This window comes from Streptomyces sp. NRRL F-6492 (assembly GCF_001280125.1).
GTDB lineage: Bacteria > Actinomycetota > Actinomycetes > Streptomycetales > Streptomycetaceae > Streptomyces.
On record NZ_LGEG01000230.1, the window covers coordinates 1 to 52,916 of the forward strand.

Sequence of the window (52,916 nt, forward strand, 5' to 3'; positions counted from 1 at the left end):
GAGTAGTCGAACTCGGCGGCCTGGCCGATCACGATCGGGCCGGAGCCGATGACCAGGACGGACTGGATATCGGTGCGCTTAGGCACGCTCGGCCTCCATCAGGGCGGTTTCCATCAAGAACGTGAAGCGGTCGAAGAGGTACGCGGCGTCGTGCGGGCCCGCTGCCGCCTCGGGGTGGTACTGGACCGAGAAGGCCGGACGGTCGATGAGCCGCAGCCCCTCCACCACCTGGTCGTTCAGGCACACGTGGGTGACCTCCGCCCGGCCGAACGGCGTGTCCACCGGGCCGTCCAGCGGCGCGTCCACGGCGAAGCCGTGGTTGTGCGCGGTGACCTCGACCTCACCGGTGGTGCGGTCCTGGACCGGCTGGTTGATGCCCCGGTGGCCGTACTTCAGCTTGTACGTGCCGAAGCCGAGCGCCCGGCCGAACAGCTGGTGTCCGAAGCAGATCCCGAACAGCGGCGTCCCGCGTTCCAGTACTCCCCTGACCACCGTCAGGTCCGCCGTGGCGGGGTCCCCGGGACCGTTGGACACGAACACCCCGTCCGGCGCCACCGCGTACACCTGCTCCAGCGTGGCGGTGGCGGGCAGGACGTGGACCTCGATGCCGCGCTCGGCCATCCGGTGCGGGGTCATGCCCTTGATGCCGAGGTCGATCGCCGCGACGGTGAACTTCTTCTCGCCGACGGCGGGGACGACGTACGGCCTGTCCGTGGCGACCTCGGCGGAGAGGTTCGCGCCCCTCATCGGCGGGGCCTGCCGCACCCGTTCGAGGAGCACCGCCTCGTCCTCGACCGCCTCCCCGGAGAAGATGCCGACGCGCATCGCGCCGCGCTCGCGCAGGTGGCGGGTGAGGGCGCGGGTGTCGACGCCGGAGATCCCGACGACGCCCTCGGCGGCCAGTTCCTCGTCCAGGGAGCGCTTGGACCGCCAGCTGGACGGCATCCGGGCGGGGTCGCGGACCACGTAGCCCGCCACCCAGATGCGGCCGGACTCGGGGTCCTCGTCGTTGACGCCGGTGTTGCCGACGTGCGGGGCGGTCATCACCACGACCTGGCGGTGGTACGACGGGTCGGTCAGGGTCTCCTGGTAGCCGGTCATGCCGGTGTTGAAGACCGCCTCGCCGAAGGTCTCCCCCACCGCGCCGTAGGCGCGCCCGCGGAAACTGCGTCCGTCCTCCAGGACGAGCACCGCGCCCGCGGCCCCGCCGGCTTCTCTCCGCGTCCCCACGTCAGATCACCCCGTTGACGAGAACCATGTACAGCGCGACGCCGCCGCCGATCGACAGCAGGGCGTTGTCCGTCTTCCAGTACATGACCGCCGCCACGGCGAGCGAGACCAGCTTCGGCAGCCCGAACGGGTAGACGGTCACGTCGAGGTCCTTGATGGTGTACGCCACGAGGAGCACCATCACCCCGGTCGGCATCTTCTCGCCGAGGTAGCGCAGGTAGCCGCTCGTGGCCAGCTTCCCCAGGACGACGAAGGGGGCGGCCCGGAGGGCCAGGGTCACCAGGGCGATCACGCCGACGACGGCGAACGCGTGCGCGTCGGAAAGGGTGTTCACTTCGCCTGCTCCTCGTTCTCGTCGGTGTCCGTGTCGGTGTTCGTGCCCGTGCTCGCGTCCGTGTTCCTGCCCCGGTCCTTCCGGTACATGGCGCTGATGACGACCACGTAGAGCAGCAGGCTCACGATGAGGAACGACTCCCCGATCACGTACCGGTCCACGAGGTAGCCGATCACTCCGGCGCCCAGGGCGAGGAGGACGAGGGTCGCGCTCCTGCTGGTGCGCACCGCGTTGACCGCGAGGGTCAGGAACATGGCGGTGAGGGCGAACTCGAAGCCCTTGACGCTCTCCGGGATCACCTGGCCGAGCAGGGCGCCGAGCAGCGCGCCGAGGAACCACCAGACGTGGCTGACCACTTGGAGGACGGTGATCTGCCGGCCGGTCAGGTGCATGCCGGGGCCGGCGGAGGTGATGCCGTAGGTCTCGTCGGTCAGGGCGAAGACGCCGTACGCCTTCCGCGCCTTCCCGCGCAGCCGGTCGATCGGGAAGGACAGGCCGTAGAAGATGTGCCGGAAGTTCACGATCAGCGAGGTGAACGCGACCTGGTAGAGCGGCAGTCCGGCCACCATGAAGCCGACGGCGAGGAACTCGATGGATCCCGCGTAGATCAGCAGGGTGGAGAGCGGGGCCCAGTACCAGTTGATGCCGCTCGCGGTCAGCAGCACGCCGAACGCCACTCCCAGCGGGATGTACGCCATGGCGACGGGCACGGTGAGCCGGACCGCCTCTCCGAAGCCTCCCTCGGGCTGCCGGTGGTCCGTCCGTTCTGTGGGGGGCGGCGATGCGCGCATGCTCTCTCCTGCGAGTTCGTGTTCGTGGGGGCCCGGGCGGCCGGGGGGAGAGGGGGTTCGGTGGATCCTCTCCCCCCGGTCGCCGGCGGGACTCAGACCGCGGACGGGATGGGGGCGGCCCAGTAACTGGCGGCCTTGGGGTCGATGCCCCGGGCGAGTGGGTCGCGGACCACCCGCGCCAGGAGGCCGAGGGGGGTGACCACCAGGTAGTAGACGATGGCCAGTAGTACGGTACGCACGGCTCGTACGCCCTTTCTGTTGCTTTCTATCGGTTTCTGACGCTTTTTTGGTCAGTCGAGGGGGATCTCGTCTCGCCAGTCGGTCTCCTCCCGCCAGACCGGCTGGTCCTCCTTGCGGAGCAGGAAGTTGCCGACGGCGAGGCGGTCGATGTCGGTCCGCATGAAGCAGGCGTACGCCTCGGCGGGGCTGGCGACGATCGGCTCGCCGCGCACGTTGAAGGAGGTGTTGACCAGGACCGGGCAGCCGGTCTGCTCCTTGAACTCGGTGAGCAGCCGGTGGTACGGGGCGTTCCGCTCGGCGGTGACGGTCTGCACCCGGGCCGAGTGGTCGACGTGGGTGACGGCCGGAATGGTGGAGCGCCGCACCTTGAGCAGGTCGAGTCCGCCGACGCCGTCGTCCCCCGCCTCCGTCTCGATCCGCTGGGCGGGCGAGACGCCGGTGACCACCAGCATGTAGGGGCTCTCCTGGTGGAGTTCGAAGTAGTCCTTGGCGTCCTCGGCGAGCACCGAGGGGGCGAAGGGCCGGAATGACTCCCGGAACTTGATCTTGAGGTTCATGGCGGACTGCATGGCCGGGTCGCGCGGGTCGCCGACGATCGACCGCGCGCCCAGCGCCCGGGGCCCGAACTCCATCCGGCCCTGGAACCAGCCGACGATCTTCCCCCGCGCCAGCTCCGCCGCGGTCTGGCGGGCCAGCTCCTCGGGGGTGAGGCGGGTGTACGGGATGCCCTGCCCGTCCAGGTAGGCGGCGATCTCCTCGTCGTCGAACTCGGGACCGAGCAGCGAGCCGGACATGCCGTCCGTGCCGTTGCCGAGGTGGTCGCGCCGGGCGCCGCGGTCCGAGGCGACGGCGAGGGCCGCGCCGAGCGCGCCGCCCGCGTCGCCCGCCGCGGGCTGGACCCACACCTCGTCGAAGATGCCCGCGTTGATGATCCTGCCGTTGGAGACGCAGTTCAGGGCCACTCCGCCGGCCATCACCAGGTGGCGCTCGCCCGTGACCTCGCGGGCGTGCTGCGCGAGGAGGAGCACGACCTCCTCGGTGACCTGCTGCACCGAGGCGGCGAGGTCGAACTCCCGCTCGGTGAGAGGGCCTTCGGGGGATCGGCGAGGACCGCCGAAGAGCTTCTCGAAGCCGCGTCCGGTCATCACCTGGCCGCGCAGGTACTCGAAGTAGTCCATGTCGAGCCGGAACGAGCCGTCCGGCTTGATGTCGATCAGCTTCTCGCGGATCAGCTGGGCGTAGCGGGGCTTGCCGTAGGGGGCGAGGCCCATCAGCTTGTACTCGCCCGAGTCGACCTTGAAGCCGCAGAAGTAGGTGAACGCCGAGTACAGCAGGCCGAGGGAGTGCGGGAAGCGGATCTCGGAGACCGCGTCCAGCTCGGTGCCGCGGCCGTGCCACAGCGTGGTGGTGGCCCATTCGCCGACCCCGTCGATGCACAGCACGGCGGCGGACTCGTAGGGGCTGGGGTAGAACGCCGAGGCGGCGTGCGACTCGTGGTGCCGGCGGACGTGGAGCTCGGGGACCCGGCCCAGGCCGAGGCCGGCCAGCTCGCCGCGGACCACGTCGGCGGTGCGGCGCTTCCACTTCAGCCAGCCGGGGAGGGTGTCGCGGAAGGAGGGGAAGCCGCCCGGCGCGGCGCCGGCGAAGGTGGTGAGGACGCGGCGCCACTTCAGCTCCGGGTCCTCGTAGTAGGCGACGGCGGAGACGTCGTCGAGGGTGGCGCCCGCCTCCTCCAGGCAGTAGCGGATGGCATTGGCGGGGAAGGCCGAGTCGTGCCGGACGCGGCTGAACCGCTCCTCCTGGGCGGCGGCCACGGGGACGCCGTCGACGATCAGGGCAGCCGCGCTGTCGTGGTAGTAGGCGGCTATGCCCAGGATCAGATCGGGCATGGGAGTGCTCCTCGGGGTGGGATGCGGCGGTGGGGTGCGGCGGTGGGTACGGCGGTGAGGTGCGGCGGTGGGGTGCGGCGGTGGGTTCGGGACCTGCGGGGCGGGTCTGCGTTCCTGCGGGCGGGCGGGTCAGCGGGGCTTGCCCGCGGAGCGCGCGGCCCGGCGCGCGGCCTGGCGGGCCCGGAAGCCCGTCGGCGGGTTGAGCGAGCGGTATCCGGTGCGCACGCGCGCCCAGGCGGCGTCCACCGCGCCCGCGCCCTGGGAGACCGTGAGGGACGACAGGTAGGTGTCGATGGCGTCGGCGGCCCACGCCGAGTGACCGGTGGCCACGTTGTCCACGGTGTTGTGGATGTCGACGAAGCGGGTGCTGAACCCGTACTTCTTCAGGGCGAGCCGGGCCCGCCGGTAGGTGCCGCCGACGCCGGAGAGCTCCATCGCCAGGTTCAGGCCGAGCACCTCGGGCATGAAGGTCTGCGGGAACCGGCCGATGCTCAGCCAGTACACCGGCAGCTCGAAGGAGGAGTCCCGGAAGCCCTCCCACTCCGCGAACGCGCGGGCGGCGGTGGGCGGCAGGTCGGCGCCCATCTCGGTGAGCACCTCGCGGTAGATGAGCGGGTGGTTCAGGTCCGCCTCGCCGTTGCCCAGCTCGTCCCAGTAGGTGTCGAAGAGGGAGTGCCCGATCTCCGACGAGGCGTGCTCGTAGTCGGTGAAGCCCATGATCCAGGCCCCGTCGATCAGGGTCAGCGGGGCGAGCTGCACGGTGGAGTCGACCAGCGCCTCGCGACTGGGCAGCTCCTGCGCGGTGCCCTGCTCGAACGCCTCGCTGTGCCGGTCGTGCATGTCCACCAGCCAGGGCCGCAGCCCCCGCGGGGTCCACCGCCGCGGCAGCGGCGTCTCCGCGTCGTCCATGCCGTGCCGCGACCGGCCGAGCCAGCCGTGCGCGTACTCGTGGGCCCAGGCGCGCACCGCGGGCGTGTCGGTGCGGTTCAGGAGCAGGTGGTAGGCCTCCCGCAGGTCCTCGGGGGGCCGCCCGTCGGACTCGGCCCGCCAGGCGGTGAGGCCGAGCGGACGGGACGGGGCGAGGGCCGCGCCGCCCTCGGGGGTGCCGACCGCGGGTCCGGGCAGGGAGCCGATCCACCGGCGCACCACGTCCAGGTCCTCGGGCGAGAACACCCGGAACATCTGGCCGTTCTCCCCCACCAGGCCGTTGACCAGCATGCTCCTGCCCGGGTCGCCCGGCCGCACCAGGCGGCTGCGGGACAGCGCCCCCAGCATGGGCCGCGGGTCGGTCCGGCACTCCTTCAGCCAGTCGGCGAGCGGCCGCCCCTCCAGGGGGAACCCGTGGTGGTACACCGCGCCCTCGCGGGCCCGCTGCCGCATCAGCTCGGCCATCTCGAACGCCGGGTCGACGGCGGCGGCCAGCTCGTCGTACAGCCGCCGCGTCCACTCCCGCAGGGCGGCCAGCGCCCAGCGGAAGCCGGTGGCGACCCGTACGCGGGCGTCCTCGCCGTCCCGCTCGACGACCCGCCGCACGGCGGCCAGGGCCAGGTCCGCGCCGCCGGGGCCCGTACCGCGCCCGGTGGCGGGGTCGACGGTCTCCCAGCGGGTGACCGCCGGCAGCTCGGCCCGTACCGGCGTCAGCGCCGGCAGCAGGCCCGCCGACCGCAGGCACAGGTCGGCGCCGAGGATCTCCGGCAGGAAGTCGTCCGGGCGCCGGCTCATGGCGAGCAGCAGGGCCGGGAGGCGGAAGTGGCCGTCGTCCAGGCGCTGGTCGGCCGCGAGCCGGCCGGCGGGCACGGCGTTCTCGGACACGCCCAGGTGCCGCAGCACCGGCAGGTAGGCGTCGCCGCGCGAGGCGCGCGGGTCGCCGACGCCGAGGTCCGACGCGTACAGGGCGAGGACGGCCAGGACGGCGGGGTCGTCCCCGTTGCCCGGCGAACTCAGCCACTGCAGCCAGGCGCCGGACATCAGCGCGAGCGGCGCGCAGGCCAGCGCGGTGCGGCGGACGAGCACGGCCCGGGTGCCGGGGTCGAGCGGGCCCATCAGCTCCTGGAACCGCAGGGCCTCCGTCGCCGACCAGTCGGACGCCCGCTGCCGCAGGTCGTCCAGGGTGCCGTCCGGGTCCTGGCCGGCGGCGAGCTCGGCGCGGATCTGGGCGAGCAGACGGCCCGAGGGCAGGGCCGCCTCGGGGTCCACGACTCTGCCGTAGACGGCCCCGGCGGTTTCGGCGGTTTCGGCGGCGGGGGCGGGGTCCGGGCCGGTGGGGCGGGTCGGTGCCGCGGCCACGGTGGGCGCTGCCACGTCGGTCCTCTCTCTCGGGTGCGGGGTTTGCCGGTCGGTGACCGGTCAGAACATCGGGTAGATGGAGGCGTCGTTCTTCGGCTTCGGCCGACGGCCGAGGAGCTTGTCGACGAGGTTGCGCAGGAAGGCCATGACGGTGTCCTTTGAGGTGGCGGAGAAGGGGTCGGGGGGGCAGGGGGGTGCTAGCTGAGGCCGAGTTCCCCGGCGAGGAGCCCGGCGACGAGGTCGTGGCCCTCGTCGGTGAAGTGGATGCGGTCGACGAAGAGCCAGTCGTCCTTGCCGATCGCGTCGGCGATGACCGGGTTGCTGTCGAGGTAGCGCACGCCCATCCGCTCGCAGCCGGCCTGGAGCGCCTTGGAGTACGTCTCCCGGGCGTCCATCGACGAGATGTCGCCGTAGACCGCGCCGAAGTTGGAGAGGGCGTCGAGCTCCTCGAAGATCAGCTTCTCCTGCGGGGCGGGCTCCTCGCGGACCCAGGTGGCCAGCGGCTGGAGCACGAAGGTCAGCTTCGCGCCCATGCCCTCGGCCAGCAGCCGCCAGCCGTCCAGGTGGCGCAGCGTCGTCTCGGAGCCGATGTCGATCTGCTCCGAGAGGTCCGGGACCCGGGTGTCGACGGGCTCGGGGGCCGGCTGACGGCGGCCGCCGAACAGGCCGCGTCCGGTGGACGCCTTGCGGTTGCGGGTGCGCAGCTCCTCCATCTGCCCGTAGAAGTCGTTGCAGTTGAAGAACGCGCCGCTGTCGCCGCGCACGGAGGAGGGCAGCCGGCTCAGGCCGAGGTCGTTGAAGCCGGAGAAGAGGACGATCTCGTCGACCTTGGGAAGCAGGTGCCGGTAGAGGGTGAAGAGGAGCAGTTCCTGGGTGGAGTTGTGGCTGCGGCCGGCGAAGTTGAGCCACGGCAGGGACGGGGCGTGCTCGCTCCACAGCCGCGAGGGCAGGGTGTGCCGGTCGGCGCTGGCGCCGATGCCGAACGAGGTGGAGCTGCCGGCGAACAGCCGGACCGGCCCTTCGGGGAGCGGCCCGCCGACCGAGGCGGTCCGCCCGTCCGGACCGTGGGAGACGCGGAAGCCGAGCCGGTCCGTGTTGACGACGTCGGAGCGGTGGCCGGCGGCGTGGAAGTACATGAGGTACGGCATCCAGCGGATGTCGCCGCGGTCGTCGAACTTCTCGGAGTACTGCAGCATCTGCGGGGTGAGGGCGGCGCGATGGGACATGTGCGGGGTGCTCCTTGCGGGTGCGGTGCGGGCGGCGGATCGGCGTGTTCGGGTGCCTGGGGACCGGCTTGTTCGGGTCTCGCGCATCGGCGGGCTCGGGTCTCGCGCATCGGCGGGTTCGGGTCCCGCGCATCGGCGGGTTCGGGTCCCGCGCGTGGGCGGGTTCGGGTCCCGCGCGTGGGCGGGTTCGGGTCCCGCGCGTGGGCGGGTTCGGGTCCCGCGCGTGGGTGACGGGGAGGATCAGTCCAGCGCCTGGGCGAAGTCCGCCTTCAGGTCGTCGAGGTGTTCGAGGCCGACGGCGATGCGGACCGTCCCCTCCGTGATCCCGATGGCGCGCAGGCCCTCGGCGTCCATCGAGCGGTGGGAGGTGGCGGAGGGCTGCTGCACGAGGGTCTTGAAGCCGCCGAGGGAGACGGCGCGGTCGGCGACCCGCAGCCGCCGGGTGAACTCGACGGTCTCCTTGCGCCCGCCCTCGACGTCGATGGCCAGGACGCCGCCGTACCCGTCGGGCAGCAGGCGCCGGGCCAGCTCGTGGCCGGGGTGGTCGGGGAGTCCGGGCCAGTGGACCTTGGCGACCCTGGGGTGGCCGGACAGGAACGTGGCGAGGCCGTCGGCGTTCTCGTGGTGGCGGCGCATGCGCAGCCCCAGGGTGGCGAGTCCGCGCAGGGTCAGCCAGGCGGCGAACGGGTCGGCGATGGTGCCGGTCTCCAGCGAGCGGGACCACACCTCGCGGTGCAGCGCGGCGTCGGCGAAGGAGGCGATGCCGCCGAGGACGTCGCAGTGGCCGGAGAGGAACTTGGTGGAGGAGTGCACCACCACGTCGGCCCCGAGGGAGATCGGCCGGCAGCCGATCGGGGAGGCGAAGGTGTTGTCGACGACGCAGGTCAGCCCGGCGGCCCGGCCGGCGGCGAAGAAGGCGGGCAGGTCGGTGACCTGGGCGGTGGGGTTGGAGAGGGTCTCCAGGTAGAGGACCTTGGTGGTCGGCCGCAGGGCCTCGGTGACCTCGGCCGCGTCCCGCCCGTCGACGTAGGTGACGTCCACGCCGTAGCGTGCGGAGAGGTCGCGCAGCAGGGCGAACGTCCCGCCGTACAGGTGCTTCTGGACGATGACGTGGTCGCCGCTGCCGAGCAGGGTGTGCAGCACCGTGTGGATCGCGCCCATGCCGCTGGAGGTGGCGAGGCTGGCGGCGGCGCCCTCCAGGGCGGAGACGGCGTTCTCCAGGGCGCGGACCGTGGGGTTGGAGTTGCGCAGGTAGGCGAACGACTCCGGGCTGTTGATGGCCTCGGCCAGGTCCTCGGGGTTGTCGTAGCCGAAGTTGGCGGTCTGGTAGAGCGGCGTGTTCAGCGGCCGGGCCCCACCCAGATCGGGAATCCCTACATGGATCGCCTGGGTCTCCGGATGCAGCTGTGTCGGCACGGTGTTCCTCTCGGGGTGTGGGGATTGCCCGGCGTACTCGGCGTACCGCGGCGGAACTCAGCTTCACGCGGTCCGGGCCGCCTGTCACCGCTTGCCGGGTGCCACGAAGATGCATGGCACGGGTGTGCCAGAAAACGCCCCGGCGACCGGGAAAACCCCTCGTGGGAAAGGATGTCGCGGCAGTTTCGTGCGATGCACTTTCGTGCCGGTGGGGAAGCGTGGCGCGGCCCGGGGCGGCGCCGGAGGATGGGTGCCCGTCGCCCACGAACGCCGAGGAGAGGCAGTACGTCGATGAACACCGCAGAACCGGTGCGCGAGCTGACGGTCGTCCGCACGGAACCGGAGGCAGAGGGGGTCCTGGGGGTCACGCTGGCGGATCCGGGCGGCGGCCCGCTGCCGGAGTGGGCGCCGGGGGCGCACGTCGACGTCGAGCTGCCGTCGGGCCTCGTCCGCTCGTACTCGCTGTGCGGCCGGCCGGAGGACCGCGACGCGTACCGGATCGCGGTGCTGCGCGTCGCGGACGGCCGGGGCGGGTCGGAGGAGCTGCACACGACGGGGCTGACCGGCCGCAGGCTGACGGTGCGCGGCCCGCGCAACCACTTCCCGCTGGTCCCGGCCTCCCGGTACGTGTTCGTGGCGGGCGGGATCGGCATCACGCCGGTCCTGCCGATGCTCCGCGAACTGTCGGGACGCCCGAATGCGCCGAGCTGGTCACTGCTCTACGGCGGCAGGTCCCTGGACACCATGGCCTTCCGGGCGGAGCTGTCCGCCCTGCGCGGCGGGGAGGTCGTCCTGTGGCCGCAGGACAGCCACGGCCTGCCGGACCTGGACCGGACGCTGACGGGACTGCCGGAGGGAACGGTGGTCTACTGCTGCGGCCCGGAGGGCCTGCTGGAGGCGGTACGGAGCCGCACCGAGCGCCTGCTGCCGCCGGGCTCCCTGCACCTGGAGCGCTTCCGCCCGCCGCCCCGGCCCGACGTCCCCCCGGCCGACGGAAGCTTCGAGGTGGAACTGCGCCGCACCGGGACGACCCTCCGCGTGCCGGCCGACCGGAGCCTCCTCGACGTGGTCCGCGAGACGGTGCCGGAGGTCCCGTACTCCTGCGAGCAGGGCATCTGCGGCACCTGCGAGACGAAGGTCCTCGCGGGCACCCCGGACCACCGGGACACGCTCCTCACGGACGAGGAACGCGAGACGGGAACGACGATGATGATCTGCGTGGGCCGCTCCAGAAGCGCCCGCCTGACGCTGGACCTGTAGGAACGGGAACGGCCTGGCAGGCGCCTCCGGGGAGGCCGGCCCTCCCGGCACCCGCGGACCGGCCGCCGACGGAGCGTCCAGTCGCTCGCTTGGCACGATGTCCGGGTGTTCGACTTCGACATCGAGACCTACGCCCCCGAGTGGCTGTGCGGCCGTGCCGCGATCACCGCCGGCCACGGCGACCGTCTGCGCGCGCTCGTGGGGAGGACGCTGACACGGGCCTGGCTGCTGTGGGACGTCGCGGACGACACGTGGTTCGCCGACGGTCCCGTTCTGCTCGACTTCGGCGGGGAGCAGGCCGAGATCCAGCACCGGAAGTTCGACGACCTCGCGGTGAGCTGGAACTCCCTGGCTCCCCGCGGGTCCGCCCACTGGCCGGGGTTCGACCTGCGCCGGCGCCACGACGCGGTGCCGGCCCCGGCCTCGCTCCAGGGCCGGGTGCTCCGGGACGTCGAGCTCCTGGAGTGGCGCGGCGACGACGCGGCCCGGGGGATGGTGGCCATCGGATTCGTCTTCCCGCACGGCCGGGTCACCGTCTTCAACGCGCTCGACGAGAACGGCCTGGGCTTCACGGCACCCGAGCCCTCCTACGAGCACCACTCCCTGGGACAGCCGGCCCCGGCAGCGATGACCGAGCGCGAGGAGGGAGCCGCATGAACGTCCACGACGTCCCGCGGCACCCGGCACCCGGCACCCGGCACCCGGACGAGCACGTCCGCTTCGCCGCCTGCCTCGACGGGCTGAGGCACGTCGCCGACCCGCACGAGTACGAGGGGCGCCCCGAGGCGAGGCCGTTCACCCGCGAGGAGATCCAACGCTTCCTCGACTACGCCGACGACCAGGTCGATCGAGCGGTACGGGCCAAGCGCAAGGGAGCCCTCGCCGCCTACCGCGATGCCACCCTCTTCAAGGTCATCTATGGGTGGGGTCTGCGCCGGACGGAGACATCGAAGCTGGATGTCGTCGACTTCGGGCGGAACGCGAAGGCACCGCAGTTCGGCCGGTACGGCACCCTCAACGTCCGCTACGGCAAAGCGAAGAAGGGGCAGCCACCGCGCCGTCGGAACGTGCTGTCAGTGATGGACTGGGCGGTGGACGCGGTCACCGATTACGTGGAGAACGTACGGCCGCGGTTCGGCTGCGAGGATCACCCCGCCTTGTGGGTGACCGAGCGGGGCGGCCGGGTCAAGCCTGCGGAGATCAACGCCCGGGTTCGTCGCCTACCGCGACGCGCTGAAGCTCCCGAAGGCGCTGACCGTCCACTCCGCTCGCCACTCCTACGTCACCCACCTCACGGAGGACGGGGTTGACCGCCGGTTTCTCCAGCAGCAAGTCGGTCACGAGAATGACAGCTCCACCGCCATTTACACCCACGTCAGCGACGACTTCATGAACACCATGCTCCACAGGGCACTTGCGCCCGCGCTCGCCCCGTTCCCCGCAAACAAGGGCCGCTGATGGCCGCGAAGCTCGACTACCACTGGCACTTGCGCAAGATCATGGCCGACCGAGGGCTCTTCTCCACCACCGACCTCATCCCCCTACTGGACAAACGGGGCATCACCCTGTCGTCCAGCCAGGTCTACCGGCTCGTTGTCGAGCGCCCCGAGCGGCCAGCTGACCCAGCGCCTGAACCAGCTCGGGATCCGGCCCCACCAGGCCCGCAGCACCGCGCTCTTCCAGATCGCCACCGAGATCCCCGCCGCGATCCTCGCCCGCACCCTCGGCATCCACACCGACGTCGCCGTCGCCTGGCAACGACTCTCCGCCGGCGACTGGGCAACCTACGCCGCCGAAGTCAGCAAGCGGCCGATGAGGACAGATCGGTCCCCAGCATCGAATACATGATCATGTCCCGACGCTTTTCACCTACCTGCTGCCAGCTGCGAAGCAGCCCCTCACGCTGGAAGCCCACGCGCTCAGCCGTCCGCTGCGAGGCGGCATTCCACGGCTCGACATATAGCTGAAGACGAGGAATCTGCAGGTCACCGAGGGCCCAGGCGGTGACCGCTCGAAGGGCTTCCGCGGCAACCCCCTGGCCACGAGCCGAGCCGACCACCCAATAGCCCAGCGACGCGCGGCCCTCGTTCAACTCTCTCAGCCACAAGCCGACCGTCCCGACCGATCGGCCGTCCGCAACCCGCACGATGACGAACGGATACCCACTGCCAGTGGACGCCCGCTCCCACTGCCGCTGGACGAAGGCTTCGCCCGCTTCCTGCGAGTACACCGACGGAACGGTCGTGATCAGCGGGATGTAGTCGTCGCTCGACGCCTCCCGGACGAGAGGCAGATCACCAAACTCCCAGGAGCGGAGTACGAAACTGTCGCCTGCAACCAGGCGCGGGACGTCCAAAGGGGCAACCATGATCACATCCTGCCGAGGCCCCCGCCGGGACGCACTCCCATTTCACCGCCGTGACCAAGGCATTCGGACAGTTCCAATACCCGACGTCACCATTACCCCTGTGGCCCGACTCCGAGGAGCGGACCCGGGCCGCCGTCGACAAGGCGTACGCGGACCAGTCCGCCGATGCGCAGCCGCAGGTCGACGAAGCGGCGTAGCCGCTCCCCCGCGCGCTGACCGAAGTCAGCACGCTGCGGACTCTGTGCGGACCGCAAAGGCCGCCCAACCCGCTCCGTCGCAGGTCAGACGGCCTTTCGCCGAACGTATTAGACGTTGAAGCGGAACTCCACCACGTCCCCGTCCTGCATCACGTACTCCTTGCCCTCCATGCGCGCCTTGCCCGCCGCGCGGGCGTCGGCGACCGAGCCCGTTTCGACGAGGTCGGCGAAGGAGATGACCTCGGCCTTGATGAAGCCCTTCTGGAAGTCGGTGTGGATGACGCCGGCCGCCTCGGGGGCCGTGGCGCCCTTCTTGATCGTCCAGGCGCGGGATTCCTTGGGGCCGGCCGTCAGGTAGGTCTGGAGGCCGAGGGTGTCGAAGCCGACGCGGGCGAGGGTGGCGAGGCCGGGCTCCTCGGCGCCGACGGACTGGAGGAGCTCCATGGCGTCCTCCTCGTCGAGCTCGGCGAGGTCCTGCTCCAGCTTGGCGTTGAGGAAGATCGCCTCCGCCGGGGCGACCAGGGCGCTCTGCTCGGCCTTGAAGGCGTCGTCCGTCAGCTCGTCCTCGTCCACGTTGAAGACGTAGAGGAACGGCTTCGCGGTGAGCAGGTGCAGGTCGTGGAGGAGCTCGGCCTTCTCCGAGCCCTGGACGATGCCCTGCGAGAAGAGGGTGTCGCCCTTCTCCAGGATCGCCTGCGCCGCCTCGACCGCGGCGACCTTCGGCGCCACGTCCTTCTTGATCCGGACCTCCTTCTGGAGGCGCGGCAGGACCTTCTCGATCGTCTGGAGGTCCGCGAGGATCAGCTCCGTGTTGATCGTCTCGATGTCGTCCTTCGGCGAGACCTTGCCGTCGACGTGGACGACGTTCTCGTCCTTGAAGGCGCGGATGACCTGGCAGATCGCGTCCGACTCGCGGATGTTCGCCAGGAACTTGTTGCCCAGTCCCTCGCCCTCGCTCGCGCCGCGCACGATGCCCGCGATGTCGACGAAGTCGACCGTCGCCGGGAGCACGCGCTGCGAGCTGAAGATCTCCGCCAGCTTGGTCAGCCGGGCGTCGGGGACGCCGACGACGCCGACGTTGGGCTCGATCGTGGCGAACGGGTAGTTGGCCGCCAGCACGTCGTTCTTGGTCAGGGCGTTGAACAGGGTCGACTTGCCGACATTCGGCAGACCGACGATTCCGATCGTGAGCGACACGGTGGCGACTTCCTGAAGTGTGGATGGTGGGCCGATCCCCCAGTTTACGGGCGGGGCGAACCGGCCAGTGACGCCCGCCTTCGGTCGTTCTCGGGGGCAAGGTCACCCAAAGGGCGTGTCCCGGACCCGTTTCCCGCCCCCTTCCGACCTACGTTGGTCGGGTGGAGCAGCACAGGACAAGTCAGCCCCAGGGGCGCCGACGGCCGAAATCGTCCGGTTCGCCGGCCGCCGCCCCGCCGCCCGCCGCGCCCTCCGGCCCGCTCGTGGAGGGCGCCGCCGTGTACCGCGTGACCGGCAGAGCCGGGCGCGCCCGCGTCGAGCGGGCCCCAGCGCCGGGCGCTCCCGGCCGCGCCCCGGGGGCCGCCCCCGCCCGGCGGCCCGGCGGCCGGCCCGTGCCCCCCGTCGTCCTCGCCCTGCGGCGGCTGCCCGCGCCCCGCCTCACCGGGCTCGGCGCCGGGCTCTTCGCCTCCGCCGTCATGCTGGTGGTCGGCTTCCTCGACCTGCTGCTCCTGGACGGCTCCCCCGTCGCCTACGGGCTGCTGTTCCTGCCGGTCAGCGCCCTGACCGCGCTCTGGGTCCGTACCGCCGACCTGGTCACCGCCCCCATCGGCGTCCCCATCGCCTTCGCCGTCGGCGTCCTCCCCATCGCGGGCGGCACGGGCGGCCTCGGCGGCCAGGCCATGGCCGTCGTGACCGCCCTCGCCGTGCACGCCGGGTGGCTGTACGGCGGCACCCTGGTCGCCGGCGTCATCGCCAGCGTCCGGAAGGTACGGGACATGGGGCGGCGGCAACAGCGCACCCGGGTCACCGGCGGGACGGCCGGGACCGCGGGGACCACGGGGACCACGGGGACCACGGGATCCGTGGCCCCCGTCGCCAAGAGCGCCAAGGCCGCCAAAGCCCGGTGAGGCTCGGTGGGTCGGCGGGTCCCCGTTCCGGCCCTACGCCCCTCCCGCCGCCATCGCCGCCCCCACGATCCCCGCGTTGTTCTCCAGCTCCGCCGGGACGATCTCCGCGCGGATGTCCTCGATCAGCGGCAGGAACTTGTCCGCCTTGCGGCTGACGCCGCCGCCGATGATGAAGAGTTCCGGCGAGAACAGCATCTCCACGTGCGCGAGGTACTTCTGCACCCGCTTGGTCGCCCAGTGCTCCCAGCTGAGGTCCTCGTCCTCCTTGGCCTTCGTCGAGGCCCGCTTCTCCGCGTCGTGGCCCTTGAGCTCCAGGTGCCCCAGCTCCGTGTTCGGGACGAGCCGGCCGTCCACGAAGAGGGCCGAGCCGATGCCCGTGCCGAGGGTCAGCATGATCACCGTGCCCTTGCGGCCCCGGCCCGCGCCGAAGGTCATCTCCGCGATCCCGGCCGCGTCCGCGTCGTTCAGGACTGTCACCGGAAGGCCCCCGACGCGTTCGCCGATGAGCGCGCCCGCGTCGACGCCGATCCAGGACTTGTCCACGTTGGCGGCCGTACGGATCGTGGAGCCCGCCACCACGCCCGGGAAGGTCACCCCCACCGGGCCCGTCCAGCCGAAGTGCGCCACGACCTCCGCGACGCAGCCCGCCACACCGTCGGGCGTGGCGGGCTGCGGGGTCAGTACCTTGTGGCGCTCCTCGGTGAGCGCGCCGCGCTCCAGGTCCACGGGAGCGCCTTTGATCCCCGAGCCGCCGATGTCCACTCCGAAGACGTTCATGGACCCACCGTAAGGGCTGGGGCGGCCCGTTACTCCCCGACCGGGTCGGTCTCCGGCCGGGAGGCCGGGCGACCGGGCGGCCGGGTCACTTCTCGGCCGGCCCGCCCGCGCCGAGCCGCTCGGCCACGGCCCGCAGGTCCTTGTCGCGGAGCTCCTTGGGGAGCGAGAAGGTCAGGGACTCGTCGGCCGTCTTGACGATCTCGACGTCCGCGTACCCCCGCTCGGCCAGCCACTCCAGGACCTCCTGCACCAGGACGTCCGGGACGGAGGCGCCGGAGGAGAGGCCGACGCTGGTCACGCCCTCCAGCCAGGCCTCGTCGATCTCGCTCGCGAAGTCCACGAGGTACGCGGCGGGCACGCCGGCCTGCTTGGCGACCTCGACCATGCGGATCGAGTTGGAGGAGTTCTTCGAGCCGACGACGATCACCAGGTCGGCCTGGCCGGCCAGCTCCTTGATCGCGGTCTGGCGGTTCTGCGTGGCGTAGCAGATGTCGTCGGACGGCGGGGAGATCAGCTGCGGGAACTTCTCCTTCAGCGCGTCGACCGTCTCCATCGTCTCGCTCACCGACAGCGTGGTCTGGGAGAGCCAGACGACCCGGGAGGGGTCGCGGACCTCGACCTTGGCGACGTCCTCGGGGCCGTCGACCAGCTGGATGTGGTCGGGGGCCTCGCCGGAGGTGCCGATGACCTCCTCGTGGCCCTCGTGGCCGATGAGGAGGATGTCGAAGTCCTCCTTGGCGAAGCGGACGGCCTCCTTGTGGACCTTGGTGACCAGCGGGCAGGTGGCGTCGATGGTCGCGAGCCGGCCCTGCCGGGCCTCCTCGTGGACGCTCGGGGCGACGCCGTGCGCGGAGAACATCACGATGTTGCCCGGCGGCACCTCGGTCGCCTGGTCGACGAAGATCGCGCCCTTCCGCTCCAGGGTCTGGACGACGTACTTGTTGTGGACGATCTCGTGCCGGACGTAGATCGGGGCCCCGTACTGCTCCAGGGCCTTCTCCACCGCGATCACGGCACGGTCCACGCCCGCGCAGTAGCCGCGGGGAGCGGCGAGCAGGACACGCTTCGGGCGGTTCGTCGCGGAGGCGGAATCGGGCGTCGACGCGGGCGTTGCAGTCATGCGTCCCATCGTAAGGCCGCGTCCCCGCGCGTCCGCGTCGGCGGGCACGGCGGACGGGCTCCGCGCCCCGCTCTCCCCCCACGGCCGGGTCCTCCGCGCTCCCGTCTCTCTCCCCCCCCGGCCGCATCCTCCGCGCCCCCGTCTCCCCCCACGGCCGCGTCCTCGGCGCCCCGGCCTCCCCCACGGCCGCGTCGCTCAGCGGTTCGGCCGCCGTCGTGGCCGAAACTGAGCCCATGGCCGAGGAATCGCAGGTGGCGGCGGGCGGGAACGGCGGTACGGATCACGCGGGGCTCCGTCGGAATCTCGGGTTCCGCGACCTGGTCGTCTACGGACTGCTCTTCATCGCGCCCATGGCGCCGGTCGGCGTCTTCGGGACGCTCGACGCCAAGTCGCACGGCGCGGTCGCGCTCGTGTACGTGGTGGCGACGGTCGCCATGGCGTTCACGGCGTTCAGCTACGCCCAGATGGTGCGGGTCGCGCCGCAGGCCGGCTCCGTCTTCACGTACGCCCGCAAGGGCCTCGGGGAGGGGCCGGGCTTCGTCGCCGGGTGGATGGCGATGCTCGACTACCTGCTGATCCCCGCCGTCGCCTACCTCTTCGCGGGCATCGCCATGGAGGCGCTCGTCCCCGCGGTCGACCGGTGGGTGTGGACCGGGATCGCCGTGGTCCTCACCACCCTGCTCAACCTGCGGGGCGTGCGGGCGGCGGCCCGCGTCGGCTTCGCGGTGCTCGCGATGGAGATCACCGTCCTGCTGGTCTTCGTCGCGTCGGCGGTGGTGGTGCTCGTACGGGACGGGGCGCGGCGGGACTGGTGGTCGCCGCTGACCGGCGACGCGTCGTTCTCGCTCGCGGCGGTGCTCGGCGCGGTCTCGGTCGCCGTCCTCTCCTACCTGGGCTTCGACGCGATCGCCTCCTTCGCGGAGGAGGTCACCGGGGGGTCGGCGAAGGTGGCGCGGGCGCTGCTCTTCTGCCTGGCGCTCGCGGGCGTGCTCTTCGTGGCGCAGACCTGGCTGGTGGCGCTGCTCGAACCGGTCTCCTCGGCCGAGCTCGCCGCCGACCCCGGCAAGCAGGGGTCCGCCTTCTACGACGCCGTGGACACCTCGGTCGGGGACTGGCTGCACGACCTGGTGGCCGCCTCCAAGGCGATCGGCGCGGCCTTCGCGGCGCTCGCCGGGCAGGCGGCCGGCGGGCGGTTGCTCTTCGCGATGGGCCGCGACCGGCGGCTGCCGCACCTGCTCGCCCGTACGGACGGCGGCGTGCCGCGCGTGGCGCTGCTCGTGTCCGCCACGGTGACGATGGTCGCGGCGGTGTGGGCGGCGCGGCGGGACGACGGCCTCGACCACCTGGTGTCGGTGGTCGACGTCGGCGCGCTGACGGCCTTCGTCCTGCTGCACGCGAGCGTGGTGGGCTGGTTCGCCGTACGCAGGGCGGAGGGGCCGCCGAACGTGCTGAAGCACGTGGTGGCGCCGGTGGTCGGCGCCGTGATCCTGGTCGCGGTGATCGTCGAGGCCTCGGTGGAGGCCCAGGTGGTGGGCGTGGTGTGGCTGGGCATCGGCCTGGTGGTGCTGGCCGTCCAGGGGGCGGCGCGGACGCGGTGAGGGCCCGGCCTTGCGCCCCATGCCTCCCGCCCCCGCCCCGTACGCCGCCTTCGCGACCCCGTACCCCGCCTTCGTCGCCCCGTACGCCGCAACACCCGTACTCCACCCCCCTACCCCGCCCCCGTACGCCGTCCTGACGTTGTCGTACCGCGCCGTTACGCTCGGTCCATGGCTCTGACTACGTCCGCCGAAACGCCGCTGCCCGTCGGTGAGGTCTCCCGGATGATCGGGGGCTGGATCGACCGGCTCGGGGCCGTCTGGGTCGAGGGGCAGATCACGCAGCTGTCGCGGCGCCCCGGTGCCGGGGTCGTCTTCCTGACCCTGCGGGACCCCTCGCACGACGTCTCCGTCGGCGTCACCTGCTACCGGCAGGTCTTCGACGCGGTCGCGGACGTCGTGTCGGAGGGGGCCAGGGTCGTCGTGCACGCCAAGCCCGAGTGGTACGCGCCGCGCGGGCAGCTGTCGCTGCGGGCCGCCGAGATCAAGCCGGTCGGGATCGGGGAGCTGCTCGCCCGGCTGGAACGGCTGAAGCGGAGCCTGGCGGCCGAGGGGCTCTTCGCGCTCGACCGGAAGAAGCCGCTGCCGTTCCTGCCGCGGCGGATCGGTCTCGTCTGCGGCCGCGCGTCGGCGGCGGAGCGGGACGTCCTGGAGAACGCGCGCCGTCGCTGGCCCGCCGTCGCCTTCGAGGTGCGCAACGTCGCGGTGCAGGGCGTGAAGGCGGTCCCGCAGGTGGTCCAGGCGGTCCGGGAGCTCGACGCGGACGGGGACGTGGACGTGATCGTCGTGGCCCGGGGCGGCGGCAGCGTCGAGGACCTGCTGCCGTTCTCGGACGAGCAGCTCGTCCGGGCCGTGGCCGACTGCCGTACGCCGGTGGTCTCCGCGATCGGGCACGAGCCGGACTCGCCCCTGCTCGACCTGGTGGCCGACCTGCGCGCCTCGACGCCGACGGACGCGGCCAAGAAGGTCGTCCCGGACGTCGGCGAGGAGCTGGAGCGGGTGCGCGGCCTTCGCGACCGGGCGCTGCGGACCGTGCAGGGGCTCCTGGACCGGGAGGAGCGCGGCCTGGCGCACGCGCTCGCGCGGCCCGTCATGGAGCAGCCGCTGCGCGTGGTCGAGGTCCGCGAGGACGAGGTGTCGGCGCTGCTCGCCCGGAGCCGGCGGGTCCTCGGGCACCTCCTCGACCGGGCCGACTCCGAGCTGTCGCACACGCGGGCGCGGGTCCGGGCGCTGTCGCCCGCGGCGACGCTGGAGCGTGGGTACGCGGTGCTCCAGCGGGCGGACGGCACGGTGGTCCGCTCCCCGGAGGAGGTCGCCGGGGGCGAGGAGCTGCGGGCCCGGGTCGCGGAGGGCGACTTCGCGGTGCGGCGCGTGGCGGACTCCGGCTGAGCGGCCCGAAGACCTCATGACGGATCACCCCATCGACAGAAGGACGGACATGGCAGCGGGTACGGGTACGGACGGGACCGCCCTCGGGTACGAGCAGGCGCGGGACGAGCTGATCGAGGTCGTCCGGCGGCTGGAAGCGGGCGGGACCACCCTGGAGGACTCCCTCGCGCTCTGGGAGCGCGGCGAGGAGCTGGCGAAGGTGTGCCGACTCCGCCTGGAGGGCGCCCGGGCCCGTCTGGACGCCGCGCTGGCGGCGGACGCGGACGGGGAGGACGGCGGAGGCGCCACGGAGTGAGGTCCGGGCCGCGACGGGCGGTGGCCTCCGGGCCGCGCCGGGGAGCGGGGATCGGGGTGCGGGGATCGGAGTGCGGGGATCGGAGTGCGGGGAGCAAGGATCGAGGTGCGGGGTGCCGGGTGCCGGGTGCGGGGTGCCGGGTGCCGGGTGCCGGGTGCGGGAGGCGATCTTCCCGCCGCGCCCGTCCTGGCGTAGACTCACGAGTGAAGCGGATCACTATCCGGATAAGATAGTTGAAGTTTCACCAATCGAGGGCGTACTGTCGGGGACACCGCTTGAACTCCGTACGAGCGATCCCCACCTTGTGCAGCTTTGCGCAGTCCGGAAGGTACGCAGCATGTCTCTCGCCCTTGACCCCGCCGCCCAGGACCTCCTCTTCCGCGAGGCCCGCACCGCCAACACGTTCACCGACGAGCCGGTGACCGACGAGCAGGTCCAGGCGATCTACGACCTGGTGAAGTACGGCCCCACCGCCTTCAACCAGACCCCGCTGCGCATCACCCTGGTCCGCTCCCCCGAGGCCCGCGAGCGCCTGGTCAAGCACATGGCCGAGGGCAACCGCCCCAAGACCGCCGCCGCGCCGCTCGTCGCGATCCTCTCCGCCGACAACGAGTTCCACGAGGACCTCCCGGCCCTGCTCCCGCACTTCCCGCAGGCCAAGGACATGTTCTTCGCCGAGCGCCCGGTCCGCGAGCAGTCCGCCCTGGTGAACGCCGCCCTCCAGGCCGCGTACTTCATCGTCGGCGTCCGCGCCGCCGGCCTGGCCGCCGGCCCGATGACCGGCCTGGACTTCGCCGGCGTCCAGAAGGAGTTCCTCGACGCCGACCACACCCCGCTGATGGTCGTCAACATCGGCAAGCCGGGCGAGGACGCCTGGTTCCCGCGCTCCCCGCGCCTCTCCTTCGACGAGGTCGTCACCACCGTCTGAGACCGGTGACCGGCCGCTCGTACGGGAAGGGCCCCGCACTCCACGAGTGCGGGGCCCTTCCCGTCCGTGCGCGCACGCGCCCCCGGACCCTTCCGTCCGCGCGCGTGCTCCTCAGACCTTCCGCGACCGGAGCGAGGCCGCCATCTCGGCCAGCCGCTCGAAGGACGCGGTGCCGGTCACCACGGTCGTCGCGCCGCCCTCCGTCCGCACGAGCGCGTCGTACTTCGGGCCCTCCCAGCGCTGCCAGACCTGGCCGGCCACCGTCTGCGTCCTCCCGGTGTCCTTCGCCTTCTGGGTCACCTTGGGGACGAACGTGCCCGGCTCCGCCGTCGACTGGTGGACCGCCACGTACTGCGTGTCCGGGGAGAGGAAGCCGAGCTGCCAGGCGTCGGCGTTCTCGCGCTTGTACGAGACGACCGTCGCCTTCCAGCCCTCGTCGAGGCCCTCGGGGGCCAGCACCGGATACGGCGCCGCCCGCTGGGCCGTCAGGAGCTCGACCCGGTAGTCCTTCGCCTTCACCGGGTCCGCGTGCTCGTCGTGCGGGATGAAGAGATACATCACGCCCGCGGCGACCATGATCACACCGAGGGACTGGAACATCCCGCGTACCGTCTGCCTGCCTCGCATACCTGCCACGCCCCCCATGGTCGCATCACGGTCTCGCGCTCATACGTGGGCCCCTCTGCTCATTTTGTCGACCTGACGATAGAGTCACAGCACCCTCTTACTTTCCGGCCGTCGCCGTACAGAAAGGTGCGCAACGATGACCGAGCACACCCTCCCGCCCGAACTGGAGGTCTCTCCCGAGGCCCCCGACCGCAACCTCGCCCTCGAACTGGTGCGCGTCACCGAGGCCGCAGCCATGGCCGCCGGACGCTGGGTCGGCCGGGGCGACAAGATCGGCGCGGACGGCGCGGCGGTCAACGCCATGCGGACCCTGATCTCCACCGTCTCGATGGACGGCGTCGTCGTCATCGGCGAGGGCGAGAAGGACGAAGCGCCCATGCTGTTCAACGGCGAGCGGGTCGGCGACGGCACCGGCGCCGAGGTCGACATCGCGGTCGACCCGATCGACGGCACCACGCTCAACGCCAAGGGCATGCCGAACGCGATCGCCGTCCTGGCCGCCGCCGACCGCGGCACCATGTTCGACCCGTCCGCGGTCTTCTACATGGACAAGCTGGTCACCGGCCCGGAGGCCGCCGACTTCGTCGACATCAACGCCCCCGTCTCGGTCAACATCCGCCGGGTCGCCAGGGCGAAGAACTCCTCGCCCGAGGACATCACGGTCGTCATCCTGGACCGCCCCCGCCACGAGGGCATCGTCAAGGAGATCCGCGAGACCGGGGCCCGGATCAAGTTCATCTCGGACGGCGACGTCGCCGGTTCGATCATGGCCGTCCGCGAGGGCACCGGCGTCGACATGCTCATGGGCATCGGCGGCACCCCCGAGGGCATCATCTCCGCCTGCGCCATCAAGTGCCTCGGCGGCGTGATCCAGGGCAAGCTGTGGCCGAAGGACGACGCCGAGCGGCAGAAGGCGCTCGACGCGGGCCACGACCTGGACCGGGTCCTCTCCACGGACGACCTGGTCAGCGGCGACAACGTCTTCTTCGTCGCGACCGGCATCACGGACGGCGAGCTGCTGCGCGGGGTGCGCTACCGCGCCGAGACGGCGACCACGCAGTCCCTGGTGATGCGCTCGAAGTCCGGCACGATCCGCCAGATCGACTCCACGCACCGGCTCTCGAAGCTGCGCGCGTACAGCAAGATCGACTTCGACCGGGCCAAGTAGGGCCCGTCCGGCGGCTCGGAGCCGGACGGGCCCCGGGCCGGGGGCGGGCACTCGCCCGCCGGACGGCACGAAGAGGGGCGCCCCCATGTGCGGTGGGGGCGCCCCTTCCCGTACGGGCCGGCGGAGCTCTCCTCGCCCGGACCCGGTCCCGTCCTCCGGTCCCGGCGTCCCGGCTCCTCGTCTCCGTCAGCCCGCCTTGGCGATCCGCTCGGTCGCGGCCGCCTTCCTCAGCTCCACCTCGCGCCGCCGGCGCCGGGCGAGGACGACGCGGCGCTCCGCCGCCGTGAGCCCGCCCCACACCCCGTACGGCTCGGGCTGGAGCAGTGCGTGCTCGCGGCACTCGACCATCACCGGACAGCGCGCGCAGACCCTCTTGGCGGCCTCCTCGCGGGCGAGCCGCGCGGCCGTCGGCTCCTTGGAGGGGGCGAAGAAGAGCCCCGCCTCGTCACGGCGGCACACCGCCTCCGCGTGCCACGGGCCGCCCTCGTCCTCGCGGGCCGGGGTGCGGGCGGGAGGGACGGCGACGGCCTGGAGGGGCTGATGCGGCAGTTGCAGCACGGTCTACTCCTGACGACTGACGACGACTTCGCGAGCGAGAGGCGATGCCACGAGCCTTACCCGCTGTGCGCGCGCCTATGCACTGGGTGCCGCGCCGTTCCGCGAAGCGGACGCCGGGGAGCGCGTTCCGGTCACCGGTCCCGCGGCGCTCCCCGCCCGCGAACGCCCGTCAGTGGCCGAGGTGTTTGCGCATCCTGCCCTGGAGGTCCGTGATCCACTTGCCGCGCTTGGGCCTCGCCTCGACGTTGCCGAAGACCGAGTAGCCGTTGATGACGACGACCGGAGCCTGCGGGTCGACGCCCTCCAGGGTGACGACCTCGAAGTTGCCGAAGATCCCGCTGCCGTTGCCGCGCAGGCTGATGTTCTCCGGGACCCGCACCTCGACGTTGCCGAAGATGGAGGTGGCGTTGATGGTGGTCAGGCGCTGGGCGAAGATCGCCTCGGTCAGGTCGATCTCGATGTTGCCGAAGAGCGCGAAGGCGTTCGTCCGGCGGCTCACCCGCCAGCGGCCCTTGCGGGTGGTGCTGGAGAAGATCGCGACGAGGTTGTCCGGGGTGCCCTCCTGGTCGTCGGGACCGTAGGAGTACGCCGGCTCGGGCTCCGGCCGGGAGGTCCGGGCGGCCGGCAGGTCGCGGACGATCGGCTCCAGCTCCCCGACCGTCTTGGCCCGGTAGACCGCGTCGATCCGGTCCGAGTGCTCCTCGGCGTCGAGCCGCCCCTCGGCCAGGGCGTCCCTGAGGATGTCGGCGATCCGGTCCCGGTCCGCGTCCGAGGCCCGCAGCGAGCCCTGCGGATCGGCGAAAGCGGGCCCCGCGGGGGCGGTCTCTGCGGGTGCGGCCGACCGCTGCGGCTGCGGCTGCTTTTCGGGTTCGGGCTGCTTTTCGAGGTCCACGGAACCAGCCTAGCGAAACGCGATAGATCGCGACCAGGGGGCGGGGCCGGGACCTGTGGACGAAAGCACGGCGGAACACGGGCGGGCCATGATCCGTCCAAGTGAGCCTTACCTCACAGGATCGTCGGAACGGGTGCGTTCTACGCTGGAGGGCGCGTTGCCAACGGAGGCGGCGCCGCCGCCCGCCGAGTGAGGAATGACCGCCGTCATGCCAGAGTTTTCGTACTCCGATCTGCTCCCCCTGGGAGAGGACACCACGCCCTACCGCCTGGTGACCGCCGAAGGCGTCTCCACCTTCGAGGCCGACGGTCGTACGTTCCTCAAGGTCGAGCCCGAGGCGCTGCGGCGGCTGGCCGCCGAGGCGATCCACGACATCCAGCACTTCCTGCGCCCGGCCCACCTGGCCCAGCTGCGCCGGATCATCGACGACCCGGAGGCGTCGGGCAACGACAAGTTCGTCGCGCTCGACCTCCTCAAGAACGCGAACATCGCCGCCGCCGGCGTCCTCCCGATGTGCCAGGACACCGGCACCGCGATCGTCATGGGCAAGCGCGGCCAGAACGTGCTGACGAGCGGCCGCGACGAGGAGGCCCTGTCCAAGGGCGTCTACGACGCGTACACCAAGCTCAACCTGCGGTACTCGCAGATGGCCCCGGTCACCATGTGGGAGGAGAAGAACACCGGCTCGAACCTGCCCGCGCAGATCGAGCTGTACGCGACCGACGGCGGCGCGTACAAGTTCCTCTTCATGGCCAAGGGCGGCGGCTCCGCCAACAAGTCCTTCCTCTACCAGGAGACCAAGGCGGTCCTCAACGAGGCCTCCATGATGAAGTTCCTGGAGGAGAAGATCCGCTCGCTCGGCACGGCCGCCTGCCCGCCGTACCACCTGGCGATCGTCGTCGGCGGCACCAGCGCCGAGTTCGCGCTCAAGACCGCGAAGTACGCCTCCGCGCACTACCTGGACGAGCTGCCCACCGAGGGCTCGGCCGAGACCGGCCACGGCTTCCGCGACAAGGAGCTGGAGGAGAAGGTCTTCGAGCTGACGCAGAGGATCGGCATCGGCGCGCAGTTCGGCGGCAAGTACTTCTGCCACGACGTGCGCGTGGTGCGCCTGCCGCGCCACGGCGCCTCGCTGCCCGTCGCCATCGCCGTCTCCTGCTCGGCCGACCGCCAGGCCGTCGCGAAGATCACCGCCGAGGGCGTCTTCCTGGAGCAGCTGGAGACGGACCCGGCGCGCTTCCTGCCGGAGACCACCGACGAGCACCTCGACGAGGCCTCCGACGTCGTGCGGATCGACCTCAACCAGCCGATGGACGAGATCCTCGCCGAGCTGACCAAGTACCCGGTCAAGACCCGCCTCTCGCTCACCGGCCCGCTGGTCGTGGCGCGCGACATCGCGCACGCCAAGATCAAGGAGCGCCTGGATGCGGGCGAGGAGATGCCGCAGTACCTGAAGGACCACCCGGTGTACTACGCGGGCCCGGCGAAGACCCCCGAGGGCTACGCCTCCGGCTCCTTCGGCCCGACGACGGCCGGCCGCATGGACTCGTACGTGGAGCAGTTCCAGGCGGCGGGCGGCTCGAAGGTCATGCTGGCCAAGGGCAACCGCTCGCAGCAGGTCACGGACGCGTGCGGCGGCCACGGCGGCTTCTACCTCGGCTCGATCGGCGGCCCGGCCGCGCGCCTGGCGCAGGACTGCATCAAGAAGGTCGAGGTCGTCGAGTACGAGGAGCTCGGCATGGAGGCGGTCTGGAAGATCGAGGTCGAGGACTTCCCGGCGTTCATCGTCGTGGACGACAAGGGCAACGACTTCTTCCAGAACCCGGCCCCGGAGCCGACGTTCACGCACATCCCGGTGCGGGGCCCCGGCCTCGCCTGACCCGGCGGCGGCGCCCCGAGGAGCCCCCGGCCGTCGGCGGCCGGGGGCTCCTCCCTTCACGCGCCCTTTTCCGCCAGGGCCTTGATGCCCGCGAGGGTCTTCGCCATCCCCGCGCGCAGCTCCTCCAGGCGGGCGGCGACGATCTCCGCCTCGCGGTCCGGCCACCGGTCGAGGGCCAGGGAGACGCCGCTGCGGGCCGGGCCCAGGCGGACCGACTGGCGCAGCCGGGTGCCGCCGTCCTCGGGCGCGAGCTCGTAGCGCCAAGTCGCCATGGGCCTCGCCGGGTCCGGCGCCGGGTCGCCGTAGCGGCCGTCCGCGTCCGTGACGGCCCAGGCGAACACCCGGCGTCCGCCCGTGCCGTCCAGCTCGGTCACGTGGGAGACGGTCCGCCACTCGCCGAGCAGCCGGTGGTGGTTGCGGCCCTCGAAGCGCGCGCCCGGCCGGGGGCCTTCCGCGCCGTCGAGCCAGGCGGAGCGGCGCAGTTCGGGGCTGAACCTGGCGGGGAGCAGGATGTCGGTCACCAGCTCCCAGACCGACGGCACGGCCGCCCCGATGTGGATGTCGCAGTGGGCGCTGGGCCCCTCGGCGTACCGCATGACGCTCCCTCCGGTCCGGTCCTCCGATCATCCGGCGGGCCGGTCCGCGTCCACAACGGGACGCACGTCACCCCGCCGGAAGCGGAACTCCCCCGTCGGTGACGGGTGCTCGGAAAGTCGCTACCGACCGGTAGTCCTCCCGTCGCCCACCCGTCAATATGGGTCGCGAGCATGTCAACCACTGAGCAGTACCGAGCCGGTCGACCTCTCGGGAGCCCCCCATGCCCTCCACCCCCCTCCACCGGCGTGCCGCCGCCGGTTCCACCGCCGTGCTGGCCCTCTCCGCCGCCCTCGTCGTCGGGCCCGCGCCCGCCGCGTCCGCCGCCACCGCCTCCGACCCGGACGCCCACCTGGTGTCGACCGCCGCGATCGCCGGCATCGACTACGCCACCTGGCGCCGGGACGTGGCGGCCGTCGTCGCCGAGGCGCGTCCGTACGTCGAGGAGCGCGCGAAGGACGCCGGGCGCGAGAAGCAGGCCCTCGTCCTCGACATCGACAACAGCTCCCTGGAGACGGACTTCCACCCGTTCTGGGAGCTGCCCACCCCGGCCATCGCCGACGTCCGCGCCCTCGTCCGCGACGCCCACGCGCGCGGGGTGGCCGTCTTCTTCGTCACCGCCCGCCCCGGGATCATCCACTCGCTCACCGACTGGAACCTGAAGAAGGCCGGCTACCCGGTCGACGGTCTGTACGTGCGCTCGCTGCCCGACCTGTTCGCCGAGGTCGGCGCGTACAAGACCGAGAAGCGCGCGGAGATCGAGGCCAAGGGCTACACGATCATCGCGAACATCGGCAACAACACCACCGACCTCGTCGGCGGGCACGCCGAGCGCACCTTCAAGCTCCCGGACTACGGCGGCAAGCTCTCCTGAGCCCGTCACGGGGGCCGTACGCGGTTACGCTGACGATCATGCGCCCTCCGATACGTCCCCTGGTCCCCGCCCTCCTCGCGGCGGGGACGCTGCTGACCGGCTGCGGCGGTCCCGAGCCGCTCCCCGGGGCCACCCCGGGGGCACGGCCGACGGCGGAGGCCTCCGCCGCGAAGCCCGCGGCGGAGCCCGTCGCGGCGGCCTCCCTCGGCGGTCCGGGGACGGCCTGCGCGCTGCCGGTCTCCTTCTCCCTCGCGAAGGACTGGGAGCCGGAGGCGGTCAGGAACCCGGAGGACCCGGAGTTCGCGGCGCTCACGCGGCAGGGGCCGGCCACCGTCCGCTGCGAGGTGGACGCCAAGCCGGCCGGGCACCTCGGCTTCCTGCGGGTGTGGACGGCGGAGAGGGGTCCGGCCCGGGCCGCCCTCGAAGGGTTCGTGAAGGCGGAGAGGGGGAGCTCCGGCGCCTCGTACCGGGAGACGACGGCGGGCGGCGCGCCCGCCGTCGAGGTGACCTACACGGTACGGAGCGAGCTGCTCGACGAGGACAAGGAGGAGCGCGCCTTCGCCGTCGCCACCCCGGAGGGGACGGTCGTCGTCCACCTCGCCGGGACGGACACCGAGGAGCATCGCGCGATGCTCCCGGCGTACGAGCTGGCCCGCACGAGCCTGAAGGTGCGCTGAGCCGTGGCCCCCGTCCGGTGCGGGACGGGGGCCGCGGCGCTCCGCGCGGGCGAGGGGCTACGCGAACTTCTGGCTCGCGGAGCCGTCGCAGGCCCGGAGCCTGATCTGCTCCTTCGCCGCGCCCTGGGTGAGGCACGTGCCGGTCGCGGCGGCGGGCCGGAGGGTGGCGCCGTCGCGGACGAACTTCTGGTTGGCGCCGCCGTGGCAGTCCCAGAGGATCAGGCCCGTGCCGGCGCGGTACTGGAGGTCGGGCACGTCCAGGCAGCGGTCCTGGGTGAGGCCGGTGTGGACGGTCTGCCGGGCGGGGTCGTACCACCAGGTCTGGTTGCGGCCGTCGTGGCAGTCCCAGCCGAGGACCCGGGTGCCGTTGGCGCTGGTGGCGGCGTCGGCGTCCAGGCAGTCGCCGGTCGCCTGGTTCCTCAGGGGCCGGTAGGCGTCGTCCCAGGCGAGCGGGAAGAGGGCGGGCCTTCCGGTGGAGTTCACGTCGGCGCAGCTCGCCTCGCGCAGGCCGGAGGCGTAGAGCTGGGTGAGGCAGGACGCGAAGGCGGCGTGCCCGCGCGCGTTGGGGTGGAAGGACTGCCGGACCGAGTTCTCGTCCGGGAGGCCGGGCTTGGAGAGGTCGATGTAGAGGCCCCGGGCCCAGGGGTCCTCCGTGCAGACCTCGTGGCCGTGGAAGAGGCGGGAGTTGTCGAGGTAGGTGGCGCCGGTGGACGCGGCGGCCTTCCGCATGCCGCGTTCGAAGGCGGGGACGGCGGTGTCGCGCCCCCAGACGGTGTCGGAGTCGTAGCCCAGGCCGCCGCAGACCAGCTTGCCGGGGAAGTTCGGGTTGTCGCGGAAGTCGGGGCCGATCGGGCTCGGGTAGCCCATGAGGACGAGCTTGTAGTCGCCGTCGGCGTATCCGGCGTCGCGCATGACGGTCCTGAGGTCGCGGACGGTCTGCTCGACCTTGGGGACGAGTCCGTCGACGCGGGACTGCCAGCCGGGGGCGTACTTGGGTTCGCAGGCGCCCTGGCTCAGCAGGTAGCGGGTGACGCAGTCGGTCATGACGGGGCCGAACTGGAGGTCGTCGTTGGCCCCGGCGACGAGCAGGACCATCTTGATCCGGGTGTTGCGGGCCTTGACGGCGAGGCTGTCGCTCTGGACGAGTTCGTCGGCGTACTGCCGGGAGCCGCCGATCCTGATGTTTCCGCTGTACGCGCCGGAGCAGGAGACGTTGAACGTGAGGTCGGCGGGGATCCCGGTGCGGTGGACGGCGGCGTCGGGCGAGCGGTGGCACCAGTTGGTGGGACCGTTGGTGGGGGGTTCGTAGGTGCCGACGCCCTCGCCGGAGATCTCGCTGTCGCCGAGCGAGATCAAGCCGGTCCTGCGCCGGTCGAGCGGGCGCTCCTCGGGGCTTCCGTAGATCCTGGTGGCCTCGGCCGCCCGGACGGCCTCCAGGGCGGGGGGCAGGGGCACGGAGGCGACGGCCCTCGTGCCCGTCGCCGTGGTCGTGTCGGCCGCGCCGGCGGGAGCGGCGGCCGCGATCATCGTTCCGAGGACCGCGGCGGCCGTGGCGACGGCTGCGACGGGCCGGCGGAATCTGTACCTGGTGCGCGTCATTGCGCCTCCTGGAAGTGGGGTTACCCACGGTTTTTACTGGCCGGTACGCGCCTTGGGAATACATCGAACAAGACAAGTGCTCAACTTTTGCGGGAGGTTGAAGAGGATGAACGACAGCGAGAAGGCCGGGGACTTCCGGATCGAGCACGACTCCATGGGCGAGGTGCGGGTCCCCGCGCACGCCAAGTGGCGGGCCCAGACCCAGCGGGCGGTGGAGAACTTCCCGGTCTCGGGCCAGCGCCTGGAGCGCGCCCACATCGAGGCCCTGGCCCGGATCAAGGCCGCCGCCGCCAAGGTCAACGCCCGGCTCGGGGTGATCGACGCGGACCGCGCGGAGGCGATCGCCTCGGCGGCGGAGGAGGTCGCGGAGGGCCGCTGGGACGAGCACTTCCCCGTCGACGTCTTCCAGACCGGCTCGGGCACCTCGTCCAACATGAACACCAACGAGGTGATCGCCACCCTCGCCACCGAGCGGCTGCCCGAGGGCCGGGAGGTGCACCCCAACGACCACGTGAACGCCTCGCAGTCCTCCAACGACGTCTTCCCGTCCTCCATCCACATCGCGGCGACCGGCGCCGTCGCCCACGACCTGATCCCCGCCCTGGAGCACCTGGCCGCCGCCCTGGAGCGAAAATCGGCCGAATTCGCGAAGGTCGTGAAGTCGGGCCGCACGCACCTGATGGACGCCACCCCGGTCACCCTCGGCCAGGAGTTCGGCGGCTACGCGGCCCAGGTGAGGTACGGGGTCGAGCGGCTGCGCGGCGCGCTCCTCCGGCTCGCCGAACTCCCCCTCGGCGGCACGGCGGTGGGCACCGGCATCAACACCCCGGCCGGCTTCTCGGCGGCCGTCATCGCGGAGGTCGCCCGGACCACCGGACTGCCGCTGACCGAGGCCCGCGACCACTTCGAGGCGCAGGGCGCCCGCGACGGCCTGGTGGAGACGTCCGGGCACCTCAGGACCGTCGCCGTCTCCCTCACCAAGATCTCCAACGACCTGCGCTGGATGGCCAGCGGGCCGCGCACGGGCCTCGCCGAGATCAACCTCCCCGACCTCCAGCCCGGCTCCTCGATCATGCCGGGCAAGGTGAACCCGGTGATCCCCGAGGCGGTCCTGATGGTCGCCGCGCAGGTGACCGGAAACGACACCACGGTGGCGGTGGCCGGCGCGGCCGGGAACTTCGAGCTCAACGTGATGCTGCCGGTGATGGCCAGGAACCTGCTGGAATCCGTACGCCTTCTGGCCAACGCGTCCCGGCTGCTCGCGGACCGCACGGTCGACGGGATCACGGCCAACGCCGAGCGCGCCCGCGAGTACGCCGAGTCCTCGCCGTCCGTGGTCACCCCGCTGAACAAGTACATCGGCTACGAGGAGGCCGCCAAGGTCGCCAAGAAGTCCCTCGCGGAGCGCAGGACCATCCGCGAGGTGGTCCTGGAGTCCGGCTACGTCGAGCGGGGCGACCTCACGGTGGAGCAGCTGGACGAGGCGCTGGACGTGCTGCGGATGACGCACCCGTGATCCCGTACGCACCGGCTCGTCCGTGACCCGCGCCGCGGCGGCGGTGGGAGCGCGCCGGGGGGTGCCCCGCCGGTCAGGCCGGATCAGCGTGCGCACCGGGCACCGGGAGCCCGGCCCGGCCGGCGGGGCACCCCCTAAGATCTGCGCATGACAGGATCGGGCGGCTCCCAGCACTGGGCGCCGGGGGACCACGTCCTCTGGCGCTACCGCGGCAACGGCACCGGCGCGGTGCACATCTGCCGGCCGGTGACGGTCGTCCGGGACACGCCCGAACTGCTCGCGGTCTGGATGGCGCCCGGCACCGAGTGCGTCCGGCCCGTGCTCGCCGACGGCACCCCCGTCCACGACGAGCCGCTCGCCACCCGTTACACCGCTCCCCGCACCACCGAGCGGGCCCACTGGGCCGGCAGCGGGGTGCTGAAGCTGGCGCGGCCCGGCGAGCCGTGGTCGGTGTGGCTGTTCTGGGAGCGCGGCTGGCGCTTCCGCAGCTGGTACGTGAACCTGGAGGAGCCCCGGACCCGCTGGTCCGGGGGCTTCGACTCCGAGGACCACTTCCTCGACATCTCCGTCTACCCCGACCGCAGCTGGTTGTGGCGGGACGAGGACGAGTTCGCGCAGGCCCAGCGGTCCGGTCTGATGGGCCCGGAGCAGGCGGCGGAGGTGCGGGCCGCCGGGCGGCTGGCGGTGGAGCGGATCCGGGCGTGGGGGGCGCCGTTCGCGGACGGCTGGGAGCACTGGCGGCCCGATCCGGCGTGGCGGGTTCCGGAACTGCCGGCGGACTGGGACCGCACCCCGGCCCGCACCGGGCCGTGAGACCCTTGATGCACCCCCGGGGTCCAAACGTAGGATCGTCCTCCGCACGCCGGACACGGATCGGACGGCACGTCGGACCTACCGAACAGTACGTCAGCGACCCAACAGCACACTGGACCTGACCGCCAGTCACCCACGAGGGGGAGAGCAGTGCCGGACGTCTGCCCGGGTGTTCCGACCCCCGTCGCCGCCGCGACCGGCGGAGCGTCCACATCCGCTGCATACGAGGGGTTTATCCCCGCCGAAGGCGCGGCATCGGCGAGAAGAGCGAGTGCATCGCACCACCGGCCCGGACGGACGGAATCCCACGCGTGACGGAGCATCCCACCTCCCACGAAGGCCGGCAGCCCCTGGCTGCCCGGCCGCAGGAACGTGCGCGCCCCCGCCAGGAGGCGGCGGCCGGCCTGCCCGACGTACCCGCCCAGCCGGGCGGGACGGCGGTCCCCGGTACGGAGTCCCCGGCGGCGCCCGGCGTGCCCGCGGTGCCCCTCGGGGCCGGCGCCCCGGGCGGCTCCGGCGCCGTGGCCGTCGCCGTCTCCCCGCAGCCGTCCGGCGGCGGAGGGGGCACCTCGGCGCGGCGGGAGGGCGAGCGGCTGCGGTTCGTCGGCGCGGCCACCCGCCGGATCGCCCGCGGCATCGACCTGGACGAGATCGTCCTCGGCCTGTGCCGGGCGACCGTGCCCACCTTCTCCGACGAGATCCTGGTCTACCTGCGCGATCCGCTGCCGGTGGGCGACGAGCGCCCGGTGGCGCCGTTCGTGCTGCGGCTGCGCCGGACGGACCGGCTGCGGTTAACGGACCCGGAGTCCGAGGAGCTCGTCCTCGTGCCCGATCCGGATCCGACCCCCGCGGCCGAACTCTGCGAGGTGCGGTCCGGAGGGGCGCTCGCCGAGGTGCTGCGCGGGGTGCGGCCGGTCTTCGGCGACTCCGCGGCCGCCCGGGAGGCGCTGACCGAGCTGCTCGGCACCGACCGTCCGCTGCCCGGCGGGCTGCGGGCGATACTGGCTCCGCTGCGCGGCCGGCGCCGGGTGATCGGCGCCGCCGTGTTCCTGCGGCGCTCCGAGCGGGCCGGCTTCGAGCCGAACGACCTGCTCGTGGCGGCCCAGCTGGCCACCCACACCGCGCTCGGCATCGACAAGGCCGTCCTGTACGGCCGGGAGGCGTACATCGCGGACGAGCTCCAGCGGACGATGCTGCCGGACTCGCTGCCGCAGCCGACCGGGGTCAGGCTCGCCTCGCGCTATCTGCCGGCGGCCGAGACGGCCCGGGTGGGCGGCGACTGGTACGACGCGATCCCGCTGCCCGGCAGCAGGGTCGCCCTGGTCGTCGGGGACGTCATGGGCCACTCCATGACCTCGGCGGCGATCATGGGCCAGCTGCGCACCACGGCGCAGACCCTGGCCGGGCTCGACCTGCCGCCGCAGGAGGTCCTGCACCACCTGGACGAGCAGGCGCAGCGGCTCGGCGAGAACCGGATGGCCACCTGCCTGTACGCGGTGTACGACCCGGTCTCGCACCGGATCACGGTGGCGAACGCCGGCCATCCGCCGCCGATACTGCTCCATCTGGGCGGGCGCGCGGAGGTGCTGCGGGTGCCGCCGGGCGCCCCGATCGGGGTGGGCGGGGTGGACTTCGAGGCGGTCGAGCTGGACGCCCCGGCCGGTGCCACGCTGCTGCTGTACACCGACGGTCTGGTGGAGTCGCGGCTGCGGGACGTGTGGACGGGGATCGAGCAGCTGCGGGAGCGCCTGGCGGCGACCGCGCAGCTGACGGGCCCGGACCACTCGCCGCCGCTGGAGGCGCTCTGCGACGACGTCCTGGACATGCTGGGGCCGGGCGACCGGGACGACGACATCGCGCTGCTGGCGGCCCGGTTCGACGGGATCGCGCCGAGCGACGTGGCGTACTGGTTCCTGGATCCGGAGGACGCGGCTCCGGGGCGGGCCCGGCGGCTCGCCCGGCGGGCGCTGGCCCGCTGGGACCTGGAGGACCTGACGGACTCGGTGGAGCTGCTGATCAGCGAGGTCGTGACGAACGCCGTGCGGTACGCGGAGCGGCCGGTGACCCTGCGGCTGCTCCGTACGGACGTGCTGCGCTGCGAGGTCGGCGACGACTCCCCGCAGCTGCCCCGGCAGCGGCGGGCGCGGGACACCGACGAGGGCGGGCGCGGGCTCTTCCTGGTGAACCGGCTGGCCCGGCGCTGGGGGGCGACCCGGCTCTCGGGCGGCAAGGTGGTCTGGTTCGAGCTGGCCACCCGTACCTGAGTGGGCCGCACCTGAGCGGGCCGTGCCCGGACGGCCGGAAGGCCGGACCCCCGAGGGGGTCCGGCCTTCCGCGCGTCTCCACGGCGCCGGTGCGGGCGTCAGCGCCGCGTCACCGCCGTACCGGCAGTCCGTCGTGGGGCTTGCCGGTGTCGCCGCCGCTGTCGCCGTCGCCGGGGTCGGTGTCGCCGCCGCCGTCGGGCGGGTCGATCGAGGGCGGCGGGGACGGCTCGTGGGTCGTCGGCTCCTCGGTGGGCGGCGGCGGGGTGGTGACCGGGTCGGTCGTCGGGGCCGGCGGGGTGGTGACGGGGTCGCTCGTCGGCGGGGGCGTGGTGCCCGGCGTGGCCGTGGTCGGCTCGTCCGTCGGCTCCTCGGGGGCCTCGGTGGTGGGGGTGGGGTCCGGGCCGGGCTCGACCGCGTCCGTCCCGTCGGTCTCCAGGTCGAACTTCGCGTCGGATCCGCCGTCGAGGGCGCGGGTCGTGTAGGCGCCCCAGATCTTCGCGGGCGTCCGGCCGCCGTTGGCGCGGCCCGGGTTGATGGTGTTGGTCAGGGTGACCTGGTTGCCCTTGGCGTCCTCGCCGAAGAGGGCGACGGCGGTGACGAGTTCGGGGGTGTAGCCGACGAACCAGGCGGAGCGGTTGTTCTCGGAGGTGCCGGTCTTGCCGGCGGCCGCGTAGTCGCCGGCGGCGCGGGTGCCGGAGCCGCTGCGCACGACGCCGGTCATGGCCTTGGTGACGGTGTCGGCGGCCTCGCGGGTGATGACCTGGTCGCCGACCGCGTCCGCGCCCCGGACCGTGCGGTCCCTGTGCTGGGCGGACTTCACCAGGGTCGGGGAGACCCGCTTGCCGTGGTTGTCGAGCGTGGCGTAGACGCCGGCCATGTCCAGGGTCGAGGCGTTCATGACGCCGAGGGAGATGGCGGGGGCCTCGGGGAAGTCCTTGCCGTCCTTCATGCCGAGGGCCAGGGCGGTCTTCTTCACCTTGTCGGCGCCGACGTCGACGATCATCTGGGCGTAGACCGAGTTGATCGAGCTGTTGGTGGCCCGCTGGACGGTGACGGGGCCGTAGCTCCGGTCGTCCTCGTTCTCCGGGCTGAAGGGGATGTCGCTGCCCACGACGTCGCGCCCGCTGGTGCCGTCGTAGATCGTGCCGAGACCTATGTACCGTCCGTCCTGCGTCTTCGAGCGGTTCTCGACGGCGGAGGCCAGGACGAGCGGCTTGAAGGTGGAGGCGGGCTGGTAGTCGCGGCGGGTCGCGTTGGAGATCCAGTGCTCGGTGGCGCCGACGCCGCCGTACATCGCGACGACCCCGCCGGTCTTCGGGTCGACGGAGGTGGCGCCGGCCTGGACGACGGCGTGCTTCTCGTCGCCCTTGCGGTCGAGCTTGGCCTCCAGCTGCTCGTCGACGGCCTTGACGAGGGCCTTCTGCTTCTTCTCGTCGATGTTGAGGGTGATCGTCCAGCCGCCGGCCTTGATGTCCTCCTCGCTGACGCCCTGGCGCATCAGCTCCTGGTTGGCGGCCTCGACGATGTAGCCGGTCTGGCCCTCCATGCCGGGGAGGGGCTTGGGCTTCTGCGGCACGGGGAACTTCAGGCCGGCGCGCTCGGACGGCGGGAGCCAGCCCTCTTCGACCATGTTGTCGAGGACGTAGTTCCAGCGCTCCTCGACGAGCTTGCGGCCGGTGGCGTTCGCGGAGGTCCAGTCGTACTGGTTGGGCGCCTGGAGCAGGGAGGCGAGGTAGGCGCCCTGGGCAGTGGTGAGCCGGGAGGCGTCGACGCCGTAGTACGAGCGGGCGGCGGCCTGGACGCCGTAGGCGCTGCGCCCGTAGTAGCTGGTGTTCATGTACCCGGCGAGGATCTCGCTCTTGTCCATGTTCTCATCGACCTTGATGGCGATGACCATTTCCTTGAGCTTGCGGGTCGCCGTCTGGTCCTGGCTCAGGTAGTAGTTCTTGACGTACTGCTGGGTGATGGTCGAGCCGCCCTGCTTGCCCTTGCCGGTGAGGGTGGACCAGGCGGCGCGGGTGGTGCCCTTGATGTCGACGCCGTTGTCCTTGTAGAAGCTCTTGTTCTCGGCGGCGACGAACGCCTGCTGGACCTTCTCGGGGATCTTGTCGAGGCCGACGATCTCGCGGTTGATCTCGCCGGTGCGGGCGAGGATCTTGCCGTTGGCGTACTTGTAGATGTTGCTCTGCATCGTCGCCTCGGCGTTGGCCGTCGGCACCGGGACCATGAGGTAGACCACGTACAGGGCGCCCATGCCGAGCAGGCAGCACACGAAGAAGGTGCCCAGGAGCTTCTTCCAGGAGAAGAGGCGGCGTATGCCGCTCTTCTTCGCCTTGCCCGTGTCAGGTCGGCCCATGTGTCCCGTCGCTCCGCTCGTCGTGTGTCCCGGCGCTCCGGCGTGTGCCCGCGCGCACCGGATCAGCTCAGCAAGCTAACACCGGCAGGACGGACAAAGGAGACCGATCACGTCTTTTCAGGACGTGAGAATCAGCACCCACGCCCAGAGGAACCGACGCGCAAATACGTCGAACGGTTGCATGAAGGGACCATTCCGCTTGCGGTTGCTCCGCTATACATCGTGCGTATACACACCATGTACAGTGACCGGCATGTCCATCGGTCACACCCTCCTCGGGCTCCTGGAGTCCGGCCCGCGCCACGGCTACGACCTCAAGCGCGCCTTCGACGACAGATTCGGCCACGACCGGCCGCTCCACTACGGCCAGGTCTACTCGACCATGTCCCGGCTCCTGAAGAACGGCCTCGTGGTCGTCGACGGCGTCGAGGCGGGCGGCGGCCCCGAGCGGAAGCGGTACGCCGTCACCGAGGCCGGCGTCACCGATGTCGCCCAGTGGCTCGCCACCCCCGAGAAGCCGGAGCCGTACCTCCAGTCCACGCTCTACACCAAGGTCGTCCTGGCCCTGCTGACCGGCCGCGGGGCCGAGGGGATCCTGGACGCCCAGCGCTCCGAGCACCTGCGCCTGATGCGCGAGCTCACCCGGCGCAAGAAGGACGGCGACCTCGCCGACCAGCTCATCTGCGACCACGCCCTCTTCCACCTGGAGGCGGACCTGCGCTGGCTGGAACTGACCGCCGCCCGGCTCGACCGGCTCGCCGAGGAGGTCCGCCGATGACCGCGCGCCTCCCGGGACACGGGGGAAAGAGGGCCTCCCGATGACCTCCGCACCGCTCCTCGTGGCCACCGGCCTCGACAAGGCCTACGGGCCGACCCCGGCGCTCGCGGGCGCCGACTTCTCCCTGCGGGCCGGCGAGGTCGTCGCCGTCATGGGCCCCTCCGGCTCCGGCAAGTCCACGCTGCTGCACTGCCTGGCCGGGATCGTGCGCCCCGACGCCGGCACCATCACCTACGACGGGCGCGAGCTCACCGCCCTCTCCGACCGCGAACGCAGCTCCCTGCGCCGCACCGACTTCGGCTTCGTCTTCCAGTTCGGCCAGCTCGTCCCCGAGCTGACCTGCGTGGAGAACGTGGCCCTCCCGCTGCGCCTCGACGGCGAGAAGCGGAAGGCCGCCGAGGCCCGGGCCGTCGAATGGCTCGCCCGCCTGGAGGTCGACACGGTCGCGGCCAAGCGCCCCGGCGAGATATCCGGCGGCCAGGGCCAGCGCGTCGCCGTCGCCCGCGCGCTCGTCACCGCCCCCCGGGTGATCTTCGCCGACGAGCCGACCGGCGCCCTCGACTCCCTCAACGGCGAACGGGTCATGAGCCTGCTCACCGAGGCCTCCCGGGACACCGGCGCCGCCGTCGTCCTCGTCACCCACGAGGCCAGGGTCGCCGCCTACTCGGACCGCGAGATCGTCGTCCGCGACGGCCGCGTGCGGGACGCGGAGCGGGCCGCGTGAAGCTCCGCGTCTGGACGCGCGACCTGGGTCTCGGCGCCCGGTTCGCCGTCACCGGCGGCCGCCCCGGCCTGCTGCGCACCCTGCTGACCGCGACCGGCGTCGGCTTCGGCGTGGCCCTGCTGCTGCTCGCCGCCTCCCTGCCGAACATGCTCTTCCAGCGGGAGGTGCGCGAGGCGGTCCGCGCCGTCGACGGGAGCCGGGAGGTCAGCGCCCCCGGGCCCGACACCTTTCTCCACCTCACCCGGGTCACCGCCCACCGGGACGCCGCCGTCTCCGGGCTGCTGCTGCGCCCCGAGGGCGACGCGCCCCCGGTCCCCCCGGGCGCGACCGCGTTCCCCCGGCTCGGCGAGATGCTGGTCTCCCCCGCGCTCCGCGACCTGCTGGACTCCCCCGAGGGCGCCCTGCTCAAGGAACGGCTCCCCTACAAGACGGTCGGAACCCTCGGCGAGGACGGGCTCATCGGGCCGTCCGACCTGCGCTACGTCGCCCACGTCGGCTTCCTCGACACCGACAACTTCGACGGGCGCGGCCGGCGCTTCGGCTGGTCGGTGCCCGAGGAGCCGATGAACGCCTTCCTGATCCTCCTCGTGGTCGTCGCCTGCGTCGTCCTGCTGCTGCCCGTGCTCGTCTTCGTCGCGACCGCCGTCCGCTTCGGCGGCGAGCAGCGCGACCGGCGGCTCGCGGCGCTCCGGCTGGTCGGCGCGGACGTCCCCACGACCCGGCGGATCGCGGCCGGCGAGTCCCTCGCGGACGCGCTCCTCGGCCTCCTGGTCGGCGCCGGACTCTTCGCGGCCGCCCGGCGGTTCGCCGGGTCCTTCACCCTCTGGGACGTCAACGCCTTCCCCTCCGACGTCGTGCCGATGCCCGCCCTCGCCGCCCTCGCCCTCGTGACCGTCCCGGTCGCCTCGGTCGCGGTCACCCTCGCCGCGCTGCGCGGGGTGGCGATCGAGCCGCTCGGCGTCGTCCGGGCCTCCGTGCCGCGCCGCCGCCGGCTGTGGTGGCGGCTGCTGGTCCTCGCGGCCGGCGCCGCCCTGCTCGCCCCGCTCATGGGCCGGGTCGAGGTCACCCGGACCAGCATCGACACCGTGCCCGTCGTGGCCGGCACCGTCCTCTTCCTGATCGGTCTGACCACGCTGCTCCCATGGCTGGTCGAGGCCGGGGTGAAGCGGCTGCACGCGGGCCCGGTGGCCTGGCAGCTCGCCGTCCGCAGGCTCCAGTTGAGCAGCGGCACGGCGGCCCGCGCGGTCAGCGGCATCGTCGTCGCGGCCACCGGCGCCATCGCGCTCCAGATGCTCTTCCAGGCGATGGAGAAGGACTTCACGCTGCCGACCGGCGAGGACTCGTCCCGCAGCCAGATCGCCGTCGGCTTCCGGGGCAGGACCGCCGCCGAGGCCCGCGACATCACCGCCCGCTTCGCGCGGACCGAGGGCGTCGCCGAGGCGCTGTCGGTCATCGAGTCGAACGCGTGGCGGCCCGGCCCGCCGGAGGAGGGCAAGGACTTCGCCCCGTCGGCCTCGGTCAGGGTCGGCGACTGCTCCTCCCTGCGGGAGTTCGCCGACCTGCCCTCCTGCCGGGACGGCGACGTCTTCGTCGCCCTCGCGCACGGCGCGCAGGGCGCCCCGGACGACGCGCGGATCACCGCGGTCGCGCGGCCGGGCGCCACGGTCGCCCTGCGCGACCCGCACCCGCCGGAGGGCGAGCGGAAGCGGCCCGCGGACACCCCGCCGCCGCGGTGGGAGATCCCCGAGGGCGCGAAGGTCGTGGACTCCCGCCCCGACCCGACGGGCATGTACCGGTACGGCGTCCTCGTCACCCCGTCGGCGATCGACTCCGCCCTGCTCGACGCGCCCTACGCGCAGAGCACGATCCGGCTCGACCCGGCCGTGCCCGACGCCGCCGAGCACGCGCGGAACACGGCGGCGGCGGTCGACCCGACCGCCTGGGTGAAGGACCTGAAGGACACCGAGCGCGACGCGGCCTTCTCCAGCGTCCGCACCGGCATCCTCGTCGGCTCCACCCTGACGATGCTCCTGGTGGCGGCCTCGCTCCTGGTGACGACCCTGGAGCAGCTCAGGGACCGCAAGCGGCTGCTCTCCTCGCTCGTCGCCTTCGGCACCCGGCGCTCCACCCTGTGCTGGTCGGTGCTGTGGCAGACGGCGGTGCCGATCGCCCTCGGCCTGGCCCTCGCCGTGGCGGGCGGGCTCGCGCTCGGGGTGGTCCTGCTGGAGATGGGCGGACAGCGGGTCCAGGACTGGTGGGTGTTCCTGCCCGTCGTCGGCATCGGCGCCGCCCTGATCGCGGTGGTGACGCTGCTGAGCATGCCGGCCCTGTGGCGGCTGATGCGCGCGGACGGACTGCGCACGGAGTGACCCGTCGACCGCGCGTACGGATGCGGGTGGCGGTTCCTGGCGCCGGGGGGCCTCAGGAACCGCCGCCCACCACCCGTACCGGCAGCCCCCTCATCGCCTCCCGCAGCGCCTGCGCCAGCTCCTGGAACTCGGCCTGCCGGGCCGCGCCCGTCCGCATCGCGAGGGCGATCCGCCGGGAGGGGGCCGGTTCGGCGAAGAGGCCGGTCCACAGGGCGGTGTTGCGGGCGGTCTCGACCGTGACGGCGGTGCGCGGCAGCAGGGTCACGCCGAGCCCCCCGGCGACGAGCTGGACCAGGGTGGCGAGGCCGGCCGCGGTGGTGGTGACCTCGGCGCCGTCCGGGCGCCCGGCCTCGCGGCAGATGTCGAGGGCCTGGTCGCGCAGGCAGTGCCCCTCGTCCAGGAGCAGCAGCCGCAGCTCCCTCAGGTCCTCGCGCGGGATGTCGTCCCGTCCGGCCAGCGGGTGCCCGGCGGGGGTGACCAGGACGAAGTCCTCGTCGAAGAGGGGCAGTTCGGTGACGCCGGGCACCCCGAGCGGTACGGCGAGGAGCAGCAGGTCGAGCCGTCCGGCCGCGAGCCCCTCCAGGAGCGAGGAGGTCTGCTCCTCGTGGACCTGGAGGTCGAGCTCCGGGTAGCGCCGGTGGACCAGGCGCAGGACGGTGGGCAGCAGATAGGGGGCGACGGTCGGGATCACCCCGAGCCGCAGCGCCCCGGTGAACGGCGCCCGGGCCGCCTCCGCCTCCTCCATCAGCCCGGCCACCGCGTCGAGGACCGTCCGCGCGCGCACCGCGAGCCGCTCCCCGGCGGGCGAGAGCAGCACCTTCCGCGTCGTACGCTCGAGGAGCTGGACACCGAGTGCCTCTTCGAGAGCCGAAACCGCGCCCGAGAGCGCGGGCTGGCTCATGCCGATGGCGGCCGCCGCGTCACGGAAGTGCAGATGCTCGGCGACCGCCGCGAACGCTCTGAGCTGGGAGAGGCTCGGCTGCTTGGTGCGGTGCGGGCCGTGCGGGGGGCTGTACGGGGATGCCACTGATAACCACCTTCGATCAACACGACCCACTCTAGCTATTTCCCTGATCAATGCACTCCGTGCCATGCTGGTGATCCGTCCAACCCCCAAGGAAGCCCCTCAAAAGGGGCGCTTCCCCACTGCAAGGAGAGCGCGTGCTCACTGTCGGTGACCAGTTCCCCACCTACGACCTGACCGCCTGCGTGTCGCTGGAGAGCGGCAAGGAGTTCGAGCAGATCGACCACAAGTCCTACGAGGGCAAGTGGCGCGTGGTGTTCTTCTGGCCGAAGGACTTCACCTTCGTCTGCCCGACCGAGATCGCCGCGTTCGGCAAGCTGAACGACGAGTTCGCGGACCGCGACGCCCAGATCCTCGGCGTCTCCGGCGACTCCGAGTTCGTGCACCACGCCTGGCGCAAGGACCACGAGGACCTGCGCGACCTGCCCTTCCCGATGCTCGCGGACTCCAAGCACGACCTGATGCGGGACTGCGGCGTCGAGGGCGAGGACGGCTTCGCCCAGCGCGCCGTCTTCATCGTGGACCCGAACAACGAGATCCAGTTCACCATGGTGACCGCCGGCTCCGTCGGCCGTAACCCCAAGGAGGTCCTGCGGGTCCTGGACGCCCTGCAGACCGACGAGCTGTGCCCGTGCAACTGGAGCAAGGGCGAGACCACGCTCGACCCGGTCAAGCTCCTCTCGGGCGAGTGATCCGACATGGCTCTCGATGAACTCAAGGCCGCCATACCGGACTTCGCCAAGGACCTGAAGCTCAACCTGGGCTCGGTCATCGGCAACAGCGACCTCCCGCAGCAGCAGCTGTGGGGCACCGTGCTGGCCTGCGCGATCGCCTCGCGCTCGCCGAAGGTGCTCAAGGAGCTGGAGCCGGAGGCCCGGGAGAACCTGAAGCCCGAGGCGTACCAGGCCGCCAAGTCCGCCGCCGCGATCATGGCGATGAACAACGTCTTCTACCGGACCCGGCACCTGCTGTCGGACCCCGAGTACGGGACGCTGCGCGCCGGTCTGCGGATGAACGTCATCGGCAACCCGGGCGTGGAGAAGGTCGACTTCGAGCTGTGGTCGCTGGCCGTCTCCGCGATCAACGGCTGCGGCCAGTGCCTGGACTCGCACGAGCAGGTCCTGCGCCAGGCCGGTCTCGACCGCGCCACCATCCAGGAGGCCGTGAAGATCGCCGCCGTGATCCAGGCGGTCGGCGTCACCCTCGACGCGGAAGCGGTCCTGGCCGAGCAGGCCTGACCGCGAGCCGTACGAGAAGGGCCCCGGAGCCTCCCGCTCCGGGGCCCTTCCGTCACTTCTTGAGCGCGGCCATCAGGGCCAGCAGGTCCTGGGTCATCGGGACGTCGATCCCGGAGAGGTCGGCCCGCGTTCCCGACGTGATCTCCTCCCCGTTCAGCATGTAGTCCTGGCTGACGATGTCGATCTGGAACTCGGCCGGGCCGTCGAGGACCCGGAGCCGGCCCCCCTCCTTCTCCATGTCGTCGAAGAAGGCCTGCTCACCGATGCCGTCGACCTTCTTCAGGAGGCCGAACTGCTGTGCCCGCGCCTCGAACTCCGGTCCCGGGTCGACCATCTTGTGCAGGGTGTACGTGATGCCGACGCTCTGCTCGCCCCCCTCCGGGCCGAAGCCGACCGTGCACGACATCTCACCGATCGCCGGTTCGTCCACCGTGGGGGACGAACCGTTGTCCCGCCGCTTGCCCAGGGCGTCGGTGAGCGCTTCGAGGCGCGCCACCTCGCAGAGGTCCTCCACCTGCCGGTACCCCTTGAGGTCCACCCCGGCCGGCTCCTCCCGCCCGTACGCGTAGAGCCCGCCGCCCCAGACCGCCGAGGCCGCCACCGCGCCGCCGAGCGCCCACAGCCAGGGGCGGCGGGCGCGGGGCGGGCGGGGCGGCGGGGCCTCGGTGAGCACCTCGGGTCTCTCGAAGCCCGCACCGCCCACCAGCTCGGGTTCCGATATCACGTGTCCTCCCCCTTGCCCCGCGCCGAGCCGGGGGCCGGCGTCGGGGCCACTTCGTACGCGGTCGCCCCGCGCGGCTCCGGTGTGCTGCGCAGGGCCTGCTCGGTGCTGTACGCGCGCAGGTAGCCGACCGCCGTGTTGGTGACGGCGACCAGCGGGACGGCGGCGACGGCGCCGCCGATGCCGGCGGTCAGGCCGCCGGCGGCGACCGCGAGGACGACGGCCAGCGGGTGGACCCGCACCGCGCGGCCCAGGATGAACGGCTGGAGAACGTGGCCCTCGATCTGCTGCACGGCGAGGACGACGACGAGCACCATGAGGGCGGTGAACACCCCGTTGGTGACGAGGGCGACGACGACCGCGAGGGCTCCGGAGACCACGGCGCCGACCAGCGGGATGAAGGCGAAGAGGAAGATGAAGACGGCGAGCGGCACGGCCATCGGCACGTCGAGGAAGTAGAGGCCGATGCCGATGAAGACGGCGTCGATGAGGGCGACGAGGACCGTGCCCCGCACGTAGGCGGTGAGGGTGCGCCAGGCGCGCGGCCCGGCGCCGGCGACGCCCGGGCGGGCCTGGGCGGGCACCAGCTTGAGCGTCCACTCCCAGACCTTCTTCCCGTCGTACAGCAGGAAGAGCGTCGAGAACATGGCGAGGAGGATGCCGGTCATCGTCTCGACGACGACCGTGACGCCCTGGAGGCCGACCTGGGTGATCTGCTCGGCGTTGGTGCCGACGGAGTCGCTGAGGTTCTTGGCGATGCCGTTGATCTGCTGCTCGGTCACGTGGAAGGGGCTGTTGAGGAGCCAGTACTTGAGCTCCTCGATGCCGCCCTTGACCTGGTTGGACAGGTTGTCGATGTTGTCCATGACCTGCCAGACCACGAACCAGCCGACCAGGCCCATCACGACGAAGCCGGAGACGGCGGTGACGGCGGTGGCGAGTCCGCGGGGCAGGCCCCTGCGGCGCAGCATGGCCACGGTGGGCTGGAGCAGGGCGGTGACGAGGAGCGCGGCGACGAACGCGAGGACGACCAGCTGTACGGAGCTGATCACCTTCATCAGGACCCAGACCGTCCCGGCGAAGACGAGCAGGCGCCAACTCGCCTCGGCGGCCACGCGCATGCCCCAGGGAATGGCGGCGGAGGGGTCGGGACGGGCGGCGACGGCCGGGGCGTAGGAGGGGGGCGCGGGGACGGAGAGGCCGGACGCGTCGTCGCCGGTGTCCTCCGGGCCCGGCGCGGCGGTGTCCCGGTCGCCCCCGGGCCGTGCGGTAGCGGCCGCGCGGGGGCGGTCGGCGGGCCTCCCGTACGGCAGGTCGAACTCGTCGTCCCGTGCCGCCTCGGCCCTGCGCTCGTCGAGTCGTCGGCCCGCGCGGCTCAGCCCCTCGCCCAGTCGGTTCAGCCACCCTGGCACTCTCGACATGTTCTTCCCTCTTCCCCCACCCGCTTTTACCGGTGACTCCCCGGGTGCCCCTGGATCCCCGAACCTACACGCCCGTACGCGGGAAGCCCCTCACCGATGGGACGGCGAGGGGCTTCCCGGGGTCGAGAGGCCGGTACTAGTACCAGCGGTTGGCCTGCCAGAAGGACCAGGCACCGCACGGGCTGCCGTAGCGGCTGTCCATGTAGTTGAGGCCCCACTTGATCTGGGTGGCCGGGTTGGTCTGCCAGTCGGCGCCGGCCGAGCTCATCTTGGTGCCCGGCAGTGCCTGGACGAGACCGTAGGCGCCCGAGGACGGGTTGGACGCGCGGTAGTTCCAGCTGGACTCGTGGTCCACGATGTTGCTGAAGCACTGGAACTGCGAGGCCGGCACGATCTGGCGGGCGATCGCCTTGACCTCGGCGATGGTGTAGGAGCCCTGGGCGGCGAAGGACGAGATGTCCCGGGTCGAGGAACGGCTGGCGCGCTCGGCCTCCTCCTTCGCCTTGCGCTCCTTCTCCGCCTTGGCCTTCGCCTCGGCCTCGGCGGCGGCGGCCTTGTCGGCCGCGTCCTTCTTGGCCTCGGCGTCCTTGGCGGCGCGGATGCGGGCCGCCTCCTCGGCGGACTTCTTCGCGGCCGAGTCGGCCGCGGCGGCCTGGACGGAGGCCTGCTCCGCGAGGGACGAGACCTGCACCTGTGCCTGCTCGCCCGCGGGAATGTCCGCGAGCAGCGTGGTGTCGGCGGCGGCAGCCTCGAAGTTGTCCTCAGCGGGCTGCGCGGCGTTGCCCGAGGCGACGCCGACGACGGCGCCGACGGTGGTGACCGCAGTGGCCGAAGCCACCGCGAATCCCCGGACCGAGATCCGGCTCACACGGTTTCCTTCCAGCATCGCCCGGACAGGTGACCACAGGGGCGAAATCTTGCCCCTGACACTGGTCTCCGACGTACGGGGTCACAGGAGACACGGGCCCGTGGTGCTGTGGGCGGCATACGGCGGACGGCTGTTGAGTTGTGCGGTGCGCTCCCCGAAGGGTGCACGGGTGCCGTATGCGGGGGCCTGACGGAAGCAAGACTCTGCCGGACGGTGACGCCGCAAGGCAATTCTGTGTTGCGTGTGAAAGCTCACATCGCGAAAGGGGCAGGTGTTTTGGCGGATGTGGCGGACATGACGACGCCGCCCGGCTAAGCTCCTGCGCTTCGCCGGGCGGCGTCAACTTCCGTACCTGTACAGAAAGGTACGAAACGGTCAGATCTGAACGTCCTCCAGCATCTCCGTCACCAGCGCGGCGATCGGGGAGCGCTCGGATCGGGTGAGGGTGACGTGCGCGAAGAGCGGATGCCCCTTCAGTTTCTCGATGACGGCGACGACTCCGTCGTACCGGCCCACCCGGAGGTTGTCGCGCTGGGCGACGTCATGGGTGAGCACGACCCGCGAATTCGCCCCGATCCGGGACAGAACGGTCAACAGGACGTTCCGCTCCAGGGACTGGGCCTCGTCCACGATGACGAAGGCGTCGTGGAGGGAGCGGCCCCGGATGTGGGTGAGCGGCAGGACCTCCAGCATCCCCCGGCCGAGCACCTCCTCGACGACCTCGCGGCTCGCGACCGAGGACAGCGTGTCGAAGACGGCCTGCGCCCACGGGCTCATCTTCTCGGCCTCGCTGCCCGGCAGGTAGCCGAGCTCCTGGCCGCCGACCGCGTACAGCGGACGGAAGACCATCACCTTCTGGTGCTGACGGCGCTCCAGGACCGCCTCCAGGCCCGCGCAGAGCGCGAGCGCGGACTTGCCGGTGCCGGCCCGGCCGCCCATGGAGATGATGCCGACGTCCGGGTCGAGGAGCAGGTCGAGCGCGATCCGCTGCTCGGCGCTGCGGCCGCGCAGCCCGAAGGCCTCCCGGTCGCCCCTGACGAGCCGCACGTTCCCCTCGGCGGTGACCCGGCCGAGGGCCTTGCCGCGCTCGGACTGGAGCACCAGGCCCGTGTGGACCGGGAGCTCGGCGGCCTCCGGGACGTACAGCGTCTCCTGGTCGTAGAGCAGGTCGACCTGGTCGGCGGAGAGTCCGAGCTCGGACATCCCGGTCCAGCCGTTGGCGTCCGTGATGGCGAGCTCGGCCCGGTACTCCTCGGCGAGGAGCCCGACCGAGGAGGCCTTGATGCGCAGCGGCAGGTCCTTGGAGACGACCGTGACGTCGTACCCCTCGGCCTGGAGGTTGCGCGCGACCGCGAGGATCCGTGAGTCGTTGTCCCCCAACCGGTAGCCGGCGGGCAGGACGCCGGGGTCGGAATGGTTGAGTTCGACACGCAGGGTGCCGCCCAGGTCCCCGATGGGGAGCGGGGCGTCGAGGCGTCCGTACCGGACCCGGAAGTCGTCGAGCAGGCGCAGGGCCTGCCGGGCGAAGTAGCCGAGCTCCGGATGGTGCCGCTTGGCCTCCAGCTCCGTGACCACGACGATCGGGAGCACGACCTCGTGCTCCTCGAAGCGGGACACGGCGTTGGGGTCGGCCAGCAGGACGCTGGTGTCGAGAACATAGGTGCGCCGGTCGGAAAGGCGGCGCTTCGTGCTGGTCACCACGGAAGGACAGACCCCCTCTGAAGACCCTTGCGAGGTCGGGGCGCGACGGAACCGGTGTCGCTGCGGGATGGGACCGGGTTCAGGCCACGATGCGCGGGCCGAACCACGGCCCTCCGCTTCTCCCGTGCGTGTCCCGCACGGTCGTCCTGGTGCAAGGGGCCTCCCGGGTGGCGGACTCCGTGCCGCTCACTTCACCAGGGATATGCCCTCGAACGAGCCCCGCCATGCCATGGCATATGACGACGTGTTCGTGAACACGAGGTGATCGGTTCCGGCCGGGTCCCCCGGGCCTTCCCTCCGGGGGATCAGGTCCCGTAGCGCCGGTGCCGGGCGGCGTAGTCGCGCAGCGCCCGCAGGAAGTCGACCTTGCGGAAGGCCGGCCAGTGGACCTCGCAGAAGTAGTACTCGGAGTGGGCGCTCTGCCACAGCATGAACCCGGAGAGCCGCTGCTCGCCGCTGGTGCGGATCACCAGGTCCGGGTCGGGCTGGCCGCGCGTGTAGAGGTGCTCGGAGATGTGCTCGACGTCGACGATCTCGGCGAGCTCCTCGAAGCTCGTGCCCCGCTCGGCGTGCTCCAGGAGCAGCGAGCGGACCGCGTCGGCGATCTCCTGGCGGCCGCCGTAGCCCACGGCGACGTTCACGAGTATCCCCGTGTTGTCCCGGGTGGCCTCCTGGGCCTCCTTCAGGACGGACTGGGTGCGGGCGGGCAGCAGGTCCATCGTGCCGGCGTGGTGGACCCGCCAGCGGCCGTCGGCGGCCAGCGCGCGCACGGCGTTCTCGATGATGCCGAGCAGCGGGACGAGCTGCTCCTCGGGCCGGTTCAGGTTGTCCGTGGAGAGCATCCAGAGCGTGACGACCTCGACGTCGGTCTCGGCGCACCAGCCGAGCAGCTCCTGGATCTTGTCCGCGCCGGCCTTGTGTCCCTGCTCGGGGGTCCCGCCGGATGCCTTGGCCCAGCGCCGGTTCCCGTCGAGGATGACCCCGATGTGCTTGGGCACCTGGGCGTGGTCGAGACGGCCCTCCACCCGGCGTGCGTAGAGCCCGTACACCAGGTCGCGCAGGTTCACCGTTCTTTACCCCTCTGTGCAGCGACGGACCCCCAGGCATCGGCGGTCCGCAGGCGCCACACTACTGCGCGGGGGCCGCGGGCTCCCAGCCCGGGACGGTCACAAGTCCGTGATAAGCAGAGATACGTGACTGATTCCTCCCCGTACCGCGCTTCCGCGGACCGTTACGACACCATGGAGTACCGCCGCACGGGCCGCAGCGGCCTCAAGCTCCCGGCGGTCTCGCTCGGCCTCTGGCACAACTTCGGCGACGACCGCTCCCTGGACTCCCAGCGCGCGATCCTGCGCCGCGCCTTCGACCTGGGCGTCACCCACTTCGACCTGGCGAACAACTACGGGCCGCCGCCCGGCTCGGCCGAGCTGAACTTCGGCAAGCTCCTCGCCCAGGACTTCGCCCCGTACCGCGACGAACTGGTCGTCTCGACCAAGGCCGGCTACCTGATGCACCCCGGGCCGTACGGCGAGTGGGGCTCCCGCAAGTACCTGCTGTCCTCGCTCGACGCCTCCCTGGACCGCATGGGCCTCGACCACGTCGACATCTTCTACTCGCACCGCTTCGACCCGGAGACCCCGCTGGAGGAGACGATGGGGGCCCTGGCCTCCGCCGTCCAGCAGGGCAAGGCGCTGTACGTCGGCGTCTCCTCCTACACCGCCGAGCAGACCGCCGAGGCCGCGCGGATCCTGAGGGAGCTGGGCGTCCCGGCCCTGATCCACCAGCCCTCGTACTCGATGATCAACCGCTGGACCGAGGAGGACGGCCTCCTCGACACCCTGGAGGCGGCCGGCATGGGCTGCATCTCCTTCGTGCCGCTGGCGCAGGGCCTGCTCACCAACAAGTACCTGAAGGGCGTCCCGGAGGGCTCGCGGGCCACCCAGGGCAAGTCCCTCGACCCGAACCTGCTCTCCGACGAGGTGCTGCGGCGCCTGCGCGGCCTCGCGGACATCGCGGAGCGGCGCGGCCAGTCCCTGGCGCAGCTGGCGCTGTCGTGGGTGCTGCGGGACCCGCGGATGACCTCGGCGCTGATCGGCGCGTCCAGCGTCGCCCAGCTGGAGGAGAACGTGGCCGCGCTCGGCGGCGCTCCCCTGACCGACGAGGAGCTGACGGAGATCGACTCGTTCGCGGTCGACACGGCGGGCGCGAACATCTGGGCCGGCCGGGGCTGACGCCCCCGCCCCGGGTCGGGGCAAGAAAAACGGGCCGGTCCGTGGGGGGGATACGGACCGGCCCGAGGGGGGGTTTCCACCATAACCCTTCGTTAGTCGTCGCGCGCGCCACCTCCGCCCGAAGTCCCGCACGCAATCCCCCGGATCCCTTGCGGGACAAGGGCTGTGGGGCCCTGTGGCGGGTTTACGCCCCGGCGTGGCGGCGGAGTTCCGTCCCTCTCAGGGGGGACCGGGGGGCGGGGGCGCGAGGTTGACGCGGAGGGCTCCGGAGGAGGGTTCCGGGGCCTTCCGGGGACGGCTCCGGGAGACCCCCTCAGGGGACGGCGGTGAACGCGCCGAGGAGCAGGCCGAGCAGCCCGCCCGCGAGCATGAAGGGCCCGAAGGGGATCGCCGAGGAGCGGCCGGCCCGCCGCAGCAGGACCAGGCCGAGGCCGTACGCCGCGCCGAACAGGAAGCCCGCGAACGCCCCGGCGAAGAGGATCCCCCAGCCGTACCAGCCGAGGGCCGCGCCCAGCGGGAGCGCCAGTTTCACGTCGCCGAAGCCGAGGCCGCTCGGGTTGACCAGGAACAGCACCAGGTAGCCGCCGCCGAGGGCGAGCGCGCCGAGCAGCGCGTGGAGCCAGGAACCGGCGTCGTACGGCAGGAGGGCGGCGGCCCCCAGGAGCAGCGGCAGGGCGGCGGCGAGCGGCAGGGTCAGTCCGTCCGGCAGCCGGTGGACGCGGGCGTCGACGCAGGCGAGGAGGACGGCGAAGGGGGCGGCGAGCAGCCAGACCGCCAGCTCGGGCCGGGGCGTGCCGGTCGCGGCGGCGAGGGCGGCGCAGACCAGGGCGGTGAGCAGCGGGGCCGCGACCGGGGCGGCGGTCGCGCACTCCCCCCGGCCGGGCCCGCCGAGCCAGCCGCGCGCGGGGCCCACGAGCACGTGCCCGGCGGGGCAGCGGTCCCGCCAGGGCTCCTCCGGCTGCACGGCGAGCCGGTGGGCGGCGCGCGGGACGAGCAGCCCGGCGGCGGCCCCCCACAGGGCGGCGACGGCGATCAGCAGGACGTTCACGGAGGAGACCCTAGGGCGTGCGTGCCGGGCGCCGCCGGGCAGACGGGACTTTCGACACACGCCCTAGGGGGTGGGGCTACGGTCTGGCGCATGGGGAAATGGGCGGACGGGACGGGGACGCTGGCGGTGCCGGAGGGCCCGGGGGTCCCGCTGGAGGTGGCGGCGTCGTACCGGGCGCGGCGGCGGGGGCTGCTCGGGCGGGACGGGGTCGCGGGGGCGCTGCTGATCGTCCGGACGAACAGCGTGCACACCTTCGGGATGCGGTTCCCGATCGACGTGGCGTACCTGGACCGCTCGTTCCGGGTCCTGTCCGTGGTCACGATGCGGCCGGGGCGGCTGGGCATGGTCCGGCCGCGCGGCCGGCACGTCCTGGAGGCGGAGGCGGGCGCGATGGCGGGGTGGGGGGTGCGGCCGGGGGCACGCGTGCGCGTGGAGACCGGTGCTACGGGGGACCCGGCCCCAGGAGGGTGAAGGCCCCGTACGCGGCGGAGGCGAGGGCGAGTCCGGCCAGGACCGGGACGGCCGTGCGGGTCCGGAGCCGCGCGAGGGCGGCGGCGGGCGGGAGCAGCAGTCCGAACGCGGGCATCATCAGGCGCGGCCGGGAGCCGAAGTAGGCGGCGCCGACGAGGGAGACGAGGACGACGCCGAGCGTGTAGAGGAGCAGGGGCAGGGGTTGTCGCTGCCGTACGCAGAGGGCGACGAGCCAGCCGAGCAGGGCCAGGGCGGCGGTCAGGCCGAGGGCGGCGGGCCAGGGCAGGCCCGCGACGAACCGGGCGAGCGCGAGGCCGCCGTCGATGGAGTTGCCCCAGGCGGCCTGGACCTCGAAGTAGGCGGTGGGGCCGCCCTCGCGGACGCCGACGTACACGACGTACCCCAGCCAGCCCAGGGGCGCGATCAGCACGCCCGCCAGCGTCCGCGGGGGCAGTCGGCGGTCCCGTACGAGGGCGGCGAGGGCCGTGGTCCCGAGCGCGGCGATCAGGGCGACGGCGGAGGGGCGGGTGAGGCCGGCGGCGACGCAGAGGAGACCGGCGAGGATCCAGCGGCCGCGCAGGACCGCGTACAGGGACCAGGCGGCGAACGCGGTGAAGAGGGTCTCCGTGTACGCCATGGACTGGACGAACGCGGTCGGGTACACGCCCCACAGGACGGCGAGCAGGACCCCGGTCCTCGGCCCGAAGGCGTGGGCGCCGCACCGGAAGACGCCCCAGGCGGCGGCGAGCCCGGCGGCCCAGGAGACCAGGAGCCCGGCGCCGGCCGCGTCGAGGGGCAGGACGGCGGACAGACCGCGCTCCAGGGCCGGGAGGAGCGGGAAGAAGGCCAGGTCGGAGTGGACGTCCCCGTCGGGGAGGACGGTCTCGTACCCGTAGCCGTGCTCGGCGATCCGTACGTACCAGACGGAGTCCCAGCGTCCCTTGAGCCGGTGCAGCCCGTCCTCGCCGGTCGCGGCGGCGGCGACCGCGAGGACGACGAGGCCGACCACGCGGGTGGCGGCGTAGCCGCCGAGGGCGAGGAGGAGGGGGGAGGCGGGGG

49 protein-coding genes and 1 pseudogene are annotated in these 52,916 nt (G+C 72.4%); 24 read left to right on the plus strand and 26 right to left on the minus strand.

Annotated features, from left to right (window positions below):
• Positions 1-78: 78 nt before the first annotated feature.
• The 8 genes from carA to ADL08_RS22550 all read right to left on the minus strand — a co-directional run bounded on the left by carA (position 79) and on the right by ADL08_RS22550 (position 9,412).
• Complete coding sequence (carA, locus tag ADL08_RS22520; RefSeq protein WP_053645812.1) at positions 79-1,230, minus strand: glutamine-hydrolyzing carbamoyl-phosphate synthase small subunit; 1,152 nt, start codon at positions 1,228-1,230, stop codon at positions 79-81.
• 1 nt (position 1,231) lies between these two features.
• Complete coding sequence (locus ADL08_RS22525) at positions 1,232-1,564, minus strand: branched-chain amino acid transporter permease (RefSeq protein WP_053645814.1); 333 nt, start codon at positions 1,562-1,564, stop codon at positions 1,232-1,234.
• The gene (locus ADL08_RS22530) at positions 1,561-2,355 is read right to left on the minus strand and encodes an AzlC family ABC transporter permease (protein WP_063885342.1); all 795 of its coding nucleotides are present in this window, start codon (positions 2,353-2,355) and stop codon (positions 1,561-1,563) included. The genes ADL08_RS22525 and ADL08_RS22530 overlap by 4 nt, the downstream gene beginning before the upstream one ends.
• A 92-nt stretch (positions 2,356-2,447) precedes the next feature.
• Positions 2,448-2,594, minus strand: coding sequence for a hypothetical protein (locus ADL08_RS37675; RefSeq protein ID WP_199837065.1), 147 nt, complete (start codon positions 2,592-2,594; stop codon positions 2,448-2,450).
• 51 nt (positions 2,595-2,645) lie between these two features.
• Positions 2,646-4,484 (minus strand): carbamoyltransferase, encoded by a 1,839-nt coding sequence (locus ADL08_RS22535; RefSeq protein WP_053645815.1) that lies wholly within the window; start codon positions 4,482-4,484, stop codon positions 2,646-2,648.
• Positions 4,485-4,613: 129 nt separating this feature from the next.
• Positions 4,614-6,785, minus strand: a complete 2,172-nt coding sequence (locus tag ADL08_RS22540; protein WP_199837066.1) for an iron-containing redox enzyme family protein — start codon at positions 6,783-6,785, stop codon at positions 4,614-4,616.
• Between the two features lie 182 nt (positions 6,786-6,967).
• Positions 6,968-7,996, minus strand: coding sequence for an SGNH/GDSL hydrolase family protein (locus ADL08_RS22545; RefSeq protein ID WP_053645817.1), 1,029 nt, complete (start codon positions 7,994-7,996; stop codon positions 6,968-6,970).
• 240 nt (positions 7,997-8,236) lie between these two features.
• Positions 8,237-9,412, minus strand: coding sequence for a trans-sulfuration enzyme family protein (locus ADL08_RS22550; RefSeq protein WP_053645818.1), 1,176 nt, complete (start codon positions 9,410-9,412; stop codon positions 8,237-8,239).
• Between the two features lie 291 nt (positions 9,413-9,703).
• Between ADL08_RS22550 and ADL08_RS22555 the strand changes: the two genes are divergently transcribed.
• The 5 genes and pseudogenes from ADL08_RS22555 to ADL08_RS39245 all read left to right on the plus strand — a co-directional run.
• Positions 9,704-10,672, plus strand: a complete 969-nt coding sequence (locus ADL08_RS22555; protein ID WP_053645819.1) for a PDR/VanB family oxidoreductase — start codon at positions 9,704-9,706, stop codon at positions 10,670-10,672.
• A gap of 105 nt (positions 10,673-10,777) precedes the next feature.
• A complete protein-coding gene (locus ADL08_RS22560; protein WP_053645821.1) occupies positions 10,778-11,329 on the plus strand; it encodes a hypothetical protein in 552 nt (183 codons plus the stop codon).
• Complete coding sequence (locus ADL08_RS22565; protein ID WP_234352232.1) at positions 11,326-11,982, plus strand: site-specific integrase; 657 nt, start codon at positions 11,326-11,328, stop codon at positions 11,980-11,982. Before ADL08_RS22560 ends, ADL08_RS22565 begins: the two co-directional genes overlap by 4 nt.
• Complete coding sequence (locus ADL08_RS38335) at positions 11,924-12,130, plus strand: tyrosine-type recombinase/integrase (RefSeq protein WP_234352233.1); 207 nt, start codon at positions 11,924-11,926, stop codon at positions 12,128-12,130. The genes ADL08_RS22565 and ADL08_RS38335 overlap by 59 nt, the downstream gene beginning before the upstream one ends.
• A pseudogene (locus ADL08_RS39245) lies at positions 12,130-12,285 on the plus strand (helix-turn-helix domain-containing protein); the annotation flags it as partial. The gene ADL08_RS38335 and the pseudogene ADL08_RS39245, both read left to right, overlap by 1 nt.
• Before the next feature lie 185 nt (positions 12,286-12,470).
• Here the strand turns inward: ADL08_RS39245 and ADL08_RS22575 are convergent.
• Both ADL08_RS22575 and ychF read right to left on the minus strand, forming a co-directional pair.
• Entirely contained in the window at positions 12,471-13,040 is a 570-nt protein-coding gene (locus ADL08_RS22575) for a GNAT family N-acetyltransferase (RefSeq protein WP_053645824.1), read from the minus strand.
• Between the two features lie 305 nt (positions 13,041-13,345).
• Entirely contained in the window at positions 13,346-14,434 is a 1,089-nt protein-coding gene (ychF, locus tag ADL08_RS22580; protein ID WP_053645826.1) for a redox-regulated ATPase YchF, read from the minus strand.
• A 161-nt stretch (positions 14,435-14,595) separates the two neighbouring features.
• On the opposite strand from ychF, the gene ADL08_RS36775 reads away from it, so the two are divergent.
• Complete coding sequence (locus ADL08_RS36775; RefSeq protein ID WP_420709649.1) at positions 14,596-15,342, plus strand: DUF6542 domain-containing protein; 747 nt, start codon at positions 14,596-14,598, stop codon at positions 15,340-15,342.
• Positions 15,343-15,375: 33 nt separating this feature from the next.
• Here ADL08_RS36775 and ppgK read toward each other — a convergent pair whose 3' ends face one another.
• Both ppgK and ADL08_RS22595 read right to left on the minus strand, forming a co-directional pair.
• Positions 15,376-16,119, minus strand: a complete 744-nt coding sequence (gene ppgK, locus ADL08_RS22590; protein WP_053645828.1) for a polyphosphate--glucose phosphotransferase — start codon at positions 16,117-16,119, stop codon at positions 15,376-15,378.
• Between the two features lie 85 nt (positions 16,120-16,204).
• Entirely contained in the window at positions 16,205-17,248 is a 1,044-nt protein-coding gene (locus tag ADL08_RS22595; protein ID WP_199837067.1) for a 4-hydroxy-3-methylbut-2-enyl diphosphate reductase, read from the minus strand.
• A 224-nt stretch (positions 17,249-17,472) separates the two neighbouring features.
• On the opposite strand from ADL08_RS22595, the gene ADL08_RS22600 reads away from it, so the two are divergent.
• From ADL08_RS22600 to ADL08_RS22615, 4 genes are all read left to right on the plus strand, one after another.
• Entirely contained in the window at positions 17,473-18,837 is a 1,365-nt protein-coding gene (locus ADL08_RS22600; protein WP_053645830.1) for an APC family permease, read from the plus strand.
• A 168-nt stretch (positions 18,838-19,005) separates the two neighbouring features.
• Positions 19,006-20,223 carry an exodeoxyribonuclease VII large subunit gene (gene xseA / locus ADL08_RS22605; RefSeq protein WP_053645832.1) on the plus strand — a complete coding sequence of 406 codons (1,218 nt, stop codon included), beginning with the start codon at positions 19,006-19,008 and terminating at the stop codon, positions 20,221-20,223.
• A 49-nt stretch (positions 20,224-20,272) separates the two neighbouring features.
• Complete coding sequence (locus tag ADL08_RS22610; protein WP_053645834.1) at positions 20,273-20,518, plus strand: exodeoxyribonuclease VII small subunit; 246 nt, start codon at positions 20,273-20,275, stop codon at positions 20,516-20,518.
• 337 nt (positions 20,519-20,855) lie between these two features.
• Positions 20,856-21,446: a malonic semialdehyde reductase gene (locus ADL08_RS22615; protein ID WP_053645836.1), complete on the plus strand. Its 591-nt coding sequence runs from the start codon at positions 20,856-20,858 to the stop codon at positions 21,444-21,446.
• 111 nt (positions 21,447-21,557) lie between these two features.
• On the opposite strand, the gene ADL08_RS22620 is transcribed toward ADL08_RS22615, so the two are convergent.
• Positions 21,558-22,091, minus strand: coding sequence for a DUF4245 domain-containing protein (locus ADL08_RS22620; protein WP_199837068.1), 534 nt, complete (start codon positions 22,089-22,091; stop codon positions 21,558-21,560).
• Positions 22,092-22,209: 118 nt separating this feature from the next.
• Between ADL08_RS22620 and glpX the strand changes: the two genes are divergently transcribed.
• Positions 22,210-23,241: a class II fructose-bisphosphatase gene (gene glpX, locus ADL08_RS22625; RefSeq protein ID WP_053645839.1), complete on the plus strand. Its 1,032-nt coding sequence runs from the start codon at positions 22,210-22,212 to the stop codon at positions 23,239-23,241.
• A gap of 186 nt (positions 23,242-23,427) precedes the next feature.
• On the opposite strand, the gene ADL08_RS22630 is transcribed toward glpX, so the two are convergent.
• On the minus strand, positions 23,428-23,799 hold the full coding sequence (locus tag ADL08_RS22630; protein ID WP_053645841.1) for a WhiB family transcriptional regulator: 372 nt from the start codon (positions 23,797-23,799) through the stop codon (positions 23,428-23,430).
• A 169-nt stretch (positions 23,800-23,968) separates the two neighbouring features.
• The gene (locus ADL08_RS22635; protein ID WP_053645843.1) at positions 23,969-24,691 is read right to left on the minus strand and encodes a DUF1707 SHOCT-like domain-containing protein; all 723 of its coding nucleotides are present in this window, start codon (positions 24,689-24,691) and stop codon (positions 23,969-23,971) included.
• Positions 24,692-24,899: 208 nt separating this feature from the next.
• Here ADL08_RS22635 and ADL08_RS22640 point away from each other — a divergent pair, with 208 nt between their 5' ends.
• On the plus strand, positions 24,900-26,570 hold the full coding sequence (locus ADL08_RS22640) for a fumarate hydratase (protein WP_053645895.1): 1,671 nt from the start codon (positions 24,900-24,902) through the stop codon (positions 26,568-26,570).
• 56 nt (positions 26,571-26,626) lie between these two features.
• On the opposite strand, the gene ADL08_RS22645 is transcribed toward ADL08_RS22640, so the two are convergent.
• Positions 26,627-27,166, minus strand: coding sequence for an SRPBCC family protein (locus ADL08_RS22645; RefSeq protein WP_053645845.1), 540 nt, complete (start codon positions 27,164-27,166; stop codon positions 26,627-26,629).
• Between the two features lie 221 nt (positions 27,167-27,387).
• On the opposite strand from ADL08_RS22645, the gene ADL08_RS22650 reads away from it, so the two are divergent.
• Both ADL08_RS22650 and ADL08_RS22655 read left to right on the plus strand, forming a co-directional pair.
• Positions 27,388-28,038: an HAD family acid phosphatase gene (locus ADL08_RS22650; protein ID WP_053645846.1), complete on the plus strand. Its 651-nt coding sequence runs from the start codon at positions 27,388-27,390 to the stop codon at positions 28,036-28,038.
• 38 nt (positions 28,039-28,076) lie between these two features.
• Complete coding sequence (locus tag ADL08_RS22655) at positions 28,077-28,715, plus strand: lipoprotein (protein ID WP_078968425.1); 639 nt, start codon at positions 28,077-28,079, stop codon at positions 28,713-28,715.
• Between the two features lie 57 nt (positions 28,716-28,772).
• Here ADL08_RS22655 and ADL08_RS22660 read toward each other — a convergent pair whose 3' ends face one another.
• Entirely contained in the window at positions 28,773-30,314 is a 1,542-nt protein-coding gene (locus ADL08_RS22660) for a ricin-type beta-trefoil lectin domain protein (protein WP_053645848.1), read from the minus strand.
• Positions 30,315-30,420: 106 nt separating this feature from the next.
• Here ADL08_RS22660 and ADL08_RS22665 point away from each other — a divergent pair, with 106 nt between their 5' ends.
• From ADL08_RS22665 to ADL08_RS22675, 3 genes are all read left to right on the plus strand, one after another.
• Positions 30,421-31,830: a class II fumarate hydratase gene (locus ADL08_RS22665; RefSeq protein ID WP_053645850.1), complete on the plus strand. Its 1,410-nt coding sequence runs from the start codon at positions 30,421-30,423 to the stop codon at positions 31,828-31,830.
• Between the two features lie 147 nt (positions 31,831-31,977).
• On the plus strand, positions 31,978-32,643 hold the full coding sequence (locus ADL08_RS22670; protein ID WP_053645852.1) for a DUF402 domain-containing protein: 666 nt from the start codon (positions 31,978-31,980) through the stop codon (positions 32,641-32,643).
• Positions 32,644-32,954: 311 nt separating this feature from the next.
• On the plus strand, positions 32,955-34,907 hold the full coding sequence (locus ADL08_RS22675) for an ATP-binding SpoIIE family protein phosphatase (RefSeq protein ID WP_053645854.1): 1,953 nt from the start codon (positions 32,955-32,957) through the stop codon (positions 34,905-34,907).
• Between the two features lie 109 nt (positions 34,908-35,016).
• Here the strand turns inward: ADL08_RS22675 and ADL08_RS22680 are convergent, their stop codons facing one another.
• Positions 35,017-37,263 (minus strand): transglycosylase domain-containing protein, encoded by a 2,247-nt coding sequence (locus tag ADL08_RS22680; RefSeq protein ID WP_053645855.1) that lies wholly within the window; start codon positions 37,261-37,263, stop codon positions 35,017-35,019.
• A gap of 253 nt (positions 37,264-37,516) precedes the next feature.
• On the opposite strand from ADL08_RS22680, the gene ADL08_RS22685 reads away from it, so the two are divergent.
• The 3 genes from ADL08_RS22685 to ADL08_RS22695 are packed head-to-tail and all read left to right on the plus strand — an operon-like array spanning position 37,517 to position 41,134.
• Positions 37,517-38,041 carry a PadR family transcriptional regulator gene (locus ADL08_RS22685; RefSeq protein WP_053645857.1) on the plus strand — a complete coding sequence of 175 codons (525 nt, stop codon included), beginning with the start codon at positions 37,517-37,519 and terminating at the stop codon, positions 38,039-38,041.
• 40 nt (positions 38,042-38,081) lie between these two features.
• Positions 38,082-38,765, plus strand: a complete 684-nt coding sequence (locus ADL08_RS22690) for an ABC transporter ATP-binding protein (RefSeq protein ID WP_053645860.1) — start codon at positions 38,082-38,084, stop codon at positions 38,763-38,765.
• Complete coding sequence (locus tag ADL08_RS22695; RefSeq protein WP_053645863.1) at positions 38,762-41,134, plus strand: FtsX-like permease family protein; 2,373 nt, start codon at positions 38,762-38,764, stop codon at positions 41,132-41,134. The genes ADL08_RS22690 and ADL08_RS22695 overlap by 4 nt, the downstream gene beginning before the upstream one ends.
• Before the next feature lie 52 nt (positions 41,135-41,186).
• Here ADL08_RS22695 and ADL08_RS22700 read toward each other — a convergent pair whose 3' ends face one another.
• Entirely contained in the window at positions 41,187-42,161 is a 975-nt protein-coding gene (locus ADL08_RS22700) for a LysR substrate-binding domain-containing protein (RefSeq protein ID WP_053645865.1), read from the minus strand.
• 134 nt (positions 42,162-42,295) lie between these two features.
• On the opposite strand from ADL08_RS22700, the gene ADL08_RS22705 reads away from it, so the two are divergent.
• Both ADL08_RS22705 and ADL08_RS22710 read left to right on the plus strand, forming a co-directional pair.
• The gene (locus ADL08_RS22705; protein WP_053645867.1) at positions 42,296-42,850 is read left to right on the plus strand and encodes a peroxiredoxin; all 555 of its coding nucleotides are present in this window, start codon (positions 42,296-42,298) and stop codon (positions 42,848-42,850) included.
• A gap of 6 nt (positions 42,851-42,856) precedes the next feature.
• A complete protein-coding gene (locus ADL08_RS22710; RefSeq protein ID WP_053645869.1) occupies positions 42,857-43,396 on the plus strand; it encodes an alkyl hydroperoxide reductase in 540 nt (179 codons plus the stop codon).
• Positions 43,397-43,448: 52 nt separating this feature from the next.
• Here ADL08_RS22710 and ADL08_RS22715 read toward each other — a convergent pair whose 3' ends face one another.
• The 5 genes from ADL08_RS22715 to ADL08_RS22735 form a co-directional block, all read right to left on the minus strand.
• Positions 43,449-44,120, minus strand: coding sequence for a hypothetical protein (locus ADL08_RS22715; protein ID WP_053645871.1), 672 nt, complete (start codon positions 44,118-44,120; stop codon positions 43,449-43,451).
• Positions 44,117-45,538: an AI-2E family transporter gene (locus ADL08_RS22720; protein ID WP_053645873.1), complete on the minus strand. Its 1,422-nt coding sequence runs from the start codon at positions 45,536-45,538 to the stop codon at positions 44,117-44,119. Before ADL08_RS22720 ends, ADL08_RS22715 begins: the two co-directional genes overlap by 4 nt.
• Positions 45,539-45,674: 136 nt before the next feature.
• Positions 45,675-46,406 (minus strand): lytic transglycosylase domain-containing protein, encoded by a 732-nt coding sequence (locus tag ADL08_RS22725; RefSeq protein WP_053645875.1) that lies wholly within the window; start codon positions 46,404-46,406, stop codon positions 45,675-45,677.
• 375 nt (positions 46,407-46,781) lie between these two features.
• The gene (locus ADL08_RS22730) at positions 46,782-48,107 is read right to left on the minus strand and encodes a PhoH family protein (RefSeq protein ID WP_053645877.1); all 1,326 of its coding nucleotides are present in this window, start codon (positions 48,105-48,107) and stop codon (positions 46,782-46,784) included.
• A gap of 305 nt (positions 48,108-48,412) precedes the next feature.
• Positions 48,413-49,174: an isoprenyl transferase gene (locus ADL08_RS22735; RefSeq protein ID WP_053645879.1), complete on the minus strand. Its 762-nt coding sequence runs from the start codon at positions 49,172-49,174 to the stop codon at positions 48,413-48,415.
• Positions 49,175-49,300: 126 nt separating this feature from the next.
• Here ADL08_RS22735 and mgrA point away from each other — a divergent pair, with 126 nt between their 5' ends.
• On the plus strand, positions 49,301-50,338 hold the full coding sequence (mgrA, locus tag ADL08_RS22740) for an L-glyceraldehyde 3-phosphate reductase (protein WP_078968022.1): 1,038 nt from the start codon (positions 49,301-49,303) through the stop codon (positions 50,336-50,338).
• A gap of 313 nt (positions 50,339-50,651) precedes the next feature.
• On the opposite strand, the gene ADL08_RS22745 is transcribed toward mgrA, so the two are convergent.
• Complete coding sequence (locus tag ADL08_RS22745; protein WP_053645882.1) at positions 50,652-51,386, minus strand: prepilin peptidase; 735 nt, start codon at positions 51,384-51,386, stop codon at positions 50,652-50,654.
• A gap of 90 nt (positions 51,387-51,476) precedes the next feature.
• Between ADL08_RS22745 and ADL08_RS22750 the strand changes: the two genes are divergently transcribed.
• Entirely contained in the window at positions 51,477-51,857 is a 381-nt protein-coding gene (locus ADL08_RS22750) for a DUF192 domain-containing protein (RefSeq protein ID WP_053645884.1), read from the plus strand.
• On the opposite strand, the gene ADL08_RS22755 is transcribed toward ADL08_RS22750, so the two are convergent.
• Positions 51,829-52,916 (minus strand): hypothetical protein (locus ADL08_RS22755; protein ID WP_053645886.1); only part of this gene is annotated, 1,088 nt, incomplete at its 5' end. The genes ADL08_RS22750 and ADL08_RS22755 overlap by 29 nt on opposite strands.

Coding starts and splice junctions, on each gene's coding strand:
- ADL08_RS22650 (WP_053645846.1), top strand. CDS start 27,388: ATGCCCTCCACCCCCCTCCACCGGCGTGCCGCCGCCGGTTCCACCGCC.
- ADL08_RS22645 (WP_053645845.1), bottom strand. CDS start 27,166: ATGCGGTACGCCGAGGGGCCCAGCGCCCACTGCGACATCCACATCGGG.
- ADL08_RS22670 (WP_053645852.1), top strand. CDS start 31,978: ATGACAGGATCGGGCGGCTCCCAGCACTGGGCGCCGGGGGACCACGTC.
- ADL08_RS22685 (WP_053645857.1), top strand. CDS start 37,517: ATGTCCATCGGTCACACCCTCCTCGGGCTCCTGGAGTCCGGCCCGCGC.
- ADL08_RS22575 (WP_053645824.1), bottom strand. CDS start 13,040: ATGGTTGCCCCTTTGGACGTCCCGCGCCTGGTTGCAGGCGACAGTTTC.
- ADL08_RS22710 (WP_053645869.1), top strand. CDS start 42,857: ATGGCTCTCGATGAACTCAAGGCCGCCATACCGGACTTCGCCAAGGAC.
- ADL08_RS22750 (WP_053645884.1), top strand. CDS start 51,477: ATGGGGAAATGGGCGGACGGGACGGGGACGCTGGCGGTGCCGGAGGGC.
- ADL08_RS22600 (WP_053645830.1), top strand. CDS start 17,473: ATGGCCGAGGAATCGCAGGTGGCGGCGGGCGGGAACGGCGGTACGGAT.
- ppgK (WP_053645828.1), bottom strand. CDS start 16,119: ATGAACGTCTTCGGAGTGGACATCGGCGGCTCGGGGATCAAAGGCGCT.
- ADL08_RS22535 (WP_053645815.1), bottom strand. CDS start 4,484: ATGCCCGATCTGATCCTGGGCATAGCCGCCTACTACCACGACAGCGCG.
- ADL08_RS22545 (WP_053645817.1), bottom strand. CDS start 7,996: ATGTCCCATCGCGCCGCCCTCACCCCGCAGATGCTGCAGTACTCCGAG.
- glpX (WP_053645839.1), top strand. CDS start 22,210: ATGACCGAGCACACCCTCCCGCCCGAACTGGAGGTCTCTCCCGAGGCC.
- ADL08_RS22655 (WP_078968425.1), top strand. CDS start 28,077: ATGCGCCCTCCGATACGTCCCCTGGTCCCCGCCCTCCTCGCGGCGGGG.
- ADL08_RS22565 (WP_234352232.1), top strand. CDS start 11,326: ATGAACGTCCACGACGTCCCGCGGCACCCGGCACCCGGCACCCGGCAC.
- ADL08_RS22720 (WP_053645873.1), bottom strand. CDS start 45,538: ATGTCGAGAGTGCCAGGGTGGCTGAACCGACTGGGCGAGGGGCTGAGC.
- ADL08_RS22665 (WP_053645850.1), top strand. CDS start 30,421: ATGAACGACAGCGAGAAGGCCGGGGACTTCCGGATCGAGCACGACTCC.
- ADL08_RS22660 (WP_053645848.1), bottom strand. CDS start 30,314: ATGACGCGCACCAGGTACAGATTCCGCCGGCCCGTCGCAGCCGTCGCC.
- ADL08_RS22620 (WP_199837068.1), bottom strand. CDS start 22,091: ATGGGGGGCGTGGCAGGTATGCGAGGCAGGCAGACGGTACGCGGGATG.
- ADL08_RS22530 (WP_063885342.1), bottom strand. CDS start 2,355: ATGCGCGCATCGCCGCCCCCCACAGAACGGACGGACCACCGGCAGCCC.
- ADL08_RS22555 (WP_053645819.1), top strand. CDS start 9,704: ATGAACACCGCAGAACCGGTGCGCGAGCTGACGGTCGTCCGCACGGAA.
- xseA (WP_053645832.1), top strand. CDS start 19,006: ATGGCTCTGACTACGTCCGCCGAAACGCCGCTGCCCGTCGGTGAGGTC.
- ADL08_RS22610 (WP_053645834.1), top strand. CDS start 20,273: ATGGCAGCGGGTACGGGTACGGACGGGACCGCCCTCGGGTACGAGCAG.
- ADL08_RS22690 (WP_053645860.1), top strand. CDS start 38,082: ATGACCTCCGCACCGCTCCTCGTGGCCACCGGCCTCGACAAGGCCTAC.
- ADL08_RS22640 (WP_053645895.1), top strand. CDS start 24,900: ATGCCAGAGTTTTCGTACTCCGATCTGCTCCCCCTGGGAGAGGACACC.
- ADL08_RS22680 (WP_053645855.1), bottom strand. CDS start 37,263: ATGGGCCGACCTGACACGGGCAAGGCGAAGAAGAGCGGCATACGCCGC.
- ADL08_RS22595 (WP_199837067.1), bottom strand. CDS start 17,248: ATGGGACGCATGACTGCAACGCCCGCGTCGACGCCCGATTCCGCCTCC.
- ADL08_RS22615 (WP_053645836.1), top strand. CDS start 20,856: ATGTCTCTCGCCCTTGACCCCGCCGCCCAGGACCTCCTCTTCCGCGAG.